The sequence below is a fragment of the Caballeronia sp. SEWSISQ10-4 2 genome (assembly GCF_030464885.1).
In the GTDB taxonomy this organism is placed as follows: Bacteria; Pseudomonadota; Gammaproteobacteria; order Burkholderiales; family Burkholderiaceae; genus Caballeronia.
The window spans coordinates 1-49,813 of the sequence record NZ_JALPRJ010000062.1 but is presented as its reverse complement, the minus strand read 5'-3'; the positions used below and the strand labels follow the sequence as shown (position 1 = coordinate 49,813).

43 protein-coding genes and 5 pseudogenes are annotated in these 49,813 nt (G+C 60.4%); 20 read left to right on the top strand and 28 right to left on the bottom strand.

Annotated features, from left to right (window positions below; genetic code table 11):
• A partial coding sequence (locus M0D69_RS32020; RefSeq protein WP_301785852.1) for a transposase occupies window positions 1–652 on the top strand: 652 nt, incomplete at its 5' end.
• On the top strand, window positions 624–1,364 hold the full coding sequence (locus M0D69_RS32015; protein WP_301785851.1) for a reverse transcriptase domain-containing protein: 741 nt from the start codon (window positions 624–626) through the stop codon (window positions 1,362–1,364). The genes M0D69_RS32020 and M0D69_RS32015, both read left to right, overlap by 29 nt.
• 289 nt (window positions 1,365–1,653) lie before the next feature.
• Here the strand turns inward: M0D69_RS32015 and M0D69_RS32010 are convergent, their stop codons facing one another.
• Window positions 1,654–1,986, bottom strand: coding sequence for a hypothetical protein (locus tag M0D69_RS32010; RefSeq protein ID WP_301785850.1), 333 nt, complete (start codon window positions 1,984–1,986; stop codon window positions 1,654–1,656).
• Between the two features lie 348 nt (window positions 1,987–2,334).
• Between M0D69_RS32010 and M0D69_RS32005 the strand changes: the two are divergent.
• Window positions 2,335–2,769: pseudogene (locus M0D69_RS32005) on the top strand (universal stress protein); the annotation flags it as partial.
• A gap of 245 nt (window positions 2,770–3,014) precedes the next feature.
• On the opposite strand, the gene M0D69_RS32000 reads toward M0D69_RS32005, so the two are convergent.
• The 9 genes from M0D69_RS32000 to M0D69_RS31960 all read right to left on the bottom strand — a co-directional run bounded on the left by M0D69_RS32000 (window position 3,015) and on the right by M0D69_RS31960 (window position 12,061).
• A complete protein-coding gene (locus M0D69_RS32000) occupies window positions 3,015–3,467 on the bottom strand; it encodes a hypothetical protein (protein WP_301785849.1) in 453 nt (150 codons plus the stop codon).
• Between the two features lie 110 nt (window positions 3,468–3,577).
• The gene (locus tag M0D69_RS31995; RefSeq protein ID WP_301785848.1) at window positions 3,578–4,105 is read right to left on the bottom strand and encodes an NADH-quinone oxidoreductase subunit B family protein; all 528 of its coding nucleotides are present in this window, start codon (window positions 4,103–4,105) and stop codon (window positions 3,578–3,580) included.
• Window positions 4,105–5,673 carry an NADH-quinone oxidoreductase subunit C gene (locus M0D69_RS31990; RefSeq protein ID WP_301785847.1) on the bottom strand — a complete coding sequence of 523 codons (1,569 nt, stop codon included), beginning with the start codon at window positions 5,671–5,673 and terminating at the stop codon, window positions 4,105–4,107. The genes M0D69_RS31995 and M0D69_RS31990 overlap by 1 nt, the downstream gene beginning before the upstream one ends.
• A gap of 3 nt (window positions 5,674–5,676) precedes the next feature.
• On the bottom strand, window positions 5,677–7,137 hold the full coding sequence (locus tag M0D69_RS31985; RefSeq protein WP_301785846.1) for a hydrogenase 4 subunit F: 1,461 nt from the start codon (window positions 7,135–7,137) through the stop codon (window positions 5,677–5,679).
• Window positions 7,130–7,789, bottom strand: coding sequence for a formate hydrogenlyase (locus tag M0D69_RS31980; protein ID WP_301785845.1), 660 nt, complete (start codon window positions 7,787–7,789; stop codon window positions 7,130–7,132). Before M0D69_RS31980 ends, M0D69_RS31985 begins: the two co-directional genes overlap by 8 nt.
• A complete protein-coding gene (locus M0D69_RS31975) occupies window positions 7,790–8,740 on the bottom strand; it encodes a respiratory chain complex I subunit 1 family protein (RefSeq protein ID WP_301785844.1) in 951 nt (316 codons plus the stop codon).
• Complete coding sequence (hyfB, locus tag M0D69_RS31970; RefSeq protein WP_301785843.1) at window positions 8,737–10,746, bottom strand: hydrogenase 4 subunit B; 2,010 nt, start codon at window positions 10,744–10,746, stop codon at window positions 8,737–8,739. The genes M0D69_RS31975 and hyfB overlap by 4 nt, the downstream gene beginning before the upstream one ends.
• Window positions 10,747–10,766: 20 nt before the next feature.
• Window positions 10,767–11,594 (bottom strand): fused MFS/spermidine synthase, encoded by an 828-nt coding sequence (locus tag M0D69_RS31965; protein WP_301785842.1) that lies wholly within the window; start codon window positions 11,592–11,594, stop codon window positions 10,767–10,769.
• Window positions 11,595–11,671: 77 nt separating this feature from the next.
• Window positions 11,672–12,061 (bottom strand): hypothetical protein, encoded by a 390-nt coding sequence (locus tag M0D69_RS31960; protein WP_301785841.1) that lies wholly within the window; start codon window positions 12,059–12,061, stop codon window positions 11,672–11,674.
• A gap of 398 nt (window positions 12,062–12,459) precedes the next feature.
• Between M0D69_RS31960 and M0D69_RS31955 the strand changes: the two genes are divergently transcribed.
• From M0D69_RS31955 to M0D69_RS31920, 8 genes and pseudogenes are all read left to right on the top strand, one after another.
• The gene (locus tag M0D69_RS31955; RefSeq protein WP_301785840.1) at window positions 12,460–13,221 is read left to right on the top strand and encodes a YoaK family protein; all 762 of its coding nucleotides are present in this window, start codon (window positions 12,460–12,462) and stop codon (window positions 13,219–13,221) included.
• A 63-nt stretch (window positions 13,222–13,284) separates the two neighbouring features.
• Window positions 13,285–13,672 (top strand): annotated as a pseudogene (locus M0D69_RS31950) (response regulator).
• A gap of 212 nt (window positions 13,673–13,884) precedes the next feature.
• Window positions 13,885–14,331, top strand: a complete 447-nt coding sequence (locus tag M0D69_RS31945; RefSeq protein ID WP_301785839.1) for a hypothetical protein — start codon at window positions 13,885–13,887, stop codon at window positions 14,329–14,331.
• Window positions 14,309–14,650, top strand: coding sequence for an HPr family phosphocarrier protein (locus tag M0D69_RS31940; RefSeq protein WP_367619786.1), 342 nt, complete (start codon window positions 14,309–14,311; stop codon window positions 14,648–14,650). The genes M0D69_RS31945 and M0D69_RS31940 overlap by 23 nt, the downstream gene beginning before the upstream one ends.
• A gap of 65 nt (window positions 14,651–14,715) precedes the next feature.
• Window positions 14,716–15,498 carry a fused MFS/spermidine synthase gene (locus M0D69_RS31935; protein ID WP_301785838.1) on the top strand — a complete coding sequence of 261 codons (783 nt, stop codon included), beginning with the start codon at window positions 14,716–14,718 and terminating at the stop codon, window positions 15,496–15,498.
• 78 nt (window positions 15,499–15,576) lie between these two features.
• Window positions 15,577–15,804 carry a hypothetical protein gene (locus tag M0D69_RS31930; protein WP_301785837.1) on the top strand — a complete coding sequence of 76 codons (228 nt, stop codon included), beginning with the start codon at window positions 15,577–15,579 and terminating at the stop codon, window positions 15,802–15,804.
• A gap of 160 nt (window positions 15,805–15,964) precedes the next feature.
• On the top strand, window positions 15,965–16,162 hold the full coding sequence (locus M0D69_RS31925) for a ribbon-helix-helix protein, CopG family (protein WP_047897806.1): 198 nt from the start codon (window positions 15,965–15,967) through the stop codon (window positions 16,160–16,162).
• A 183-nt stretch (window positions 16,163–16,345) separates the two neighbouring features.
• A complete protein-coding gene (locus M0D69_RS31920) occupies window positions 16,346–16,687 on the top strand; it encodes a hypothetical protein (protein WP_301785835.1) in 342 nt (113 codons plus the stop codon).
• A 494-nt stretch (window positions 16,688–17,181) separates the two neighbouring features.
• On the opposite strand, the gene M0D69_RS31915 is transcribed toward M0D69_RS31920, so the two are convergent.
• Window positions 17,182–17,328 carry a helix-turn-helix domain-containing protein gene (locus M0D69_RS31915; protein WP_301785854.1) on the bottom strand — a complete coding sequence of 49 codons (147 nt, stop codon included), beginning with the start codon at window positions 17,326–17,328 and terminating at the stop codon, window positions 17,182–17,184.
• Window positions 17,329–17,467: 139 nt separating this feature from the next.
• On the opposite strand from M0D69_RS31915, the gene M0D69_RS31910 reads away from it, so the two are divergent.
• Together M0D69_RS31910 and M0D69_RS31905 are read left to right on the top strand one after the other, a co-directional pair.
• Window positions 17,468–18,028 carry a recombinase family protein gene (locus M0D69_RS31910; protein WP_301785834.1) on the top strand — a complete coding sequence of 187 codons (561 nt, stop codon included), beginning with the start codon at window positions 17,468–17,470 and terminating at the stop codon, window positions 18,026–18,028.
• A gap of 3 nt (window positions 18,029–18,031) precedes the next feature.
• A pseudogene (locus M0D69_RS31905) lies at window positions 18,032–18,346 on the top strand (DUF4158 domain-containing protein); the annotation flags it as partial.
• Window positions 18,347–18,392: 46 nt separating this feature from the next.
• Here M0D69_RS31905 and M0D69_RS31900 read toward each other — a convergent pair.
• The 5 genes from M0D69_RS31900 to M0D69_RS31880 all read right to left on the bottom strand — a co-directional run bounded on the left by M0D69_RS31900 (window position 18,393) and on the right by M0D69_RS31880 (window position 24,970).
• A complete protein-coding gene (locus tag M0D69_RS31900) occupies window positions 18,393–19,565 on the bottom strand; it encodes a porin (protein ID WP_301785832.1) in 1,173 nt (390 codons plus the stop codon).
• A gap of 217 nt (window positions 19,566–19,782) precedes the next feature.
• On the bottom strand, window positions 19,783–20,901 hold the full coding sequence (locus M0D69_RS31895; protein ID WP_301785831.1) for a cupin domain-containing protein: 1,119 nt from the start codon (window positions 20,899–20,901) through the stop codon (window positions 19,783–19,785).
• A gap of 139 nt (window positions 20,902–21,040) precedes the next feature.
• Window positions 21,041–22,186, bottom strand: coding sequence for an aminotransferase class V-fold PLP-dependent enzyme (locus M0D69_RS31890; protein WP_301785830.1), 1,146 nt, complete (start codon window positions 22,184–22,186; stop codon window positions 21,041–21,043).
• A gap of 11 nt (window positions 22,187–22,197) precedes the next feature.
• On the bottom strand, window positions 22,198–23,508 hold the full coding sequence (locus tag M0D69_RS31885) for an MFS transporter (RefSeq protein WP_301785829.1): 1,311 nt from the start codon (window positions 23,506–23,508) through the stop codon (window positions 22,198–22,200).
• A 61-nt stretch (window positions 23,509–23,569) separates the two neighbouring features.
• Entirely contained in the window at window positions 23,570–24,970 is a 1,401-nt protein-coding gene (locus M0D69_RS31880; protein WP_301785828.1) for a M20 family metallopeptidase, read from the bottom strand.
• A 114-nt stretch (window positions 24,971–25,084) separates the two neighbouring features.
• Between M0D69_RS31880 and M0D69_RS31875 the strand changes: the two genes are divergently transcribed.
• From M0D69_RS31875 to M0D69_RS31860, 4 genes and pseudogenes are all read left to right on the top strand, one after another.
• Window positions 25,085–26,011: a LysR family transcriptional regulator gene (locus M0D69_RS31875; RefSeq protein ID WP_301785827.1), complete on the top strand. Its 927-nt coding sequence runs from the start codon at window positions 25,085–25,087 to the stop codon at window positions 26,009–26,011.
• 83 nt (window positions 26,012–26,094) lie between these two features.
• A complete protein-coding gene (locus M0D69_RS31870; protein ID WP_301785826.1) occupies window positions 26,095–26,901 on the top strand; it encodes a hypothetical protein in 807 nt (268 codons plus the stop codon).
• Window positions 26,902–26,920: 19 nt separating this feature from the next.
• Window positions 26,921–27,340, top strand: a complete 420-nt coding sequence (locus M0D69_RS31865) for a phage tail protein (protein ID WP_301785825.1) — start codon at window positions 26,921–26,923, stop codon at window positions 27,338–27,340.
• Window positions 27,337–28,002, top strand: a pseudogene (locus tag M0D69_RS31860) (contractile injection system protein, VgrG/Pvc8 family); the annotation flags it as partial. The gene M0D69_RS31865 and the pseudogene M0D69_RS31860, both read left to right, overlap by 4 nt.
• A 139-nt stretch (window positions 28,003–28,141) precedes the next feature.
• On the opposite strand, the gene M0D69_RS31855 reads toward M0D69_RS31860, so the two are convergent.
• The 3 genes from M0D69_RS31855 to M0D69_RS31845 are packed head-to-tail and all read right to left on the bottom strand — an operon-like array spanning window position 28,142 to window position 29,018.
• On the bottom strand, window positions 28,142–28,477 hold the full coding sequence (locus M0D69_RS31855) for a BrnA antitoxin family protein (protein ID WP_301785824.1): 336 nt from the start codon (window positions 28,475–28,477) through the stop codon (window positions 28,142–28,144).
• Entirely contained in the window at window positions 28,443–28,730 is a 288-nt protein-coding gene (locus tag M0D69_RS31850; RefSeq protein ID WP_301785823.1) for a BrnT family toxin, read from the bottom strand. Before M0D69_RS31850 ends, M0D69_RS31855 begins: the two co-directional genes overlap by 35 nt.
• Window positions 28,731–28,760: 30 nt before the next feature.
• Complete coding sequence (locus M0D69_RS31845) at window positions 28,761–29,018, bottom strand: hypothetical protein (protein WP_301785822.1); 258 nt, start codon at window positions 29,016–29,018, stop codon at window positions 28,761–28,763.
• Between the two features lie 278 nt (window positions 29,019–29,296).
• Between M0D69_RS31845 and M0D69_RS31840 the strand changes: the two genes are divergently transcribed.
• Window positions 29,297–30,700 carry an ISNCY family transposase gene (locus M0D69_RS31840; RefSeq protein WP_301785821.1) on the top strand — a complete coding sequence of 468 codons (1,404 nt, stop codon included), beginning with the start codon at window positions 29,297–29,299 and terminating at the stop codon, window positions 30,698–30,700.
• Window positions 30,701–31,009: 309 nt separating this feature from the next.
• Window positions 31,010–31,293, top strand: a pseudogene (locus tag M0D69_RS31835) (transposase); the annotation flags it as partial.
• 756 nt (window positions 31,294–32,049) lie between these two features.
• On the opposite strand, the gene M0D69_RS31830 reads toward M0D69_RS31835, so the two are convergent.
• The 5 genes from M0D69_RS31830 to M0D69_RS31810 form a co-directional block, all read right to left on the bottom strand.
• Window positions 32,050–32,340 (bottom strand): DUF2471 family protein, encoded by a 291-nt coding sequence (locus M0D69_RS31830; RefSeq protein ID WP_301785820.1) that lies wholly within the window; start codon window positions 32,338–32,340, stop codon window positions 32,050–32,052.
• A 30-nt stretch (window positions 32,341–32,370) separates the two neighbouring features.
• Window positions 32,371–33,138, bottom strand: coding sequence for a hypothetical protein (locus M0D69_RS31825; protein WP_301785819.1), 768 nt, complete (start codon window positions 33,136–33,138; stop codon window positions 32,371–32,373).
• Between the two features lie 60 nt (window positions 33,139–33,198).
• Complete coding sequence (locus tag M0D69_RS31820; protein WP_301785853.1) at window positions 33,199–33,651, bottom strand: hypothetical protein; 453 nt, start codon at window positions 33,649–33,651, stop codon at window positions 33,199–33,201.
• Window positions 33,652–34,283: 632 nt separating this feature from the next.
• Window positions 34,284–35,315: a hypothetical protein gene (locus M0D69_RS31815; RefSeq protein WP_301785818.1), complete on the bottom strand. Its 1,032-nt coding sequence runs from the start codon at window positions 35,313–35,315 to the stop codon at window positions 34,284–34,286.
• On the bottom strand, window positions 35,302–46,890 hold the full coding sequence (locus tag M0D69_RS31810) for a LamG-like jellyroll fold domain-containing protein (RefSeq protein WP_301785817.1): 11,589 nt from the start codon (window positions 46,888–46,890) through the stop codon (window positions 35,302–35,304). Before M0D69_RS31810 ends, M0D69_RS31815 begins: the two co-directional genes overlap by 14 nt.
• Window positions 46,891–47,068: 178 nt before the next feature.
• On the opposite strand from M0D69_RS31810, the gene M0D69_RS31805 reads away from it, so the two are divergent.
• A complete protein-coding gene (locus M0D69_RS31805) occupies window positions 47,069–47,266 on the top strand; it encodes a hypothetical protein (RefSeq protein WP_301785816.1) in 198 nt (65 codons plus the stop codon).
• A gap of 149 nt (window positions 47,267–47,415) precedes the next feature.
• Here the strand turns inward: M0D69_RS31805 and M0D69_RS31800 are convergent, their stop codons facing one another.
• The 4 genes from M0D69_RS31800 to M0D69_RS31785 all read right to left on the bottom strand — a co-directional run bounded on the left by M0D69_RS31800 (window position 47,416) and on the right by M0D69_RS31785 (window position 49,703).
• Window positions 47,416–47,598, bottom strand: coding sequence for a hypothetical protein (locus M0D69_RS31800; protein WP_301785815.1), 183 nt, complete (start codon window positions 47,596–47,598; stop codon window positions 47,416–47,418).
• A 14-nt stretch (window positions 47,599–47,612) separates the two neighbouring features.
• Window positions 47,613–48,065 (bottom strand): hypothetical protein, encoded by a 453-nt coding sequence (locus tag M0D69_RS31795; protein ID WP_301785814.1) that lies wholly within the window; start codon window positions 48,063–48,065, stop codon window positions 47,613–47,615.
• 121 nt (window positions 48,066–48,186) lie between these two features.
• Window positions 48,187–49,053, bottom strand: a complete 867-nt coding sequence (locus tag M0D69_RS31790; RefSeq protein WP_301785813.1) for an HNH endonuclease — start codon at window positions 49,051–49,053, stop codon at window positions 48,187–48,189.
• Between the two features lie 140 nt (window positions 49,054–49,193).
• Window positions 49,194–49,703 carry a hypothetical protein gene (locus M0D69_RS31785; protein ID WP_301785812.1) on the bottom strand — a complete coding sequence of 170 codons (510 nt, stop codon included), beginning with the start codon at window positions 49,701–49,703 and terminating at the stop codon, window positions 49,194–49,196.
• Window positions 49,704–49,813: the final 110 nt, after the last annotated feature.

Here is a 49,813-nt window from a genome sequence, read left to right as displayed (position 1 = left end):
AAGCCAAGCGCTTGAATCACAATGCAAACTTGTCTATCTCGCCGTGGAATCTCAGCTTAAGCGGCGCGGCGTGGCCCAGGATCTCGCCGTCATCAGCGATGACGCCGGACAGTTCAATGTCTTGATTCACGGCTTATGTTGGGTACACGCGGAGCGCCTGGTTCACAAGCTGCTGCCGTTGAATGATCAACACCGTGAGGATATTGCACGCGTGCGCAGTGACATCTGGTCGCTGTACGCGGACCTTAAGGACTACAAGCGGCATCCCACCCTCAAACGCAAGCGCGAACTGCAAGCGTGCTTTGACGCGGTCTTCACCCAGAAGACCCGCTACGCGACACTCAACCGTTTGCTCAGGCGGATTCGCCTGAACAAGTCCGAGTTGCTGCTGGTGCTGGAGCGCCCTGAGGTCCCGCTACACACGAATGACAGTGAGCGCGATATTCGCGATCACGTGAAAAAGCAGAAGGTCAGTGGCGGCACGCGCAGCGAACTCGGTCGGCAATGTCGCGACACCTTCTCCAGCCTGAAGAAGACCTGTCGTAAGCTGGGCATCTCATTCTGGAATTATCTGACCGATCGCATTTCATGTAGCGATCACATCCCACCACTGCCGCACCTGGTTGAACAACGCCTCGTTCACCCTGCTTGAACAGGATGCAGCCGTTCGCCCCGGCTTTTTGAGCACTTACCACTATGTGCTGGATTTATGGGCGCAGCAATGGCGCCAACGACATGCTACTGGCGATGTCATCCTCGTACGCTACGCCGACGACAGTGTGGTGGGTTTCCAATACGAAGGCGATGCAAAACGATTCCTGGCGGCACTGCGGGAACGTCTTGCCAAATTCAAACTGAAACTCCACCCGGACAAAACGCGGTTGATTCGCTTCGGGCGATTCGCCGCGCAACAACGTCAAGAGCGTGGAGCCGGAAAGCCGGAGACATTCGACTTTCTAGGCTTCACGCACTGCTGTGGCACGGCTAGGTCGAATGGCCAATTCAAGATCATTCGGTTGACGAGCAAGAAGCGGATGCGTGCATCGCTGACGCGCATTCGGCAAACGCTGATGCGGCGTCGCCATGAACCGGTACCTGTGGTAGGTCGATGGCTGAGGCGGGTGATTCAAGGGTATTTTAACTATCATGCGGTGCCGGGCAACCTTCGCCGCTTGTCGGGCTTCCTTTACGCAGTGCGCCGCTCTTGGCGTCACGCACTGATGCGAAGAAGTCAGCGGCATCGGCTGCCTTGGTCACGGTTCGGCCGTGTGATCAGCAAATACCTGCCCCCTTGCAAAGTACTTCACCCGCATCCGTCGGAGCGGTTTTACGTCAACACCTTTGGTAGGAGCCGTATGCAGTAGTGCTGCACGTACGGATCTGTGCGGGGGGCGGTGGGTAACCACCGTCCCTACCGCGACCCAACCCCGGATATTTCCAAAGGCGCTTCTGAATCCCCTATTCTTGATGAGACAGACATGACCAATACAAATCAGTCTAACCCCATTACAGGACACGAACAGCAACAGCATTCGTCAATGCTTGGCGCTGCCGTCGCAAGTCAGCTGGGGAGCGACAATCATTTTGTCCGGCGTGCTGCTTGACGCTATCCAGTCTGCAGGCCAATATCGAAAACCCAGTGAGCAGCGCGGCTCAAAGCCTGTCTGCTTTCACGAGCGCGACCAGTCTTGCCCGTTCACCTGTAACGTCTGCCTTGTCTTCCGGTGGCCAGTCGAGAACAATTCCATCGTCAAGCGAATGTCGGACAAGCGAAGAATAGTCCCATTTGCTCAGCTTCCCCGACGTCATCGCATCCGCAATGTCGTGCCTGAGATCCACGGGAAGGCTCGCATAAGCCTCGGACAGTGACGCGTACTGTCGCGCATCGATTTCGACGGATGCACGAAGCGAGGCCCAGAGCACAACGGCAATAATTGCCATCAACGGCACGGCGGTGTAGCGGAGAATGAACTTGACGGGCGTCATTGCAGGTTTTCGTGAAGACGCCCGATGCGCGAACGTGTCTGGCCCGACGTATGATTTTGTGCAAGATATCGGCACTCATTGGCCGAACGGGGAGGCGGCCTGCGACAGGCCGCAGGCCGTGCGCCGCGTGCATCTTGAGCGAACCTGAAACTGCACACAGCGCTGGATGACTATTCCCGTCTTCGGTTGGGGCTGCGCGCGGCACGTTGTCGCGGATAAAGCAACCTGCCAAATTTTCGTCACGCTGACTATACTGAAAGAAGTCGCTCTGGTTCCGACGCGCTGGCTTTAGCGGTCGGCTCCGAACAGGATGTCAAGGCGAACAAGTCTGTCCGCGGGGAGAAACGTATGTTCAAGCATCTGCTGGTGCCGACCGACGGGTCGGCGCTCTCCGAAGCCGCCATTCAGATGGCGGTGACGCTCGCTAGCGAAAGCGGAGCCAAAGTCACAGGGCTCCATGTCATCCCGGAATTCCATGTTCTCGCGTACGGCACTGAAATGCTCGCAGACACCGAGGAGCGATTCTTACAGGTGACCCGAGAGCATGCGGATGATTATCTCGGGGAGGTCATGAAAGCGGCTACGCAGGCCGGTGTCGAGTGCGATACGGTTGCCCGGAATCGCGATCATCCGTATGAGGCGATTATCAGCGTTGCAGAGCAACGAAACTGTGATCTCATCGTCATGGCGTCGCACGGCCGAGGCGGTCTGCGAGCTTTGTTGCTTGGCAGTGAGACCCAGAAGGTGCTGACGCACAGCCAGATCCCGGTCCTCGTCGTCCGGCCGTCGACGTCAACCGGCGTTGGTCGCGCGGTGAGATCCGGTACCTCGTCGACTGAATCAAAACCTTCCCCGCCCCAGCCGTTTATCATCGGTCGCGCTTCGCTGGCAGTCTGTCCCGTGCGGGTCTCGACCGCGTCGCCGGCACCCCCTGAACGCTGGCAACGTTGACCGTTCGCATTCATTTTCCGCGTGCAGGCGCAAAATGCCTTTGCCTGCGCGGAGCACGTGCCCATCGCATTCGGTGTTCATTCGGCGCGCCCACTGCCCAGCCCCCACACAGCTACGATCACCAGAAAGATCGAGCAAGAACCCCATTGGGTTAAGACGCTCGACCACGCCAAAGTCGGGTTTGAAGCCGCCTCGGTATGGCCGGCGAGATGCAGAAGCACGCCCGGCGCGAGTTTCATTTGTTGTTCTACGAACCACCACTTGAGCGTCAATGCAACCGACGCCAGTCCACTACCGATCAGAACGGCGCCGAGGAACGGGTCATAAGCCAGGCCTGACGGCTGGGACGCCAAGCATCGCGCGAGGTATGCCACCGCTGCACCGTTGACGGCGGCCGAGAGCACGACAAACCACAACGGAAAGCGCAGGCTGATCGCCACCATGACGACGATTATCGTCAGCACCTGTGGCCATGCCCTGCGCATCAGAGCACTGCTGATCGCTTTCAGATTGCTCAATGGCTTACTCATCGTTCGTTATCCTCTAAAGCATCACCATGGCACATGGGATAGTCATCATGCATCCATCCGGCGCGAAGCTCATGCCCATGCCCGCCGTCAGCGCATATCGCTGGCGCAGATCATGGCGGAGGGCGTGTGTGTTTCACACGAAGCGCAGTGAGAATGCCCCTCAGGATATCGATGGGGGGCGGCGGGCAGCCCGGTATGGTGACGTCGACGGGAAGCAGATTCGAGAGCGGCCCGCACACGGCGTAGCTTTCCTTGAAGATGCCACCTGTACACGCGCACTCGCCGAGCGCGACGACCAGCTTCGGATGTGGCGTCGCCTCGTACGCTCGCCATACCGCTTCCTTCATGTTCAGTGTAAGCGGGCCAGTAACCAGCAGCATGTCGGCATGGCGGGGACTCGCGACGAACTTGATACCCAGACCTTCGATGTTGTAGTACGGATTGTTGAGCGCGTGGATCTCTAATTCGCAGCCGTTGCATGAGCCTCCATCGATCGTGCGAATGCTCAGCGCCCGGCCGAGCACGTCGAGTACTTCCTGCTGGATCCGCTGGCCTTCGGTACGCCATGCGTCATCGCCCTCGGGCAGGCGCTGAGTTGGCGCGCCGGTCTTGGCGATCTGTTTGAGAAGTTGCCACATTACAGGTCGTGTCCGGCGTAGTTCAGATTGAACGACTTGTTGATCAGCGGAAAATCGGGAACGATATTTCCGATGATCGCGTGCTCCAGGGCTGGCCAGTTCTGCCACGACGGGTCATGGCAATGGCAGCGCGAAATGGTCCCATCGACCCCGGTTTCGAGTGCGACGAACACATCGCCACGCCAGCCTTCGACCCAGCCTACCCCAAAGGATGGCGAGCCGTTGTGCTCGATCCGTGTGACGATGTCGCCATCCGGCAGGTCGGACAGGAGGGTCCGGATCAGCCGGATGGACTCGTAGATCTCGTTGAAGCGCACAGCGACCCGGGCCGTCACATCGCCCCGATCATCGCTGACCATCTGCACCTGAACCTCGTGGTATGGCGCGTAAGGGTGATCGACGCGCACATCGATTTTCCGGCCACTTGCACGCCCGACCAGCCCGCATACCCCGAAGTGCTCCACCACCTTCGCGGAGAGAAGCCCCGCGCCTGCAAAGCGATCCTGCAGACCCGACTGATCGTCGTAAATGTTTTGCATCACGCGAACCTGCGCGTCAACCTGGTCGCACTGCGTCAACATCGCGGTGATGAAGCGCGGGTCGATGTCCGCTGCGACACCCCCAGGCACGATTCGATCCATCAGATAGCGGTGTCCAAAAGCCCGGTCGTTCAGACGCAGCCAGTCTTCCTTCAGGCGGGAAAACTGTGCCAGACCGTACGCGAACCCAGCGTCGTTGCCAAGCGCTCCAAGATCGCCCAGATGGTTGGCGACGCGCTCGCGCTCGAGCAACAGCGCACGCAGCCATTGCGCGCGCGGAGGAATGCGTACGTCCAACGCTTGCTCCACTGCCATGCAGTACGCCCATGAGAAGGCGACCGTGGTGTCTCCGGCGACCCGTCCCGCCAGACGATGCCCGAGCAGCAGGGGGGTGCGCTCGAACAGTCGTTCGATGCCCCGGTGCGCATAGCCCAGCCGCTCCTCAAGTCGCAGCACTTTCTCGCCGACGACCGAGAAGCGGAAGTGTCCCGGCTCGATCACTCCTGCGTGGATCGGCCCCACGGCAATCTCGTGGACGCCGTCTCCGGCGACCGGCACGAATGGATAGTCCGCTTCCTGCGACTCAAACCGTTCCGTACCGGAGGACGATTTTTGCAGCGGATAGTAGTCGGTCGGCCAGTTGCCATGGTTCAGCCACGGCCGGGTATCCTCGGCGCCGATCGCCCGCAGCCCTAGCAGATCGAAGACGGCCCGTTGCATGCGCGTCGCGCATGGAAAGACGGTCGACAGATCCGGGTATTCGGCTTCATGCGCGTTTCCATCCCCGTCGCCCATTGGCAGCTGAAGCCACAGGATGCCGTCTTGCAGCGCGTAAGACGCAGAGATCACGAATGTGCTCGCTGCCTGTTCGGTACCCCACAGGGAAATCAGGCGTCCGCCCGCCTCGCGCACGGTCTCGGCGGTGCGGGTCCAAGTGTTGGAATCGATTCGCGCCAGCAAAGCCGAAGACCTATCCGCAGACCCAGACAGGCGGACCTGATTGGAAAATCCGAATGCCTCGATGCGCATGTGTTACCCCGCGATCATGGCCGCCGCTTGCCGATACCACGTCGCAAGATACGGCGGAATGTAGAGCCCCAGCATCAGGGCGATGCCGAGATGGACGAACACCGGTAGCAATGCCGGTGAGTGTTCGAGAACCTTGGCCGTCGTGTCCCCAAACACCATACCCTGCACGCGTACGAAGATGGCCGCGAACGCCACGGCAAGCGCGAGCAGCAGGAAGGGCGTGGCCCACGGGAGTGTGCTCATCGCGGTGGTCAGGATGAGGAACTCACTCGCAAACACGCCGAATGGCGGCATGCCCAAAATGGCGAGCGCCCCCAGCATCATGCCCCACCCGACGGTCGGGCTTACGCGCAGCAGCCCACGAATGTTGTCGATCGTCTGAGTACCGGCCTTTTGGACCGCGTGTCCGACGGTGAAGAAGATGGCCGACTTGACGAGCGAATGAACCGTCATATGCAGCAGACCCGCGAATGTCGCGGTGGGGCCGCCCAGCCCAAAGGCGAACGTCATCAGGCCCATGTGTTCGATCGACGAATACGAAAAAAGTCGCTTGACGTCTTTCTGCCTGAACATCGAAAAGGTCGCGACCAGCACTGAGATCAGCCCGAACCCGACCAGCAGGTGCCCAGGCAAACCGTTCTGGAGCGCGCCATCCGCCAGCACCTTGCAGCGCAATACGGCATAGAGGGCCACGTTGAGCAGCAAACCGGACAGCACGGCCGAAATGGGTGTCGGGCCTTCGGCATGCGCATCGGGTAGCCAGTTGTGCATCGGCACTAGGCCGACCTTGGTGCCATAGCCGATCAGCAGGAACACAAACGCGAGCGACATGATGGTCGGGTCGAGACTCCCCTTGACCGCGTTCAGACTGGTCCAGAGCAACGCATCGCTGCCGCCGAGTTGGCGGCTCGCCGCGAGGTAGAGAAGAATCGTGCCGAATAGCGCTTGCGCGATACCGACGCCGCACAGGATGAAGTATTTCCACGCGGCTTCGAGGCTTGCTGCGGTCCGGTATACGCTGACCAGCAGGACGGTTGCGAGCGTGGCAGCTTCCATGGCAACCCAGAGGATCCCCATGTTGTTGGTGAGCAGCGCCAGCAGCATGGCAAAGATGAACAGCTGGTACATGCTGTGGTAGAGGCGCATGCGCCCACCGGTCATCTTGCCGCGGTCACGCTCGATGCGCATGTACGGTCTTGAAAAAATCGATGTGGTCCAACCGACGAAGGCCGTCAGCGCGACCAGGAACACATTGAGCGGATCGACGAAGAAGAGCTTGCCCAGCGCGAAGGCCGGTCCGTGCGCCACGGTTTGCGCGGCGAGCAGCATGGCAGCCATAAACGTCAGGAAACTGAACCCGACATTGAGGTTCGGCGCGAAATGGTACTGTCCCACGAGCGCCAGACATCCGCCTGCGAGCAGTGGGATGCCGAAAACCAGTAGCAAGACATAAGCATCAGTCATCTTTGAGTTTTTCAAGGTGATGAATGTCCAGGCTATCGAACTGCTCGCGAATCTGGAACATGAAGACGCCCAGGATCAGAATGCCCACCAGAACGTCGAGTCCGATGCCGAGTTCGACGATCATCGGCATGCCGTTCGTCGCCGCAGCAGCGGCAAAAAACAGGCCGTTTTCCATCGACAGGAAACCGATTACCTGGGGGATCGCCTTGGCGCGTGTAATCATCATCATGAACGACAACAACACGCAGGCGAGTGCAATGCCGAGTGTGCCGCGCGCGACCGACGAGGCGAGCTGGCTGATGGGCGACGCCACGTTGAAAGCAATGATGACGAGTACGATGCCTATCAGCAGGGTGGCGGGAATATTGAGCAGCGGCTCGACGTCCGTCTTCACGTTGAGCCGCTGCACTAGCCTGTAAAGTATCCAGGGAATCAGGCCCACCTTGAGCAACAGGGTCAGCGCAGCGGAGATATAGAGGTGCGTATCGGCCGTGACAAATCCCAATACCAGATTGGCTGACACAAGCGTCAGGCCCTGCAGTGTGTAGAGGTGAATCAGCGACAGGATCCGGCGCTGGCCAAGCATGGCAAACGACAGCAGCAGCATGATGGCGGCGAGGAAGTTGATGATCTGCGTGGCGAACCCGTGCATTTATGCCCCCAGCAAAAAGTGGACGAGCATCCCGATGACGGCGAGCAGGAAGGCCGTCGCGAGAAACTCCGGCACGCGGAAAATGCGCATCTTCGCATTGGTCGTCTCGACTACCGCGAGCGCAGCGCCACCCACCAGCAACTTGACGAACAGCGCCGGTATGGCGAACAGCAGCGCCATCGGATTGCCGGCTTCGGCAATTCCCCATGGGATGAACAAGGCAAGGCCGATACAGGAGTAGGCAAACAATTTGAGGCTCGCGGCCCATTCCAGCAACGCAAGGTGCCGGCCCGAGTACTCAAGAATCAGCGCCTCGTGGATCATCGTCAGTTCGAGATGCGTGGTCGGGTTGTCGACGGGCAGGCGCGCGTTCTCGGCAAGCGACACCATCGTGAATGCGATCCCCGCGAACGCGAGGCTCGGATAGATCGCCAGTTCGCGATGGCTGAGCGTGGCCACGATACCGGTCAGCAAGGTGGACTGCGTGATCAGGGACGCCGAAAACAACACCATCAACAATGCCGGCTCCGCGAGGAAACCGACCAGCATCTCGCGGCGCGCGCCGAGCGTGCCGAACGCAGTGCCGACGTCCATCGCAGCCAGCGAGATTGTCACGCGGGCGAGTGCGAAGAGACCCACCAGGGCGATCGCGTCGGCGGCAGGCGACAGGGGCAGGTCGGTTGAAAGCGTTGGTACGATCGCGCACGCGAGCGTCATGCACGCCCAGACGACGTAGGGCGCCCCGCGGAACACGGGACTGGCATGGTCGGCGACGACCGACTCCTTGTTGAATAGCTTATGGAGCATCCGGTAAGGCTGCCAGATGCGCGGCGCCCGTCGGTTTTGCAACCGGGCGCGACACATGTTGACCCAACCCGTCAGCAAGGGCGCGGCCGCGAGTGCAAGCAGGATCTCGAGTCCTTGGGAGAATAATCCGGAGAGAGTGATCATCGTCTCACCAGCATCAGCAGGACAATCAGCACGAGGAAGCTATGCATCAGATAGACCGCGATGCGGCCTGCCTGGAGCAACCCGGCGAGTGCCGCGACGCGCTTGACCAGCCGCTCCAGCGGTGCATAGATCAGGGTCCACGCACGATCTGTCACGGTGACGCTATAGACCGGGTGTGTGTCGAATGGAGAGGGAAGTTGCCGATCGATCTTGAACAAAGGTGTGAAGATCTCGCGGATCGGCTGGCCGAACCCTTCGGCCGTATCCTGCATGCGCGCGTTCACGAATGGGTAGCCACACGCCCAGGGTATCGCACGCCGCAGGCGCCCATGGTAGAGACGGCGGACCAGCAGCCACGCGAGCCCACAACAGGCGAACAAGAACAGCAGAAACACCGCCGGCATGTAACTGGCCCGGTCTACGCTAGTGGGTGCCAGCAGCAGCCAGCCATTTCTCGCGACAGCTTGTCCGATGCCAGCACCGACCAGCATCTGCGTGACGCGATCCAGAACGACCACGAACTGCACCGGCAATAGGCCGAGCAGCACGCAAATCGCCGCGAGCCACACGAAGCCCACCCGCTCCCACGGGCTCGCGTCCCGAGCGTCACGCAGCTTCGCCTCGCGGGGCTGGCCGAGAAAGATGATGCCGAAGAACTTGACCATCGTGTACCCCGCGAGCGCGGCCACCAGCGCGATCAGCGCGGCAACGAGCGGCACTACCATGTTCAGGAACGAGTTCGGTAGCCCTGGCGTGAACAGAAAGCTTTGCAGCAATAGCCATTCGGACACGAAACCGCTCAATGGCGGCAGGCCCGCACTGGCAAACACACCCACGAGGGCCGCCCACGCGGTCCACGGCATGAAGCGAATCAGGCCGCCCAGGCGCCCGAGATTGCGCTCGCCCGTGGCGTGGAGCACTGACCCGGTCCCGAGGAACAGCAGGCTCTTGAACGTCGCGTGGCTGGCGATCTGATACAGCAGCGCCGTCAACGACAGGGCTGCCAGCGCGTTCATGCCATACGCGCGAAACAGGATCGCGAGTCCCATGCTGACAAACATCAGACCGATGTTGTCGATGGACGAGTAGGCGAGCAGCCGCTTCATGTCCATCTGGACGGTGCTGAACACGACCCCGAACAGGGCGGTGAAGAGGCCGAGCGCCAGCATGAACGCGCCCCACCACCATAGTTGGACGTGCAGCAAATCAAACACCGTGCGAAGCAGGCCGTAGAGACCGGCCTTCAGCACGAAGCCGCTCATAAGGGCCGATACCGGCGATGGCGCAGCGGGATGCGCCTCGGGCAACCAGACATGTAGCGGGAAGATCCCCGCCTTCGCGCCGAAGCCGAACAGTGCCAGCAGGAACGCGACGGAAGCCCAGAACACGTCCAGATGCTGGAGCCGCATGTTGGCGAACGTGTAGTCGCCCGTGTTGGCCTGCAGCAGGCCGAAACACAGCAGGAGCGCCAGTGCGCCAACGTGGGAAATCAGGAAATAGAGATAAGCTGCCCGGCGAATCTCGGCAATACGATGATTGGTCATCACCAGGAAGGTGGCCGACAGCGTCATCGTCTCCCACGCAACCATGAAGCAATACGCATCGTCTGCCAGTAGCATGACCGCCAAACTCGCGAGGCACACGTGATACTCGAAACACAGCAACCCGGGCGGAGTGCCCTCGCCCTTACGGAAATAGCCGGCGGAGAACGCGCTCACGCCTGTGCTCACCGCGCCCAGTACAGCCACGAAATACGCCGACAGGCCGTCAAGCCTCAAATGAAACGGCAGGTTCGGCAACCCGAGCGGCAGGATGGCCTCCTGGGGACCGGCAAAAACGCCAGTCACGCCCAGTACGCACAGAAACAGGCCGAACACCGCACCGACAGGAAACAGGCCATGCGCCACCACACGTGTGCGGCGCAGATTGGCCAGCCCTAGTACCCCAACGACCAGCCAGCCCGCGACCACCAGCAGCACGTAATGGATGACCAGGAAGTGTTCCATCAGTGTTGTCTCCGGTGCCGTCAAATGTCTTGTTCAACAGCTAGCTTGTCGGATGAAGGGTATCTCGAAGCCGGTTCACCCCGGTGGTGGCGCTCCATTTTTTTGACATACCGGTACAGGTCAAGCCCCATCGATGTCGTGATGGCTTCCGCACGGGCATAAAGGTCGAGCCATCCCGGCACCTTTTCCTGCTTGACGCCTATCGCGATGGTGTTGCCTTCGCGTCGCGCCATGGTGCGAAACAGCTTTCCGTTGCACGCACCGCGTATCCGACCCAGGTAGGTGGTGAGCCGCGGGTCGTTGCTCAGCAGGTTGGCCACGAGGACCCCTTCGTTACGCAGGGCGATATAGCAGGAATCGTAAAAGTACCGGCTCGACAGGCTGGCGGGTAAGCCAAACGCGTCGAAGCCGTCGAGCAGGATCACATCCGCGACGCCAACTTTGTCCGAGAGGTACTCGACCGCGTCGGCGTGCACGATCTGGAATCTTTCTGAATCAGGCGGGATGAAAAAGCGTTCGCGTAACGCAATCACTCTCTCGTCGATTTCGACGGTGGTCACCCGTGCCGACGGAAACTTATGGAAGCAGTACTTGGACAGTGATCCCCCGCCCAGACCCACGAGCAGGATGTCCTTGGGATCGTGCTGAAAGAGCTGGAATGACATCATAGCCCGCGTATAGGCGAGATCGAGTTCTAGCGGATCACCTCTGCGCATTGAGCTTTGTATGCTGAAAGCGTCGAAACACAGCGACCGCGTGCACAGTTCATCGTGTACCACGGGTTTTCCAAACGTCTCTCCCCACTGCTGGGCCAGGGCATGCCTGAGTTGATTGTGATCGGCTGACAATCCAATGTTCTCCTGAAACTACGCAGACCGGTTGCTGCGAACCGGAGTGGTGCCGCGACTGATGAGTCGCGGCAGCCCTAGTGGATTTGCCCGTGCGGGACAGTCGTGGGAGGCGCCCCCGTTACCAGGCGATTCTCGAAACGCGACACTGCGTGAGCGAGCATACGCGCTGCGTTTTCGAACAGTGCGTCCGGCTCGAGCATCACGGCCGCTTCCGCGAGGCGCTTTTGCGTGATGGCGATGGCAATCGCTAGCGCGATTGCATGAAAGCTCGCATGTGCCAGCTTCAGTTGCAGCAGCTCGGGAGCGTCGTCCCACCGCGCGCCATCTTGATGAATCCAGCGCCCGAGTGCGCAGCACCGCTCGTTGGCAAATGCGGACGTGACCAGCCTCACGCGCTTGTACATCCCGTTACGCAACGAGACGCCAGCTATCTGGTGCTCTTCAAGCGTGTCGTCAAGCGACATGGCACTTCTCCTCAATATGGCGAGCGGCGCGGCCGGCATTCTGTCCGACTACCGGGCTTTGTCCTCTCGCCACCACGAATCGTGTCAACCCTGCGCCGTTGCCGCCGCGTAGGCAACGACGACATCCCCGCGCGTAGCTCGCCTCCCGGAGGGGGCCATTCGCCAGGGGCATCAAGTTACCAGTTGATGATAATTGCGTTATCATCCTAGCAGCTTTATTGATCCGGTTCCACACGCGATGATCCGTCGATATGTGCGCAGAACTCGCCGCGTTCGTTCGGGGCGTCGGGAATGCAAGGTTTCACCCTGCGCGTGAAATTTCGGAAAACCAGCTTGCTGCACCGGTCCCTGCTTGCGCCCAAGCGCTTCGGACCCGCGAACACACGAGTCGATACCTGATGCCAGCACACTATTTCCGGACCTTGACGGGAAAGGATCGCAGCACTGAGGCCAACAGGCAGCTTGGTTTTTCGCTCGCGTTCGTGGCAGGTGCGACCAACGCCGGCGGTTTTCTCGCGGTGAAGCAATACACGTCCCATATGAGCGGTGTGGTGTCAGCGATTGCCGACCAGACTGCACTGGGAGACGTTTCGCTCGTCCTTGCGGGCGCCGGATCGCTGATCTCGTTCTTGCTTGGCGTCGCCTGTTCCTCGGTGCTCGTCAATTGGGGGCGACGCAGGCGACTGAACAGTCAGTACGCTTCACCCTTGTTGATCGAAGCTGGCCTGCTCCTGTGTTTCGGGCTGCTCGGCAGCCATCTGGCCTTGTGGGAGCCCCTGTTCGTGCCGACAACGGTCGTGCTCCTCTGCTTCATCATGGGGCTGCAAAACGCGATGATCACGAAGCTATCCGGTGCGGAAATACGTACCACCCACATGACGGGCATCGTGACGGATATCGGCATCGAGCTCGGCAAGCTGTTCTACTGGAATTCTTCCAGGGTCGATACCACCACACCTTTCGTGCTCGCGAATCGGGCAAAGCTGAAAGTACACGGGACAATGCTGACCATGTTCTTCGTCGGGGGCGTCACGGGGGCGATGGGATTCAAGCACCTTGGATACGCGGCAACGATTCCCCTGGCAGGACTGTTAATCGTGCTGGCGATCGTGCCGTTGATTGATGATCTACGCGGTCAGATCTACCGGCTTGACCGCTAGTACGACAGTTGCAAATGGGTGAACGAAGAAACTGAGATGTATGAACGCGCACGGTCCTGTGCCATGTTGAAGATAATTCTGGTTGAGGATTCGCCCCCGGGGTTCGACGGCGGATCGCCGCGCTCACCGGGGCCATCAGGGAGTTGAGATTGTCGAAGAGGCGGAGGACGCTAGCGATGCCCTGAGCGGCATTGCAGCCACGGACGCAGATGTCGTCATCGTGGATCTGCGATTGACTGGCGGCAGCGGCCTGGACGTTCTCGCGGGCCTTGCGCGAAGCAACTGGGCGGTCATCACGATCGTGTTGACGAATTATTCGAGCGCGGTGATCCGCGAAGCCTGCCTAGCGGCCGGAGCACACTACTTTTTCGACAAGACGAGCGAGTTCAATCTGGCTCGAGACGTGATTGAGCGGATCGCCCGCGCACGTCCTGCAATCACCACCGACTGAGCAGAAGCCGATCCGCTCCTCGCTCGGAGTTGCTGTCGAGGCGGGGCGTGGGTTACTGATTGATGATGCACATATTATGATAATAGGATCATAATTAATTTACGTTACAATGCCAATCGCCAGACTCGAGTGGGCTGCTTCCTGTGCATCGAACCTGAGTGATCAGATCGAGCTAAACGGAGCGTTCACCAACGCTTGGCGGGGAGATCGACGTGATTGATACGAGTGTTCCGCTGTTGTCTCATGACTACACGCACCTGTTTTTACGCGATGTGATAGGCCGTCGCGGACTGATTGTCGTCGGCGTGGGCAAAGCGGGCGAACGCGGATTCCAGATGCTGTACCGGTTTTCTGATATCTGCGACCACCTGGAAGAGTGCGGGATCAACGTCATCTTCGTTTATCAGAAGGAATCGGTGCGCCATGTTCAGGACGCGCCGTCGTTATTCGGCGCGCGATGCAGGCAAAGGCCCTGTCTGTTTCTGGACGACGACGGTCAATTCTTTCGCGGTCCGCCTCACCCAAAATCGCTTCGCGCGGTATATCTGGATCCGCAAATGCGACGGCTCGATACTGCCGACATTGGGTTGAGGGAGGAAACGTGGGACCCATTGCTGCGCGCCTTCTTCGCCCAGGTTGTCGCACGGTCCATGCATTGAGCAGGACCAGAAGGGGTTCGGAGCCCTGACACGGATTACGCACGAGGGGAGCGGGTTGGTCGAGGCATTGATTCAGGTAGGCGGGCGATCGGGATTGAACGGACACGGGTCAGCAAGACTCGCCGTAACCGCCGCCCGGTTTGTGAGCGATATCGTCTGCATGGCGAACGGCCGGTCCGTCAATGCTAAGGATGTCATGTCGGTCATGTCGTTGCGGGCGAAGCCGGGCACGCTCGTGCACATCTTGGCAACGGGTCCCGACGAAGTAGTGGCGCTTGAGGCCCTTTCGGCCATTCTGCGTGCGCAGGAATCCTCCTGATCTGATCCTGGTAAGAGACTACGCGCGCATCCGTCGGTCGGCCCCGCAATAATTTGCGCCCAATTATGCCCAAGAAGAGAAAGAGAATTCTGAACAAGCCGTTGGTCATACAGAACGAGCAGATTGTTTCGCTGTACTTTGATGCACGCGGGGTCCAGAGCACCATGTTGCTGCATGATCCTTACGCCCTTGCCTTGGGGTACACGCGTACTATGATGGGTTTCCTGCTGTTCCGGCCGTCCCCCCGGCGCATCTCGATGATCGGTCTGGGTGGCGGTTCGCTCGCGAAATACTGCTACCGCCATTTGCCAGACACTACCATTACCGCCGTCGAAATCAATCCGCAGGTGATCGCGTTGCGTGACCAGTTCCATGTGCCGCGTGATGATGAACGCTTTAGGGTGATTTGTGCGGACGGCGCGAAGTACGTTACGGTTTTGGTTCCGGATCAACGGCCCGACATTCTGCTGGTCGATGGCTACGATGCCGATGGCCTGCCCGCCGAGCTGGGCAGCAGGACGTTCTATGAAGCCTGTCGTCGACGATTGAGCGATGACGGCATGCTGGTGGCCAATCTGGTGACGGATGAACCGGACTTCCATCGCTACTTGCGCTCGCTCAGGGAAGTCTTCGCCAACGCGGTGACCCTGGCCCCGTCGGAGGGCAGTCAGCACAATGTCACCGTTTTTGCGTGGAAGGGCGACACCGATGGACTTCCTTCGCTTGCAGTCATGCTCGACCGGGCGCGCGGGCTCGCAGCCGGACACGCAGTGAACCTTCATGCCACGGCCACGCGCATCGAGTACGGCAAGCGATTTAATTGGAATCGATATGAGCAGGCGTGTTGAGCGCATTCATCTGCCTTGCGCGGATGTCGGCACGCACCCGTTCCCGGTCTTTTGAAGCCGCATTCTCGAGGAAGGAAGATGACAGCGGGAAGCGACAACGAAAGCAGCACCGTGACCCATTCGGCCATCCAGGCTCTTGAACATCTGGCCCACCCGCGATATGGCCGCGACGCACCCTCCCTGAACTGGTCGGTCGTTCAGGAGTTGCTTAAGGCAGGATTGGTATCCGTCCCGAGACCAGGACGAGGCGGTGTCTCGATTACCCTGGCCGGACAGGATTTTCTGCGCGCGAGGGCAGAGCTTTAGGGTACCGTCGCCAGGCGTTGTTGGCGCCAGCAGATCGACGGCTGAGCGCAGCAAGCGCATGGGGATTGGTCTCCGCTGTGCGCTTCTGGCGCCACGAAGATGACTCGGGTCACACGATGTATTATAATTCAATTAACATATCTGGACTTCGCCCCCTGTCATGGAAACAAAAAGCGCTCGACTCACGATTCTGATCGATCCTGTGAAGAAGGAGGCGTTCGAAAAACTGTGCGCTGCGCAGGATTTGACGCCCTCACAGGTGGTGCGGCAACTGATTCGCGAATACCTTGAGCAACACGGTGTCACCTACAAGACAAAGAGCGCCGTTGGTGTGCGCCCACGTCGAAAAACCGCCTGAAGTACACCCGTTTCAAGTCCATAACGCGATCCGGTGGGCAAGTCGTCGCCGGTTCGTACAGCACGCAGGCTGCCCGCTACTCCTTCAGGCTGTTTCGTTTGCAGCATGCAGGTAGATTGCACGTCTTTGGCTGTGCGCGACGATGCACGATCGTCAGGCTCGCACGATACTACGAGTTGTGAAATGCACCGCCTGGAGCTGAAAGCAGAGCTACTCTGCTTCCTCACTTTATCTGAGATCGTTGCCTTTCGCACCGGTGGAGCATGGTTGCGGGTCGACCATCTTGTCGAGAGCACGAGGATTTGGCTACGCCGCCACGATCATCATGCCGACTGGCGCCTCCGGATAAAACTAAGTCGAATGGCCGCCGATCTCGCGTGCCGACTCGTGAAGGCCGACGACATCGCGCACGGCCAGCGGGATGATTACGGGTTCTTTGCCAGCGATATGCAGATCAACTTCGCGTCACCGCAAGTGATCGTTGTCTACGCTCAATGCGTGGACACGCTGATGCCGGGGTATTAGCGGGGCGTCGGCACGTTGCTGGGACGGTCAAGTAAATCGGGCGATGAAGAATGCAAACGGCTCTATCACGGTCATCGTTTTCCGTCTGCGGTCGTCATAGTTGCGCAGCGTGCTGGTGTTTCCAGTTTCAGTTGAGCCCACCCGACATTGAGAGCTGCTGTTGAAGCGCGGTGTGAGATCGTTGGTTCCGCCCCGAAGGAGGTCTCCCAGGGGATGACGCGATCCGGCGCTCGCGCGACAAATTCGGCGGGGGCTTCGCACAGTGCGTCAAAGATGCACGTCCTAACCTCGGCACCGCATGGGATCTCGAACGATCGTAACCGACCAACTGCGCAGCTATTCGGCGGAAGGCCGAAATCCCCGAGATGGCCAACTTTAAGCACATCTTCGTCAAAGCCCGCGCACACGTAAAGGGGTCGTCTCAGAATTCGGAAAAAATCGTACGCTAGCAGCTGTCGGCGTGGCTGGTCGCTCGTCCGTTCAATGCTTTCTTGTCATCGCTCTAGCGCCCGATAAAGTGTGGCTCTATGGACACCAAGCAGGCGGGCAACCTCCGCCACAGGCTTTCCGTCTTGCTCGATAAGCTGACGCGCGTGGACGATGCGTCCGGCGTCAAGTGTTGGAGTTGGGCCAAAGCGCACGCCGCGCGCTTTGGCGGCAACCCGTCCGGCGCTGGTACCCGCTGTCAGAAACGTCAGAATAGGGCCGGTAGGTCCATTGTTTGGCACTCGAAATTGAAAATCATAGATTTCAATCTGCCGTCTTTACCGGAAGTCTGTCATGAACGGCCAGCGCGTCGGCTATGTGAGGGTCAGCACCTTCGAGCAAAACGCCGTGCGCCAGCTCGACGGAATCGTACTTGACCGGACCTTCACCGAGAAGGCATCAGGAAAGGACACAAAGCGGCCGCAGCTCGACGCACTGCTAACCTTCGTGCGCAGCGGCGACACGGTAGTCGTGCATAGCATGGATCGGCTCGCCAGGAATCTGGACGATCTTCGCCATATCGTCCAGCTGTTGACCAAACGCGGGGTGCGCATTGAGTTCGCGAAGGAATGTTTGACGTTCACGGGCGAGGACTCGCCGATGGCGAATTTGATGCTCTCGGTGATGGGCGCCTTCTCGGAATTCGAGCGCGCGCTGATTCGTGAGCGCCAGCGGGAGGGCATCGCCCTGGCAAAGCAACCCGGCGCCTATCGGGGTCGCAAGCCGACGTTGTCCGACGCCCAGGTCGCCGACCTCCGCCGTCGAGTAGATGACGGTGAACGTAAAGCTCAGATCGCTCGCGAATTCGGAATCAGCCGTGAAACCCTGTACCAGTATCTGCGCTCGACGAGGTGAATCTTGCCCCGCCGAGAACTGCTTACCCCTGACCAGCGATTCCAGTTATTAGCGTTCCCCTCGGATGAAAGTGAGTTGATCCGCTTGGCCACGCTATCGACGGAGGACTTCGCGTTTATTCGGCAGCATCGAGGCGGCCACAACCGTCTCGGCATCGCGATGTTGATGGTCTATCTGCGCTATCCCGGTCGGGTGCTGGGACCTGCTGAGAAGCCTCATGCGCCGATCATCGGAATCGTCGCGGCGCAACTGGGCGTCACGCCGGCGGTGTGGGACGTGTACGCTGCGCGTGACGAAACGCGCCGGGAACATCTTGAGGGCACCCTAACACCGTTGCTTAGCGAGTCTCTCGCGCGATTGGCGGTCAAAACTTATGTCGAATGCCGACTTGTACGAATGACTGACGATTCGTCGATGAGGCGGTAAGCGCGTTGATCGTCGCACGGGCAGCCTGTCCGGTTGAATCGGTGCCGCTGGCAAATTGCGTCGTGCCCAGTGCGTACACGTCGGTTCGTTTCGAGAGAAAGTAATCCAGTGACAATGAGACGTTGTTGTATTGCGAGGTCCCGATTGAACCCGTGCCCGAGCCTCGCGTGTAGCTATAAACGGCCTCGGTGAAGAGCGCCGGTGTCCATCGATAAGTGAGGTTAATTTCGCCGGTATCGAATTTTGCCGTGCCCGACAGGTGCAGGGGGTCGCTTCCCGACGATGTATCGCCAAGGCTCTTGAACTGGACGTTGCTGTACACCAAACCGACGGTCGCGTTGCCCACGTCATACTTTGCGGCAGCCGCGATGGCCTGATATGAATGCGCCGACGCATATCCGCTGTATATGGGGCTCGACGTCATGTTGTTCAGGCTCGTACCCGACACATCCGTCGGTGTGCTGGTGAAATACGATTGGTTAGGGTTGCGCGCATTCAGGTACGCCGCACCCAGGGAGAACGGACCGGCGTCGTACGAGCCGCCGACCGACCAGATCTGGTTGCGGGAAAAATCGCCTGCCTGGCCGCCGAGTCCATAGACCGCACCGAAGGTCAGACCTCGAAAAGTCGGGGTCGTGATCTTGACCGAGTTGTTGACGCGCTTGCTATTGTTCAAGTTATCCAGATCGCCTGGGTGCGATGTCGTGCCGCCGCCGTAGTTAGCCGAGTTCATTTTCGTCTCGACAAACGTGACGAGGGAATCGTATTGACGGCCCAACGTGAGCGTCCCGTAACTTGCGCTCGATAGGCCCACGAATGCCTGGCGGCCGAATTCAAGACCGCCTTGCAGCGACGATCCCTTTCCAAGATCAAATCCGTTCTCCAGGGTGAAAATGGCGGACAATCCGCCGCCCAGATCCTCGACGCCTTTGAAGCCCCAGCGCGAACCCTGCATGATGCCACTCGATCCCGCGATAACGCGGCCGCCGCCACTGTTGCTTTGATAATTGATCCCATAGTCAATAAGCCCGTAAAGCGTGACACTGCTTTGTGCATGTGCCAAACCGGAGGTCGTGACGAAGAGGGTAGCGCAGAGAAGTTTGGTTTTCATGGTATATTGATTCGGATAACTATTTATATTGAATTCAATTTTATTTGACAGAGAAAGCACCTTGGCTACCCAAGCCGGATGTGACGACGCGATAGCAACAACGGTATCGAATTCGCCAGCTTTCAGCGTTCGCAATTAAACAAGACAGGTTTGCGAATCAAACAAGGCTTGACCGACCGTGCGGGTCACGGCGATCCGGTCGCGCCTGGTCTCAGGATCATTGAAGCGAGAAATCTGCCGGCAGGGTCACCTCAAGCAACTCGAGATCGGTGCTGCAATGGCCGAAGCGATACGACATGTTGCCGGGAAGGGTGATGCTGTCGTCTGTGGAAAGGGCGTAGGTGTCGTCGCCCTGATGAACCTTGAGTGTTCCTGACAGGACGAAAAAGAAGCAGAATTCGGTATCGTGGACGCGTTGAGTTGGGGGACTCTCTCCCGCCGCACGGACCACGCGAACCCCCGCTAATCCTTTCGTTGCAATTCCGATACCGGTGTCGCTTGCTACAAAGCCCGCCGTTTTCCATGGCAGCCATGTTGCGTTCGCCGCAATGTGTCGAACAAAACGCTGGCCTTCGAATTCACGCTCGGGGTCGTAATCGGGACTCGGCAATGACAACATGTGATCGGCCATGGTGATATGTTCCGCCGGACTTCCAAGCTCGATCACCTCGGCGCCTGCCGAGCTTTCCAGCACGCGGTGGCGAATCGTGGGGGGCTGCAACACGCAGTCGCCCGCGTTCAAGATAAATGGGTCGCCTTGCGCTTCGTACACAAGCCGCACCCAGCCTTTTCTGCAAAAGATCATCTGGAATCGGATTTTGTGGAAGTGCACATAGTCGGGGACAGGGCCACCTTCCAGGATACGAATATGCGAGGCGATAAACGCACCGCCATGCCGGTTCGGCAGGAGATCCCGATACCGCATTCCAGCACGCCCGACGCTCCATGACGCGGCGGCATCCGCGCGCGATAACACCAGTTCCTGGCGGGTCACCGGCGTCTTCATCGGCGGATCGGCGGGCGAGAGGCGGATGACGACGCCGTTAGGAGCGGTCAACGAGCGCGCGCCGTGCGGCAACTGCCCGGGGTCATCGCACAGCAGATGCAGTTCCTCAATGCCGTGCGGCAAGCCGATCCCCAAACGAATCGTCAGGCCATGGCCAGAAAGGATCGCGGTGCCCGGGTTGTCGGCGGGATAGATCGCATCGATGCGAAAACCGAGTGCATCGACAAAAAACTGCATGGTGGGTACCAGTTCCCGGCAGCTCATGGGGAGGTGGAAAGCCCGGATTCCGGTAATCGTACTGGTCGCATTGGCGGGGGCGTGGGTGTTCATGTCGTTCTTCCTGGACGGCGGGATTAATTGGCGTGAGCGCTCCTGAAGGGTTCGCGGGGAAAGGGCAGCGGCGGCCCGGTCAGCGTGCAAGCAATGCCCGATTGTCGTGGTGCGTTCGATCGTGCCGGGTAGCGGGAAGTCATTGTGAAAGGCACCGTTCGAGGCGCTCGATTCCACCGGACGTCGTACTCGCACCCGGCGACATACGCAGCGTGCGGCCACGGGCGTCGACGCTCACGCGCTGCGATGCCAGCATGCTGATTACTTGCCCGGCATCGGCATGGCGGGGTAGTTCCGCCATGATGCTCCCGCCACGGGCTTGATCGTCGCGAGGTGACAGCAGGCGATATCCCAAGCGATCGACCATCTCGATGATCTGCTGGCACAGGTTCAGGTTGTGCACACGGACCGAGCCTGCGGGTTGAGCGAGCATCCAGTCAAAGCCTGGCTTCGATGCAATGAAGGGCAATACGGATGGCGTTCCCGTGTCAAAACGCCGGGCATCGGGAGCGTAGGAAAATACTTCGATATCCCAATTGAATGGATCCTCCTGACTGAACCAACCGCGTGTGGCAGGCATCATGCCGCGTTTCATCAGGGCAGGCGACACATAGCCCAGCCCCGTTCCTGGTGCGCCGCATAACCATTTGAGCGTCGACCCGCAGGCGAAATCGACGGCGGTTGTGCGTACGTCGAATGGCAGGATGCCCATACCTTGCGTGAGATCGACGGCGATCAGGCTTGCCTGCTTTTGCGCGTGTGCAGCGAGGGTCTCAAGATTCGCGCGTTTTGACGTGAGCGACGACACCCATGTCACCAGGGCGAGCGCGACATCGGGCGTCCAGGCCGCGATGAAATCATCATCGTGGACATATGCCTCACCGTCCCGGACAGGTATCGTGCGAAGCGCGAACCCACGTCGCTCGGCGAGGCCGGCAAGAAGGAAATGAAGGCTGGGAAAGCAGTCCGCTGCGGCGAGCACGGTGCGCCCGCGCAGGGCTTTGTCGTCGAGCCCGTCGATAAACCGCGCGAACGCCTCAGTCACATTTTGCGCGCCGAACACGTCGGCGGGATTTGCGCCAATCAGCGTTGCCCAGTTCGCGAGCAGTGCGGATCGCGCGTTCAAGGCGATGTCCCATCGCTGGTCGTCAGGGGCGCACCAGGAAGCGGTGAAGCTAGCGAGCGCGTCGGTGATCGCCTTCTTTTGCCCGGGGAAGACACCAACTGAGTGATACATCAACCAGCCGCTGAAATCGCCGTCGCCGGGCGTTGAGGTATGAATCATGACCCGTCCTTTCAGAGGTACTTGACCGTCTTGTTCTTGTTGTAGATCCTGATGCACGCAAGGCTCAGCACGGCGCAACCCATTAGGTAGAAGCTCGGCGACAGAGGGTCGCCCGTCCATCCGATCATCGCGGTCACGAGCCATGGCGTAAAGCCGCCGAATACCATGACGCCGATGTTGTAGCTGAAGCCGAGACCCGTGCTGCGGATGCTGGTTGGAAAAAGCGAGGAGAGGACGGTTGCGAGCGGGCCGAAGTAGATCGCTTTCAGCAGGCCGGCCAGAAACATGATGCTCATCAGGACGGCCATCGACGGCGCTGACATCAGCCACTTGAAGCAGGGATAGATCGTCAGGAGCGTGGCCATCGCCGACACCACCATCATGCGCCCGCGCCCGTATTGATCGGCGAAATGACCCATCAGCGGCGTCACGACCATCAGGATCGTGCCGGTCACGACGGTGGCAGCGAACCCTGTGGACGCAGGCAGATGCAACTGCTTCACCGCATAGGTCGGCATGTAGAGAATCATCAGGTAACTCGCTGCGGTCGATACCGCCATGATGCCCGCCGCGAGCAAAATTCGTCCCTTGTAGCCGGCCAGCAACTGCCTGATCGGTGCGCTGTTTTCCGACGCATCACGCGATTGCGCAGAGGGCAAGGTGTCGTCGATATGCTTGCGGATATACAGCCCGACTGGGCCCACCAGCAGCCCGAAAATAAACGGTGCGCGCCAGCCCCATGCTTCGATCTGGCTGGGCGAGAGCTGGGTGCTCAGGGCCAGTCCGGCAAACGACGCGAGCACGGTGCTCATGCCCTGGCTGGAGAATTGCCAACTGCCGAGAAAAGCCTTGCGTTTGGACTTCTGCTCGATCATCAGCGCGGTGCCGCTGCCGAATTCTCCGCCGGTTGAGAACGAGATCAGGATGCGAGCGATCATCAGTCCGATCGGCGCAGCAAGGCCGATACTTGCGTACGTCGGGATGATCGCGCACACCAGCGTGCCGATCATGGTCAGTCCAAGCGACGCAAGCAAGGCGGCCTTGCGCCCGCGTCGATCGGCGTAACGTCCGAGCAACAACGCACCGAGTGGCCTGAAAACGTATGACAGCCCGAAGGTGCCAAAGGTCAGCAGCAACGACACCGTTTCATCGTGCGCTGGAAAAAACAGCTTCGAAATCGTAACTGCAAAAAATCCATAGGCGGCGAAGTCGAACCATTCGAGCGCGTTGCCGATGCTGGTCGCAAAGATCAGGCGTTTCAGCGGCTTGTCGATCTGGTTGGCGATGCGTTGTCCGGATTCTTCGGAGACAAAAGAGGCCATGGCTGGATTTTCCGTTGATGGAAGAGGTCGGATGAAGTTGACGGGGGGATTGGCGCATGCCCTATGGCCTGATCCCGCCCGGCATAGCTGTGTATGGGTCGCCCAGATCCCAGAAAAGCCCCGTCATGAGTTGCAGCGCTTCGCGGGCCACGCTTGCGAGCAAGTGTTCGTCGGGTGCGTGCTGCCGGCAGTTGGGATACGAGTGCGGTATCCAAATCGTGGGCAGCCCCAGGGTGGTCGCGAAGCAGCCGTTCGGAATGGTCCCGCCCAGATTGGGCAGGATTGTCACGGCCTTGGCGGTGGTCGCGGCAATCGACGCATTGGCCCAGTTCACCCACGCGTGATCGGGATCGAGTCGTGTGGCGGCCCCCGATGCTTCGATGGACACCTCGACTTGAGGAAAGCCTTCGCGGCGCAGATGGTCGGTGATGATCGCCTTCGCGTTGTGCCAGTCGGTGCCCACCACGAACCGCAATTGGCAAACGGCCTCGGCAGCGTTCGGAATCGCACTGATCGGGCGTTCGACGTTGCCTGTACTCATCGCCAGTACTTCGAGTGTGTTCCAGGCATAGATCCGCTCCGCCGCCGTCAGGCCCGGCTCTCCCCAGCCACCGGAAAGTGGCGGGTCGCCTTCGTCCACTCCGACTTCAAGGTCCGCGACCAGCTCCCTGACGCGCGTTGGAATCGGGGGCGAGAGCAGTCCGTTGATCCGGATTCGGCCATGACCGTCTACAAGGCTCGCCACGGCGTTGGCCAACACGGTGCCGGGGTTTGCCAGCACGCCGCCCCAGTTGCCCGAATGACGGGCGCCAAACTCGTTCCTGACGGTAAGCCGGAAATGAAGCGCGCCGCGCGAACCCAGGAAAATGGTGGGAGAGGACGCCTTCTGACGTGGTCCATCCGATGCAATCAAAAGGTCGGCCGAGAGCCGCGTTGCGTTCAGCCGGCAAGTTTCATCGAGTCCCGGGGAACCTACTTCTTCTCCCATTTCGATGATCACTTTTGCATTGAACCCGAGCGATCCGCGTGTGTGCAGAACCGATTGAATCGCGCCCAGGTTGATCGAGTGCTGGCCCTTGTTGTCAGCCGTGCCGCGACCGTACCAGCGCTCGCCTTCAACCTGAAGCTCCCACGGCGAACGCCCGCTGGTCCAGTTCGACGCGTCGCCGTTGATCACGTCGCCATGCCCATAGATGAGCACGGTGGGCAGATGCGCGGCTTCGATGCGCTGGGCCAGGAGCACCGGTGGCATCCCGGCGATGGGGTTATCGGCGATTTCAGTCGTGAAGCCCATTGCGTCGAGCGCGGTCGCTATTTCATCCGATAAATAAGCGCGCAGCGCCGGGGCCGCTTCTTCAAGCTGGCTTTCCGTTCGTCGCGCAATGCGGCGGCTCAGGTCAACGCGAAACCTGCCGCTGTCGAAGTAGGCGGATACGTGATCGATGGCGTTCTGGCGTGTCATTCAAGGTGGCTCGGTGTTTCAGTCGAGCCAGATTAATGCCCCGCGATCTTTTTTGTATTCGCAATCAAACAAGGTACATTTGCGTTTTCGTCAAACCTTGCCCCGGGTCCGAACATGCGCAAATTGCTCGAGCCTTCGCTCTATTATTTTTCGGTGGTGGCGCAGTCTGGATCGTTGACGGCGGCGACGGAAAAACTCGGGCTGACCGTGTCCGCGCTAAGCCGGCATATTGCAAAGCTCGAAGGGGATGTGGGCGTGGCGCTCTTCGAGCGGCACGCGCGGGGCATGGTGCTGTCGCATGCAGGCCGGCTTCTTGCCCGCCACGCACAGCGCAGTCTCGCCGACGCACAGTCGGTCATCGCCGAGATCCAGGGTGACGAACGCAAGCGCGCGCGGACCATCAGGATTGCCTGCACCGAAGGTTTTGCGTTCGATTTCCTTCCCGTGTCGCTCGGCGGCTTTTACTCGAATCATCCCGATGCGGCCGTCGAACTGGAAGTTGTCTCGTCAGAAGTCGCGAGCCAGATGCTGATGAGCGGCGAGGTATCGATTGCGCTGTCATTCAGTTTCAAGCCGGAGCCCGGCGTGGTCGTGCGCCTGACGTTACCGGCCCCGGTTATGGCGTTGATGCGCCGTGACCATGATCTCGCGAGCCACACGACCGTACAACTCGCCGACATCGCCCGTTTTCCGGTTCTACTGCAGGACCCAGGTACGACGAATCGTCAACTTTTCGATATCGCGTGCAACGTCGAAGGGATCGAGATTGTGCCCTTCGTGAGCAGCCGCTATGTGGCGGCGTTGTACCGTTTCGTACAAACGGTGCCCCGGGCTGTTATGCCGTCGGGCTACGTCTCAGTCGCAAAGCGAATGGCCGGCGACGAGCTGATAGCACTGCCGTTCGACAACCCGCTCTTGCAGCAGCGCCGCCTTCAGGTCAAGACACTTGCGGGGCGGCCTTTGGATGGACTAGCGCAAGAGTGCATAGATTGGATCGTGCAGGATCTTAACGCTACCGCGAAAGGAATGTTTGGGATATAGCGGGTAGGAGAGATAGAAGGACTTGCTGGCCAGATGTCTATATCTGGGCGAATTGGGACACGCTCGGGCCGAAATTCGCGGCGATGTGGGCTGGCATTAAGGCCGGTGCGGGTGCGGCTTGGGATTGGATCGGCGGCAAGGTTTCGTCGGCATGGGAGGCCGTTAAAGGCGCAACCGGCGCGGCTTGGGGCTGGCTTGGCGGCAAGCTGTCAGGCATGTGGGAATCGGTCAAGGGGGCGTTTGGCGGGGGCATCGAGGGCATCGCCGCATTGATTCTCAATTGGTCGCCGCTCGGCCTCTTCTATCAGGCGTTTGCGGGCGTCATGTCGTGGTTCGGCATCGACATGCCCGCGAAGTTTTCCGAGTTCGGCGCGAACATTCTGTCGGGGCTGGTGAACGGTATCACCAACGGTCTCGGCGCGGTGAAAGACGCCATCACGAACGTGGCCGATTCGACGGTCGGATGGTTCAAGGAAAGACTCGGCATCCATAGCCCGTCGCGCGTGTTCGGCGAGTTGGGCGGATTCATCGGGCAGGGTGCAGCGCTCGGCATGGACGGCGAGCAGGGGCGCGTTGCCAAGGCCGCGATCGGCCTTGCCACCGTCGCGGCCACGTCATTCGGTGCGCCCGGTGTTGCGAACGGCGCGGCGATGGCCCGTGACGCCGTGCCGATCGTGCGCAGCACCGTCGCGATCGACACCCGGCCGCCACTGAGCGCGACGCCTGCCGCAAGCGCAGCGCAGGCCGTATCCGCACCGGGACAGTACATCTTTCAGATCAGCGGCAGCGATCCAAAGGAAATCGCGGCGCAGGTGCGCAGCTTGATCGAGCAGATCGAGCGTCAAAAGCAATCGCGCATTGGCTCACGGCTGTCGGATTCCGCTAGTTAATGAGGGGAGGGAAGGGACCATGATGTTTTCGCTCGACCAGTTCGTTTTCAGCCTCAAAACGGCACCGTTCAAGGAATTACAGCGACAGCGCAATTGGAAGCACCGCACGTCCTCGCGGGTGAATGCGCGGGACGCGTCGCAGTTCACCGGCCTTGGTGACGACACGATTAGCGTCAACGGCATGGTTGCGCCCGAAACGATCGGCTCGATTGCGTCGCTCGACGAACTCGCCAACATGGCCGATATCGGCGCAGCGTATGTGTTGGTCGATGGTAACGGCACGGTCTACGGTGCATTCATCATCGAGAGCCTTAACGAGACGCAGACCTATCACACGGCCGAAGGCGTGCCCCGAAAAATCGAGTTCAATCTGAGTCTCAAACGGGTTGACGACGATATGGTTGAAAGCGCCAAGAGCAAACAGAAGGGCGAGCAATGAACGACAGCCAGGTCAACAAAAAGAGCGCGATTCAGGCTGACTATAAGGTGTCACTCAACGGAAAAGACCTGTCCGGCATCATTGCACCGCGGCTGATCAGTTTGACCCTTCGCGAGTGCAGGGGTGGCGATTCCGATACGCTCGATATCGTGCTCGATGATTCGAAAAATGACCTCGCTATTCCAAAGCGCAGCGCCGACATCAAGCTATCGATCGGATGGGCGGGTGAATCGCTGGCGGACAAGGGAACGTTCAAGGTCGATGAAGTGGAAGCGAGCGGCGCGCCGGATATCATCACGATCCGCGCTAAATCGGCGTCGATGACAAACGAGATGCATGTACGCCGGGAAAAAAGCTGGCACGGGCAGTCACTTGGCGCGATCGTGGGGGCGATTGCCGGTCGGCATTCGCTCAAAGCTGCTGTTGCCGCTACGCTCGCCAAGGTAGCGATCGATCACATCGATCAGACCCATGAAAGCGACATGTCGTTTCTCACGCGCCTTGCCAAGCGCTATGACGCGGTAATGAACGTGAAAAACATGCGTTTGTTGTTTATGCCGATCGGGACCGGCAAGACGGTAAGCGGGAAGACGCTCGCCGTGCTCAATCTCACGCGCTCAAGCGGTGACGGCCATCGTTACCACGTTGCGCAGCGCGAGAGTTAGCACATGCCGCGAATCTCCGAGCTAAAAGCCACGCAGTGGCGTGAGTATCAGCTTAGAGCCGATTTGTCATCGCGTGCCGCCAATCCTCGCTCTCGGTCCGTCAAATTGAAAAAGCCCGCATGACGCGGGCTTTGAGTTACAGCATGTGATGCGAAGTAGCGTACTCGCGTAGCGCTTCGTTTATTCGTGTTTGCCAGCCGTCACCGGTTGAGCGGAATGCCTCAACCAAGTCACGGTCGCAGCGTAGGCTGATCGCTTCCTTGGTGACTTCTGCGGGCGGTCGACCACGCCGTTTAAGCAGTGTGTCGGCGGCCCTTGTTCCAACGCGCTCGACGAGCGTTTCCCGAACTGGCCGCATCCGGCGCATTTCATCGGCGCTCAGTTCGCGCGCGTCAGGATCGGCCGCGATGCCGCGATTGATTTCGGCGTCTTCCGCATCAGTCGGCATCACGATCTTGCGTTTGTTGGACATAGTTGTTTACCTCGCGTTTGTTGGCTTTGCGTAGACTAATCACGCGCAAAGCTGATCCTCGTATCGTGTAGACCACGCAAAAAAGGCGCTCGCCGATAAAGCCATGTGCAACCCAACGTTCTTCGTTGTAGTCGTGGCGCTCGTCAAGCACATCGATTGCGCTGTCCCACTCGAATTCCTCGACGAGGGCCAGGGATACACCGTGCGTTTCACGGTTGATCTGGTCTTTGGCCGGGTCAAATTCGATATGCATGATTTATTGTATATACATTAATTTGAACTTTCAAGGACGTGCGCGGCTCGTTGTGAAAGCCTGTATGCCGAGTCGCCGGACAAGGGTTGCGCGGGACTCGAGCGCTTTCTCGATGGTGGTTTCGTAAGTTCCGTCCAGCTTTGCGCGCCGGACCTTTTCGACGACCGACCACCCGCGCACGTGGTGCTCGAAGCTTAGGGTGCTGGAGGTGTATGCTGGCGCGACGGCCTCGACCCATGCGTAAAGGTCGTCGTGGGTCACGACAACCTCGCCGAACAAATCAAACATCTGAGGAAATCTCCAATTTATTACGACTGCGAAAGGTAACGTAATGCGGCCGTAAGTGCTGGAAACGAGAGAGAAGCGCGCCAGATCAGGCGGCTAGGAGGAGGGAATGCGTTGTGTTTTGGAGACGCTTCTTACGGCGTTTTCAATTTGACATAACATAAATTATCAACTTTTTAGTTGTCACGGCTTTTTAGAAATGTCCGGTTTTGGCTAATTAGAAATGTCCGATTCCGTCCTCCTGGCGCACGCTGGTAAAGCGTGTGGCCAAGGGGCTGATCATGAATGAGCGTGGTTTTGTCACGGTGAGTATGCGTGAGCTCGAGCGGATCAAGATTATCGCGGCAGTGGCCGAGCATCGACTCAAGGTCGTTCAAGCAGCTGAGCGTCTGGATCTGTGCGAACGGCAAGTAAGTCGATTGGTCCGGCGCTACGAAACCAGCGGTCCAGCCGGGCTGGTGTCAGGCCGGCGTGGGCAGCCAAGCAACCGCGAGTTGCCGATCGATGTGCGGGCTCGGGCCATGGCACTGGTGCGCGAGCGCTACGCCGATTTCGGCCCGACCTTGGCGTGCGAGAAGCTGCGCGAATGTCATGGCATGACGCTGGCCAAGGAAACCGTGCGACGCTGGATGCGTGACGCGGGCCTGTGGATTCCGCGCAAGCAGCGCCCGCCCACGATCCACCAGCCGAGGAACCGGCGCGCGTGCCTGGGCGAGCTGATCCAGATCGACGGCAGCGATCATCGCTGGTTCGAGGACCGGGCGCCGGCCTGCACGCTGCTGGTGTTTATCGATGATGCCACCAGTCGCCTGATGATCCTGCACTTCACCGCGACCGAGTCGACCTTCAGTTATTTCGAGGCGACGCGGCGCTACCTCGAGGCGTATGGCAAACCCGTCGCACTGTACAGCGACAAGGCGAGCGTGTTCCACTGCAACAACTCCGCCACGACCGCCGGCAAAGGCGTCACGCAGTTCGGGCGGGCCATGTTCGAGCTGAACATCGATACCTGGTGTGCCAACAGTAGCCAGGCCAAGGGGCGCGTGGAGCGGGCCAACCTGACCTTGCAGGACCGGCTGGTGAAGGAATTGAGACTGCGCCACATCGACACCAAGGAAGCCGCGAACGCTTATGCGCCCCACTTCATCGCCGACTTCAATGGCCGCTTTGGCAAGGTGCCCCGGAGTGCGTTCAATGCTCATCGGCCACTGCGCGAGGACGAAGACCTCGACCTGATTCTGACCTCGCGTGTGCCTCGGCGCGTGTCAAATTCGTTGACGGTTCAATACGATCGGGTGATTTACATGCTTGCCGATACGGTCGAGAATCGAAGCCTGATTCACAAGTATCTGGACGTGTTCGAATACCCCGACGGACGCATTGAGATTCGCGTCAATGGGACCGCTCTCCCCTATGTCGAGTACGACCGCTTGTCGGAGATCGATCAAGGTGCTGAGATCGATAACAAGCGTCTGAGTCATGCATTGCAGGTGGCGCAGGTGATCCAGGCACAACGCGACGACCGGCGCGCATCGGGCTCGCCTTCGCGCACCAACCAGGGTGAAGCGCCACGTTCTAAGGAGCGTAAAGCGGGGACCAAAAAGCAACGCGAGCTGACACTCGATGACTTGAATGCGGCGGTCTTGAGAACCGCCGAAAGGCGGCTAGCCGCGGTGGGGAAATGACCCTTTTAAGAGAGATTGACAAGGCTAAAACCAAAGCTAAAACAAAGGCTAAACCCGACATCTCTAATTAGCCCGCCCCCCGACATTTGAATCTGGCCTCGACATTTTAGTGTGTGTAGGCCCCAAGTAGTAATGTCGTACTTGAGAGTTCTCGAACGTAAATGTCCGCCCAAATCTTCGGAAAGCGACCTTTTTAACGTAAAAGTCCGAAAAAAGTTCTTTGTCTGGACTTTTACATCCACAAGAAATTTGCTTTTTTCTCGAAGGTACATTTACGTCCACCACAACTGGCAGTCGGTGAGCCTACATCCCGGCATCGGTACCATCACAGCGAGCTTGCTTGCATCGGAGATCGGGAACGTCAAGCAGTTCGCGAGCGGACGGAATTCAGCCGGGTCGGTAGGACTGGTTCCGCGGCAGTCCCGTACTGGCGGTCGAAGCATTCAGTGTGGATACAGCAAGCGCGGCGACAAGCACCTACGCTACTTGCTTGTCCAAGTAGCCAGAGCACTTGTACAGCATGCAGCCAAACGAACCGATGGGCTTTGCGAGTCGACCGATCAATGCTCACTCGACGTCACTCAAACGTGGTTGTCCGTAACTTCGTCAACGAGTTCGCACGGATCACATGGACGGTTCTGACCAAACACCGCATACGATGCCTCACACCTGAACCTTGGCGCCTAACTCTTCTTTCGCCAAACTAGGTTTTGCGGCCACGGGAAATTTGATGGCCCTACGGCACAACGACCGGATGAAGAACCTCACAAGTTGTACCGCTCACAGCAACTGCCCGACATCCTCATGATCTACTGGTGTCGTCTTCGTCACGGAATGCAAAGCAGTCTCCAAAACGACTTGGAATAGATTTCCGCAAGCCGAAAGACTTCAAGCCCAGCGGTTGCAAAATTCGGCCTAGCCGTAGATTACACCCGAGCCACTACAGGCATTCGTTGATTCTTGGTACCTACGGAGAGATGTTGCGCGACGAAAGAAACGGCCAATGTCAGCGTTTATCGACGCCTGAGTAATGTTTTGCAAGGAAAAACCAACAGAAACCGTTGCGGCGCATGCGCGGCCGTTTCTGTTGCGTAGAATCCGGCTGGAAGCCTTGAGCTGCCGTCGCAGGATGCCCGAAAAACGCAACACTTCAAAACATACCAGTCCCGGTGATAACTTCGCTTATGTAAAATTAGTTCGGTATCCGACATATTTGAAATTCTTGTCTGCCGATCGAACCTGCCTGATACGGATAAGCAACGCTACTTCATTCAAATTGCTCGTGTCCAAAGCCCCACGATTAGTTGCATTAGGTGGTTCGTCGCTCATAGCATGTGTTTCCTGTTTTCCTAGTCGACGCGACGCCAAGCGTCTTCGATGGCACCGAAAACGATCGGCACGAAGCCATGCCCTTCGAATGACGCAGGGCGTTCGTCTTTCGGATAGTCCAGTGCAGCGGGAGCGCGGATCATGTCCAGAATCCGCTTGCTGTACTTTCCCGTGGCGGCCACATCAGCCAACACCTCGGCCTCGATCGTGTGAAGCAAAGCCCACGTCAGCAGCCCGGCAGACCTATGCCGTCGCACAACAGCCGGTACGGCTTCCCTTACAGCCGCGTCAGCGGCGAATAGTGCGTCCATATCTTTTCAAGTTTTCCTTTGTGGCGGCCGTCACGACCCAATGCCATTCTGTCGCTTCAATAAAAACCAGCACATGTTCAATGCCAACGATCTGCCCAGCCTCGCCATCTGCTCCTCGGAAACGCCCACGGGCCTGTGAGATCCCGGGCTCACGAACCCATAGACGCCTGCTAACCCCCGCTCCTCCTCGAGGCTGATAAGACCGGTGCTCTTCAGGTATTGAATGACCGATCCCCATTTCGAGGAATCGTAAGTAGCCCCCGCCAGCGCATGCCGGCTGTGAGCGATATCAACGGCGAGCGTTTCAAGAGCTACGCGCGCATCGTTCAGGCACGCGTTAAAGTTAGGGGGCGTGGAGCGGAAGGCATCGCTTGACTCATTGATCTTGCGCACGATGTCGGACGCCCGTGGCATACCGCACATGGAAAGCTCACGCAAAAGATCGTCGTCGATCGGAGCTGCATCGCCGATGGACGGGTCGGTAGTCCGGATTCGTTTTTCCTCAATGAGGTAACCATCTAACTCCAGGCATCGGGAGAGATCCGACCACCGCTCATCGAATCGATGCTTGGGACTGACCGGCGCGCGGAGATCGCCAGTGGTACGCGCGATCTCCTCTAGCACGACCAACAGCGCGCCTTCATCGGCGCTCGTCAGAGAGTCCGTCAGACTGCGAAGCAGCATGGCAGGATGAAGCTCAGGGAATATTCCGGCTTTGTTGAGCAGGACGGTACAGACGAATGCTTCCTGCAGTGCCAAAAACTGGCACAGCGAAAGCTTAGTCCGATAGCTAATCATGCGTGTTCCTATTTGTCGCGATCGGCGAACGTCTGGGCCGCCGAACCGCTTTTCCGATGGTCAATGGATCTCGTGTTGACGAGCGTCGATTTCGAACGGAGCAGCGTTATAACCCACGGTAGCGATCTGGTGGAGATACACGGGCAAGAACGCCGCAATTGAGCCAGCAACCTCATACTGGTGAACATGTCGGTATTCGTGCGTCAACAGTCGTCGCGAATCGTGCCCCTGAACTACGAAAATAGCGTGGCCGAGCGTCAGCCCGACCATGCCTGGCCCCAGTAGCCTCGTATCCAGTGCGATAGCACGTAGCACTGGGTCGTCCGGCAGCGGCAGGCAAGGAACGATCGCGACGCGAATGGACTCGGGCGTTGCAACGCCAACCGCCTTGGCATCGTTGATGCCATATTCGGTCAAGGGTGCGCCAGTAGTCAGGACCAGCCGAGACTGAGCCTCCGCCCAGGCGATGGCGATAGGCAGAATTGTTGGAAGAGCAGCCGCAAGATCGATCATGTTCTTTTCCTCTCGCGCGGCAGCGCCGCGATATTTCGCAGAGCGGCGCGCAAACTCGTCCCAATAAAACCGCGCGATTTCCTGCGGCGCCGACCTCTCGTTTATTTCCATCCGAACGCCATTAGACTCGAAGAATACGAGTGCGCCCTCGGCCTTGGAAAGTTCAACCACCTCTTCCGCAAATAGCTCGATATCCGCGCCGAACGCCGCGGAAGCTACTATCGTCCCGTCAGTAGCGCGAGTAACCATAGCAATTTGTTTCATGGCCTTTTCCGTGTTCATTGGGTGTCCGTCACAGGACGCTGCCGACTCGCGCTACAGTCCCGAACCTTTCCGTCAGGCCCAATTTCGTGAACGACAGGCCACTCCTTGCACTCTGGATCACCGCAGTCCATGCCGTCGCACCATCCAACATCTCCGGAGCGGCGCCTAGGTCGCCAGAGAAGCCGACGACAATTCATCGCAACGAAGCTGCCTAACAGAAAAAGAAGGGGCCTTCCACACGGAAGGCCCTTGATAAATGGTGCCCACTGTCGGATGAAAGCGATAACTACGCCTACGCTGCAGTACTCATCTAGGTAAGCCGTGCGATATAGGAATCGCACGGCTTGCTCTAGGTGAACGCGATCTGACTAAGGCTTCCAAGCTAGCCATAGTTTAACGAGCCAAGCCGAAACGGTTTGCCGGTCCATCGTCCTTTTAGCCCCGTCATTGAGGTAGGTGAAAGCGCTGTCGGGATGCGTCTTGGGATCGGTTGGCGTCATCACCGATAGCTTGCCCACCTTTTGCTTCAGGGGCGCCATCGCGCCGCTAAGTATGTCAGCGATCTGCTTCGTCACCCGCGAGGTAAGCGCGCTAACCTCGTTTTTTCCAATGTCGCCGCGAGCCATGACCATCCGTTCATCGACGATCTTGACGGTCTGGCTCTTCACGGTCGCGAAGTACTTCAGGCGGCGGTATTCAGCGATGCCAGTCTTGGCATTGACGTAGTCAGTCACCTTCATGCTGATATGCAGGCTGGGGTCGGCCTTGGCGCGCGCCATCGCGATATTTTCCAAAACCAGTTGCTGGGTGTTCTGGCCTACCGTGCTGGGCATGGCGTTGAGGACTTCCTCCCGACCAAAGGCCGCGTGTCGATTGGCGTGAGACAGCTCGACGAACCAGGAGCTCATGCCGTTGGTGATGGGCGTGAGATTCGGACTTGCAACCTTGGTGGCGAACTTGCTTCGCACCGACAACATCTCAAGCGGCCAGACCTGGCGCGCGGCGTGCTCGCCAGGCCTCACCAGGATGCCCGAAGTAACCGCAGCGCCGCTGACATAAACAAGTTCCCCCTTGTTCGCCAGACGATAGTACGACTGCTTGTTGAAACCGGCCAGGCTCGGCGGCACGGTGTCGTGGGCCACCGCTCGCCCGGCGGCGCCGCCAAAGCTCCTGCCAGCTTCCTGGGTCGCGTAATAGAGGCGCCTGGTGGCTGCCGCCTTCACGGCCAGGATCTTGGCGTCTCCACGGGTCCTGACGTTTTCCTTTGCCGCGCGCGCTCTCGTCCGCGACGGGGGGGCTTTCCAGTCGTTGCGGATCGCCTGCGGAATCCTGGGCTTCAGGGCTTTCGGCAGCGTTTTGGGCTTGGGCTTGGGCTTGGACTGGAACTTAGGCTTCGCCATCGCCCGCCTCCTCGAACGTCAACAGGACGAACAGGTCGTTAGGCATGTCGCCGCGCGCCCCGAAAGTCGGGACGAGCTTGAGATCAAGAGACGTGCCCCCGACGATCGCCGCCCCCTTCGGTGGGAGCGCGCGCCCACGCAAGGCCCCTCCCCCCGACGCCACAGGCTGGAAGTCTGACGCGCCCGGCCAGCGTACCCAAAGGTCCAAGCCCGATGCGGTCGCGCCGCCATCGACCACGCCTTCGATGAAAAGGCTTCGCAGGCGATACCTCCCCTGCGGATCGCCGGACGGCCAGACGGCCGCTGCGTCCACCGTCATGGTCGCAGCGTCGTCGGACGACAGGTCTTCCAACGCCGATCGCCACTGATCGGAAAGGTTGTCCGAAGCCTTGACCAGAAGGCTGACGCGATCAGCGGGCAGCAGAGCCTCGACGGCCCGCTTGAACGCATCGCCGCCGTAGCGCGCGGTGTAGCGAACGATGAACCGCACATCCTCCACGAGCGAAAGATCGAAGCGCTGCGCGTTCTTTGGAAGCTCCAGCATCCAGGACGAAACCGCCCCACCACCGGCGAAGCCGTTCAGCGCGCCGCTGTGGAACTCGCTCTGGACTTGACCGTCGACGAGCCGCGAATGTGAAAGGCCGACGCGACGGCGCTGGAGGCTGCGACGCAGCGCCGTGCCCGGCGCGGCCCCTTCGCCGGTCATCAGGAACCGCACCGCATCTGCGTCGGGCTTGCGCACTAGACTGTGCGAAAGCCGGGTCAGCGCGCCCGTCGTTCGGTTCCTGGCCTCGCCGACCCCTGCCAGTTCCACGGAGATGCTCTCCAGACGGCGCAGATGGTGGCCCGGATGATCACGATCGAACAGCGCTTCGGACAGCTCGAAGTGGCAGACACCCTGACGCACGAGCGAGAGATAGGCCGACGGATCCAGTGATTTGAGCGAGACGGTCCTGACGTGGGTCTCCGTAGCGACCGCGTTCTGCCATTGCCGGTAGGCCAGTTCCATCCGCGCCAGATCCAAGGTCAGCATCTCGCCGGCCAACAGTCCTCGACGCGCGCCGTTCCACCCATCCGGCGAGATGAAGCGCTGGTCGATGCTGGTCGCGCTGGTCAGCAACGCCTCTGTCATCCGGGCGGTCGTCAGCGCCACCTGGTAGAGCTGCTGGTAGAGCTCGCCCAGCGTCGTGGCCATCCAGTCGTACAGATCGACATTGGTGAACTTGTTGCGACCGTAATCGCCGACCGCCAGGATCTGGCTGCGCGAGACCTGCTCCAGGTTGTATTGAAGCTGCGCGGCCTTGAGCTGGGCCTGTGTCGCGGAAATCTGCCGCTGAGCCTGGGTGATGTCAAAATCCGCCAGCTTCTTCTGATGGACCCAGTCCTGCGCACGACGCTCGTAGCTGGCCTGGGTGCTGGCGATCCCGGCTAGATCCGTGAGGATGCCGCTGCCGTCGCCCAGGGCAGCGGCGCCCGCCTGGAGGGCCGCGCCGGGCTGGGCGCCGCCATCGGCCAGGCCGAAGATGGTCGGCAAAGCCCAGAACGGGATCGAGGCGAGATTGGCCAGGGCCGAGTCGCCGCGAACCCCGATGGCTCCCCGCGTCAGGTCCAGCGCCAACTTCTCGTCGCCGCTGAGGGCGTCGCTCAGCAGGGTATCGTAGTAGTCACGACGATACTGCGCGCCTTGCAGCGATGTTTGTAGGGACGACAGAAGCGCGTTACAGTTGTTGATGTCCTGGGCGCGGATCTGCGAGGTCTTGTCCGCGATGATCGCCTGCTGCCCGACCTGCAGCGCGGCTAAGCTTTCTGCGTCCCTCATCTCCAGCGCACGCAACAGAGATGAGCCGAATTCCGTCACCGAGCCTGTCAGCAAGCGCGCCCAGTAAAGCAGGTCCGGTATGCTGGCGGCAGCGTCCACGCCGATGGTCTGAGACGTCGATCCGCCTGCCCCGGATCCGCCCAGCGCGATGATGTCGTCCAGCGACAGCGGCGGCTCGAACAACGACAGGTCGTCCGGCGCGCCTGAAAGGTCCAGGCCGTTGCGGATCTTGAACAGCCGATCCTCGACCAGATCCCAGTTGGCCAGGAACTCGGGGTTGTCCGGCACGCCGAAATAGAAGCTGAAGTGGGCTACCGACAGGTTTGGGTCAACGCCCTCGGAGAGGCGAGACGCCGGTCCCTGCTGGAGCTGCAGCAGGAACTCATTTTCCGCCTGGGATCGCAGCTGGTTGTAGGTCTCGGCCGAAGGCGGCGCGTACTGCGCCAACCTGGGCGGCGGCCCCAGCAGGTCGGCGGCGTAACGATACAACTGCTCGGCCTGGTTTATCGTCTCCCGGGTGTTGGTGGCGAACAGGCTGTCGCCCCAGGCGATCAGGTTCTGGATGTAGGCGGTGACGATCGCCCGCTGGTAGGCGCTGGGCCGCAGGTTGGCGATGGCGGCCGCGTCGAACGGATCCTGGTGGTACAGAGCCAGCGCGAGGGGGTTGATGCTCTCCAAGTCCTGAAGCGTGTTCTCGGGCATGACGCCGCCCAGCCAGACATTGCGCCAATAGCCGACCCCGTCCGTCGCGCCGGGCTTGAACACGTATTCCAGCTGTCGCTGGGCCTCCTGGAACTTGCCCTGCTTCTGCAAAGCCTTGGCGATCAGCCACGGCACGAACAGGAACAACTCGCGGTAGTAGAGACCAAAGGCGCGGGAGAGATCGCACGATATGACCTGGTCGCCCTGGTCGCTCCAGTCGATGTTTCCAACCGGACCCAGCTGACCGAGGTCGTATTCGGGCGACTGTTGCAGGGCCGGGCTCATCATCGCGTCGACACCGTCGGTCGCAAGCGCCCTTTCCAGAGCCTTCAACGCCGTGGTCGTCATCCGGTCGAAGTGAAGCCTGTCGTTGACGAAGTCCGGCGTGGCGATGACCGAGAAGGCCAGCGAGCCGTTGGAGGCCTGGCTGATCCGCGTCTGGATGTCGGCGCGCACACCATTGGCGTCATCGGACTCGATCAGGAATTCCACGTCCTTGGTCGCGAATATATAGGCACCGAGCTGGTTGCCGATCGGCGCGGCCATCGTGCCGACGGGGACGGCGTTCAACAATGGCGCGTCCGGGGTCATCGGCGGCATGTCGTCATACAGGAGGCCAAAACCGAGAGGCGCGCCGCTGTTGAGGACCTTGGTCGAGGTTGAGGTGTCCAGAGGGTTGGGGAAAAGAAGAACCGTCTGACCGTCGCTGTAGATGAGACCCTCAGCGACCGCCAACGTTGAGGTTCGGTAAAAGGTCGACACGCCGCCTTCCTGTATAGCCCAAGGGCCCGCCAAGGTCTGGGCCGAGGCCAGCCAGCATGGACCGGGAAAGCTATCGTAGCCGGTCGTGTACCATAGGCCACGCGCCATGACCGGGGCCGTCAAGCCCGGGGCTAGTATCATGCCCGGGGCCGTCAAGCCCGGGGCCATCAAGCCATTGTTGCTGGTTGATAAAAATCCCAGGGGGCCAATCATCCAGTCGCCGCCAACTTCACGGCTGATGAGGAGGCAGGTTTCCTGCTGTGCCACGCAATAGAGCGTACCATCCGGCCCAATCGAAAACGATACCAAGGTGGACAGATTGTTCGGCATCGGCGTGATGAAGGAAATTCTCCAAGGCTTCTGCGCGTCGAGGATCGCCTGATCGGCTTCAAGAATATAGAGCGCGCCCGTCGTGTCAGCGGGCCATCCTATTGGAGCGTCTCCGATAAAGCCGCAATAAAGAAGCCCTTGCCAAGCCGCCAACCCGGCAGGTCGCTTGTAATTAACGCCAAAAGGGACGTCCTTAGCGATGTTGGCGTTGACCTGAGCCCACTGACTACCAGGAAGGAACGGGTCGCCGGTTCGGGAAAGAATGACGTCGGCGTTCCCATCGACACATGAAGAGGCGTAGTACGATCCGTTGTACTTCGCCAAGCCCTGAGGTTCAGGTAATGGACCTGGAAAACCGACGCTAATGACGCCCTGGCCATCAAGACCAGCGAAATAGAATTTGTGACAGTCGTAGTAGACAATTGCGCCGTTGGCCTCGTAGTGGCTGGCGGCCATATAGGACACGCCATTCTGCGCCACGAGCCTGGGCGCCGCGTCTTTAGAAACCGCGATCTTTCGGTAGGTCGCGACCGACGGGGCACCCAGCTCGGTCATGACCGAGGTTGTCAGGTCGCCTATCACCGTCTGGTCCTTGAGCAGGACGAAGGTAAAGCGTTTGGTGCACGACGAGCGACCGCCAAAGATCACGACGATGCCGGTCTCGCCGTCCTTCATCGTCACCGCGGCGGCGTAGGGCTTGCGCCACGCTGGCGAAGCGTCCAGGCCCACTTCGGCAGGAACGCTGATCACCGGAAAAGGCGACTGGGCGGCGAGCCAGTTTCCGTCGGCGTCACGGCGCGAATATTTCAGCGTCACCTCGTGGTGCGCTATGAGGGGCGGGGTAGCCGTGGAGTTGCTAGGAACCGACCGCAACTCCGCCCAGAACACATAAAGCTTGCCATCCGCCATGACTGGGGTTGCGTAGTCGGCCTGGATAGCGGGGCTGATCTCCTCCCAGGCGCCCCACCTCACGGCCCGCTCACCAAGCGCTTCGGACGGATAGACCTCCCGGATGCGGTGGTAGAACTTGTGCGGCGCGGTGCGGGCGCGGCCAATAAAATGGTAGCAGTCCACCGCCGTCGCGGCCTGAGAGGTCGGCTCGACCGGCGGCTCGCCCGGTTCCAGGGAGACTCCCTTGACGGTGGCCGCATTTGTCCAGGCGCCGGTGGCGTCCGTCCACGGCCAAACACCGCCGGCCCCTATCGGCGCGACTCCGTCGTTGAAGGTCCAGTAGGCCGCCAAGTCGGCGAATTGCGCCTCTTGCATCCGGATTCGTCGACGCGAGTTAGCCATGATGTCCTGCTCGCTCCGCGCCACCTTCCAGATGCGCAGATCGCAGATGCCGCTGTCGGACGAGGTCGTAGCGGCCGGGCTCGAGGCCGACGCCCCGATCTGAACCGTGTTGAACGTCAGCGCGGATAGGCCGTGGGTCGTTCCGGTCGCGACGACGCCATCGACATAGAGGTGCATCTGGGACGCCGACGTGTCGAACACCATGGCGATGTGATACCAGCGGTCCGGCTGTAGGACGGTGGGATGCGACAAGGTCGCGCCTGCAGCATCATGCGTGCCAGCCCCACCCACGCCTACGTTCAGTTGAGCGGTCGGGTCGCCTGACGGAGACAGCGTCACGCTAAACGTCTGGCCAAGACCCAACAGGAACTGCGAGGGCGTAGAAATGTCGTGGGCGCCCAGCCTGATCCAGGCCTCCACCGAAACTGTATCCAGCGGCATGGCCGCCGGCGCGGTCGCACCGAGGCCGCCGTAGGCGAAGCCGGGGGTTAGCACTAGGCTGGCGCCGATCCGGCCCGAGGGCTCATACCAACTGCCGACCGTCTGCACGCTGGCCAGCATGGATAGATCGTCGAGATAACGCTTGTACAACCGCTCAACTCCCTCCTTGGACAGATCAGCCTGAGCCAGGGCGCTCTCCAAGTTCCGAAAGGCAGTGGTTTTGCCCTTGCGCAGCTCGGGTCGCAGATAAGTCTCCGGGTGCAGGAAAACCTTACGGTTGGCCTCCCAGGTGCGATAGGACTTGATCCAGTCCCACTGGGTCTCGCTCAGGTTCAGCGAGGCGACGCTGGACTCCAGGCCTAGCCGGCAACGCTGCAGATATTGCTGAAGACCGAGCGTGCCCTGCACCAGGCGTGAGGTGAAGGTTTGAACCCCCATGCCTACGTCCAGAAGCAGGTAGTCCGACAGATCGTTTTCGTCGGCGACAGGGAAGCCCAACGGACGGGTCACAGCGTCGATCTGGGCGATTGCGAACTGGGTCAGCGCCACGCGCTTGACCTCCAGGATCGCGGCCTGAGCGACCTTGGCCTCGTCGGTGTCCTGCCGCGCCAGCGCGTCGAGCAGGGCCGCCGGTCCATCCGCGCCGAAGATCATGCCGTTGCGGTAGAGATCGAGCAAGGCTCTGACGTCCAGGCCCGTGGCGTCAAGCAAGTCCATGACCGACGAGACCGCCAGCACCGAAGCCAGAGTCACCGGCGCCAGGAGCGTGAACACCTGCTTGACCGAACCCGTTGGTTCGCCCCGGCACCATTGACCGGTGTTTTCCGACCAGGTCGCGTCTTCGAACGACCAGTAACCGGCCAGATCGCCGAAGGCCGATCCTGTCTCGGCGATCCGGCTCTTCATCGCGCCGTTGATGTCTCCCGCCGACCGGGCCGTCCGCCACAAGCGCAGTTCGGCGAGGCTGTTGGCGACGCCGGCGCAGTCGAGGCCGACGTCCTGGCCGATCAGCAGCGGCTGGCTGGCGCTGAGCGTGACGGTCTTGACGGTCTGGGTGGCTCCCGTCTGCTGGAGAACGCCGTCGACGAAGAGCGTCATCACTCCGCCGTCGAACACGCCCGCCAGATGGTACCAGCGCTCGGACTGGACGATCAGGTCGCCGGCCGTGATGCTGGTCAGGACATAGGCCGGCCCCGCATCGCCCTCGGCGGCCTTCTCGTCCTGCACGGCGAAACTGAAGTGGTTGTCGCTGGGCAGAAACCCGAGCGCGACGCCGTAACGTGCGGCCGGGCCGCTCAGATCACCGACGAAGAGGTTGCCGCCGACCATAGCGTCGGCAGCGGACACCTTCACCCAACTCTCGATGGTGAAAGCCTGGAGCGTCTGGTCATCGTTCCAGGCGGGCTGGACGCTCACGACACCGTTGTCGATGGGCGTCGCGCCGCTCGGTGAGGCCGTGGCCTTCAGGCACGAGTCGATCTGGACGCTCTCCAGCACCATCGTGGTGACGGTCTCGTCCCAGCCGAACAGGCTGGGAAGGCGTGCGAGTCCGCTTGCCGGGTCACTGGACTGCCCGGTCTGGAGACATCCGAGCAGAGCGTCGAGGCTGCCGGGAAACTGGGCACGCAGCGCCGCGAAGTTGGCCAGCAGACGCAGGTCACCCCGCGTGGGAGCATAGAGCCCGCCGCCGCCTTGCAGCGACAGGAGCGAAGGATCGTTCAGGACGAGGGCCAGGAGCTTGGCGTCCAACCCGAACCTGCCACTCAGTAGCAGGTAGCGATAGAAGGTCCGCAGATAGTCGGCGGCCTGGCTCGCGTCGGCGTCGGCGGCCAGCAGGACCAGACCGTTTTCGATCGGACCCAGCGTGTCCAGCACCGTTTCGATCGGCAGGCTCTCGTCCTTGAAGAAGCGCGCGAGTTGGCGCTTCAGCACCGCGACCTGGGCGTAGGCGAAGGCGTACAGGCTGCTGGCCGAGACGCCGGAGGATTCTGGCAGGCCGCTCTGGCCCATCTTGACCATGCCGTCGATACGGCAAGGCGATTTCGGGCCTGGGTCGAACAGGCCCTTGGTCGGATCCGTCAGTTGAGGTTCTTCGTGGACGTTGCCGCTGCTGTCCGGGGGAGTTCCGGGCGCCGGATTCTGGCCGATATTGGTGTCGGAATTGGTGGCGGTCAGCGAACCCGTCCAATCTGGGTGGGCGTTGTCGGGCGTGTTCCAAAGGATGCTCGCGTCGACCGTGAGCGCGCTGTTGGCGTCGACGAACACCCCGTTGCTGAGCTTGGTGTCGCTGACGTTGCCGAAGAGCGTGCTGGCGTTCAGCGCAGATTTCGCTCCGGCCTGGGCCAGATAGATCGCGCCGCCCGACCCGCCGCCCGTCGCGTCGGTGGTGGACGTGGCCGCGTTGTTGTAGAAGATGCAGTTGCCCGCGCTGAAGTTCGCCGGGATCGCGGGCGAGCCGGCGACGTAGACAGCGCCGCCGTTCACGGCCTGATTGGTCTGCAGGACGCAGTTGAAGAGGTCGACCGGACACTCCGAATAGACCGCGCCGCCGCCCACGCCGTCGGTGCGCTTGCAGTTCTGGATGGTCAGGCCGGAGATTTCGAGCGTCCCGTCGCCGCTCTGGCGAATCTCAAGGAAGCCCCCGCCTCCGCCGTCGATGGTTGTCGCCGTCGGACCGTATTCAGATTGGATTCGCAGGCGCCCCTTGGCCAGGGTAACGCTGATGAGGTCTGTCTGGACGTAGGTTCCCGCGGCCAGGAGCACGGTGGCGACCGGTTGGCTGGCCAGCGCCGCCACGGCTGCGGTCACCGCGTCCGTGATCGTCGGATAGGCGTCGGACGGGACATGGAACGGCACTGCAGGTAGCTCCGTCAGCAGCGTCGAGGTCACCCGGCCGCGCGTGTCGATATAGCCCAGCCCCTGCAAGCGGTTGAAGATCGCCAGCGAGCCCAGTTCGTTCACCGAGGGGCTGACGAAGGAATCTGGGCGCACGAGGCTGCCGCTCAGTTCGCCGTCCAGGGCCTGCGCGATCTTGGGCAGGGCTTCGGTGATTTCAAGATCGATCCTGCTTCGGAACAGACTGGTGACCGCAGCCGGATCGACCAGGTAGAGCAGTTCGGTGGCGTCCAGGCCCGCTCCGTCGATCCAGGCGACCTGCGCCAGGAAGGCGTAGAGGTCCGCGGGTGCGCACCCGCCGGCCAGCGTGCCCAGGCCGGTCAGGGCAAGCAGGTCCATAAGGCCGCGGAAATCGATCTGCAGCCATCCGGCCAAGACCCGGTGGCGATAGAGCGCCGTGAGGGTCGGACCATTCACGACCAACTGGTCGCCGTCGGCGCAGGCCCGCGCGACGACGGCTAGTTGCAGAAGGTCGATGTTGAGGCTAGCGGCGAGTTGATAGGCTAGCGGCCCGGGCGCCTCGATATCGTCCTTGACCGACAACGGCTCGGACATGTCCCACGAGAAGGTCATTCCCGACGAGAATCGGTTGAATACCTGGTCGAAAAGCGGAGTCTGGTCCTCGAGCTGTCCGTGGCCGAACGTTTTCAACGGGCCGAAGAAGGCGCAGGTCTCGGCGACCGGCAGATCCAGCGCGCTCTGCAGGGTTCGGATCCTGGCTAGGTCGGCATAGGTGGCGATATCGCCCAGATCGGTCGGCGGCGTAGGGCGTGACTGGAAGATCGTGGCCAGGGCCCAGTCCAGCTCCGTCGGGGTCCAGTTCAGCCGTCCCGCCAGCCGGAGGAACCGGTTGATACGATCAAGATTTCCCGCGTCCGCGCCGGGCCGCGCGCCATGGCCCGTCAGAAGCTCCACGAGGGCGAAGCTCAGACCCTGCTGGGCGTATTGCGGAACCATGGTCTCGGGCAAGCCGATGGACGTCCAAACCGGTGTTCCCAGGACCTCGCTCGGCGGGTTGTTCCCGGTCCAGTCGGCAACGGTGGACCCGCCGTCGTTTACGGGCCAATAGCCGCAGAGGCCGGCCGGGCCCGCCCCCTTCGTCGTGGGCGCAGACATCAATGGTCTTTGGAAGCTGGAGGCGATCACCTCCGGCGACAAGGCGAAGCTCCATAGCGCCACCTCGCACAGGCCGCCGGTGAAGGGGTTGGCTCCGCCCGAGGCGCCAAGACTCATCTGGCCCCAAGACGGGGTCAGCGCGGCGGAGACCGAGGCCGCCAATTGGCCGTTCACGTAGACGCACAGCGTGGTGGCGTCCCAGGCGGAGGTGACGTTCAGCCATTGGGGCCCGACCATGAAGTCGGAAAGATCAACCGCCAAGGGCTGGGTCAGGCCAGGCAGGGTCAGCGTCAACTGGCCAGGGGCATACGACCATTGCGCTTCGAAATGGGGACCGGCCGTGACGACTTCGCCACCCGTCCAGCCCGGTTCCGGATACATCCAGAATGACAGCGTGAAGGCTTGCGTCGGCGCGGTCTTTAGCGCCGCCAGCAGGATGTTGCTGGCGCCGAAGCTCAGGGCCGACCGGGAGACCGGAACGTAGCTTTCGCGCAAGGCGACGGTGTTAAAGCCCGCGCCATAGCCGTTGATGAAGAAGCCCCGCCAGCCAGGCGCGTCCGGGGATCCGCCGATGTTGAGGCCTTCGGCGATCTCCCCTGGGCCCAGATCCTGGTAGACCAGTTCGCGCAGCGCGTCCTGTGTCAGCTCGGCGATCCGGCTGAACAGGGTCGAGGGAATTTCCCAGGCCGAGGCTTGGTTCGGTACGGGCGACATCGCGACCGCGACGTCGTTGAAGGATGCTAGGCCAAAGAAGGATGGCAAGTCTTTGGGCGTGGCGGAGATGGCGAGATAGTCGGCCAGCGACAGGCCCAGCTTCGACAGCGGGAAATAGGCGTTCTGGTTATGATTTCCGATCACGTCCGCGCAAATGCGGTCGATATCGTCCAGGCTCAACCCCAGTCCGGCCAGCGCGATGCGCCCGCTCTGCAGGGCCAGGTCGAAGGGCAGGCTGAACGGATAGACCGCCCACGCCATGGCCTCGAAGACGTCGACGCCGGCGCCGACGTCCGCGCCGTCGACGCCCCGCCCCGGCAGCGACCTGGGCGTCCCGGCGCCGTCCCGCGTGGGCTTCTGTTCGAAATTGGCGCGACCGTAGCGCACCTGCTGTTCGGCGGACGCGCCCGCCGCCAGGCTGATCGCGGCCTCCCCGCCGGCGACGTCGCAATAGTCGAGCGACGCGGCGACTGCGGGATTGAGTCTGGCCAAGTGCCCCGGCTGGACCGGCGCGCCAACCGGCCAAGCGATACTGTTCACGATCGACAGGGCCAGCGGCGCCGCCTGGGTCAGGTCGATGGCCGTCGCCTTGCCGTCGCCAGAATCGGCGAACGTGCAGTTTTCGAAGGTGACGGTCCCGGAGACCGTCTTTCCACCGTTGGCGGCCGGCGTGCTCAGCACCCAACCGTCCTGCGAACCGGTCCCCAGGAACGTGCAATTGCGAAGGGTGAGAGATCCTCCTGAGAACAGGAACAGCGCGTGCGCCACGGCCCCGTCGGCGAAGACGAAGGTGAAGCCTTCGATGAAGATGCTGGGATCCGATTGACCCGGGCTGACAGGTCCCACGGCGATCGATCCGCCCCCCACCGCGATCGTCGGCTTCCCATAGACGCTGCGCACGGTGACCGAGGCATTGATCGCCGCGCCGACGGGCACGGCGATCTGGCCGCCCGACAGCAAGTAAGTCACCCCGTCGAGTGCCGTCGTCGGCCAGGCGGCGCCGCAAACCTCCACGTCGGGATGCCCCGTCGGCAGGCTCGGCGGGAGGAAGCCGACCGATGCGTTGGGACCGCTCCAATGCGTAGCGAGCCGGCCTGCGAGCGTCGTTTCCAACACTTCCGTCGTCAGGACGGCGGTGGAGATTTCCTCGGTGGCGTTCTCGGGCGTCAGCGGCAGATTCCACAGATCCGGCCGACGGTTGGCGAGCGACAAGGGGTCGTCCGCGAAGCGGTTGGTCACCGCGCCGGCGATGACCGACATCAGATCGGCGAAATAGGCGCCGGACCCCAGGATTGAGGCGTCATGCGGGATGTCCGCGTAGATCGGCTCCTGGAAAAGCCCTTCGTAGTTGATGGCGTCGGTCGAGGCCGCGCCATCGGCGGGAAGCGGCGAGCGCGGCAACACGCCCCGCGCGCGCAGCGCCGATGCGAAGGGCGAAGCCGCTTCTCGCAGCCGCATCCATTGGTGAAGCGCACGGCCAGCCGGTACTTTTTTTTTATTCATATTCGTTCCTCTTTTGGTCTCTTTGCTATGTGCCGGCCGTACCGGCTATTTCGTTGTGTTAAGCGGCATCAGACAGGGATGCCTCGATCAGGCCGAAAACCCTCTGGAGGTCATGGCTTGTAGAGCCTTCTGACTTCCGAAAGTCACTGACGATCGGCGGTCGCACTTCGAATCGTCGGTGCCACTCCGATGGCGCAGCAACAATCACCTTTCCTGGGGCACCCTCAAACTGATCGGCGGTTATATCAACAACAAGCTCTCCACGCGCCAGCCATGCATGTGTACGTCGTTCGTTGCTTCGTTCAAACCAAATCTCGCCGCTAACGCATTGAAACTCTTCAATGCCACGGTCTGCGAAGCACGCACCGAGCAGTAGGGCCGCTTCGTAACAAGCGCCTTCAGGGAAGTCCCGCATCGCACACGGTAGCTCTGAGCGAGGTAACGACTCGATTGTCTGGCGCACACGACACGCGACATCTCGAATATGTTGGTTGGAGCACATCCTGATCACCGTCTTTTCCTTGGTTACGCACCGGTATGCCTCTTTGCTACCCACGTCGCAGATGCAATCACCAGTCCGACTACCAGCAACATCACATAGACGCGGATTGGCCAGCGTTTGCCGCGAGGCATGCTTTCGAACGGTCCGCCGAGAAGCGCCACCGCTACAACGTATAGAAGCAGGACCAACCGCCACACGAACTGCATCGCTTTTCCGATGGTTAATGGATCTCGTGTTGACGAGCGTCGACTTCGAACGGAGCAGCGTTATAACCTACGGTAGCGATCTGGTGGAGATACGCGGGCAAAAACACCGCAATTGAGCCAGCAACCTCATACTGGTGAACATGTCGGTATTCGTGCGTCAACAGTCGTCGCGAATCGTGCCCCTGAACTACAAAAATAGCGTGGCCGAGCGTCAGCCCGACCATGCCTGGCCCCAGTAGCCCCGTATCCAGTGCGATGGCCCGTAGCACTGGGTCGTCCGGCAGCGGCAGGCAAGGAACGATCGCGACGCGAATGGACTCGGGCGTTGCAACGCCAACCGCCTTGGCATCGTTGATGCCATATTCGGTCAAGGGTGCGCCAGTAGTCAGGACCAGCCGAGACTGAGCCTCCGCCCAGGCGATGGCGATAGGCAGAATTGTTGGAAGAGCAGCCGCAAGATCGATCATGTTCTTTTCCTTGAGCCTATCCGCAGAAGCTTTGCCTACATTTCTGCCACGCAACCGGCCCGTGTGAGCGTCATGGATTCCCGTTTGGTATGACAACGCTTGAGACTCGTCCGCGCCGTTATTAATCAAATGGAAAGCCGTGGTGCTCCCGGTGGCGTGCAAGGTAACTCCGCATCCCGGGGGTTAGCTTGCCCGGATGCCGGATGCGCGGGTCGTTGCTCTTGAGCGCAAAGAGTTCTGCCATGCCCTGGGGCATAGGGTTGCGCAGCATCGACCCGTCATTGGCGAAGGAAATGTAGCCCCGGTCGAACAGGAAATCCAGCGGTGGCGTGAGCAGCAGCCCGTTGTCGATGTCGGTCTTTTGCGTAGGGTTGGCGACCTTCCACGGGAGGATATGCGAAGCGACGAGGTGTCCGCCGCACTTGTGATCAGTTACGGCACAACGTCCACCCCAATGCGCCCAGACCCGGTCGCGGAATATCTCGTGATGGAGCCGCACCCACCGGTGACGGAGGTCCATTTCTCCCGGCGGTGGCGCCGACATGCTCTTCGCCCCATGATTTCCCTTCGAGGTGGGCTGCTTTTTGGCTGCCACATTGTATGCGATGACGCGCGAGCCACCGCCACCCCCGTTGCCGTAAAACTCGGCGTCCGAAACGAGGCGCCGATCATGGATGCCAATGAACTGGAAACGGTCAACGCCGATCCGGTACAACGGCCTGCCGTGATCATCGAATTCGCCAGACGGGTTGACGTCCTCAATCCGGCCTGCCCACAAGTCGCGCTTCGATTCGTGCTGGACTCCGAGGGCGATGACGAGGAGGCGGTGTTCTGTGCCAACAAGCTGCCAATGCTCGGTGTAGTTTCGCTCCTTGGTGCTCAGGTTGTGCTCGTCCGGCCTCATCTTTTGAATAATCGCCGTGGAGTACGAGCGGTACATGCCCGCGAAGATGTCCTGCGCGGATTTGAGTACTCTCTGTGATTTCAACTTCACCCTCCAGACGATGTTTAGCCTGCCGTATTCTGACCTTATGCGCGGTCCGCCGCTGTTGCTTGGACCCCTCTTTCCAACGACTGACTGCAATTAGCTCGGGCCCATCTCCTTTCCCTGTTTTCCTATATGTGGGGTTAAGCGATTGTCAGCAATTCTTCGACACGCGCTCGCGAAAACAGCCAGTGCGCCGGCACCTCCTCGGTGGTGCCAGCGCCATGCGCGCTTGCCGCCCACGTATGTTTCTCGTGCAAGATCGTATCCCCACGACCTTTCGCGGCAGATCGCAGTCGTTCACTGACTTCCGTTGGAGTCGCGAGATAGACGCGCGGCATACTTTCCACAGCAACCCCTTTGTACTGGATGAGGCACAAGATCGTCCGTGCGGTATGTCGAGCGCACCAGGCGTCCGCCGCCGCATGGTAGTCAGCCAAGCCTTTGGTCAAGTAGTTCTGCGATAGACCCCAACCTCCGTCCTGACTGCCTTTGACAGAGACTTTCAACATCCGCTCGCCGTTCGCGACGATCAGATCGTATTCCGGTTGGTTTGCACCGTACTGCACGGACACGTCGTAACCAATGCGAGCGAACAGGGCTGCTGCGGCAGCCTCTGCAGCGACGCCAATACTTCGAGACGAAACTTTCATTTTGATAGATCCGATCCTCAAGTCATGATTTTTATTGAAACCTTGTTTTCCGTTCTAAACATGGCGACATAAATATTGCAGCATTATATGATTGCGTGGTTACTCTTTTG

What these genes read in the sequence shown, in the direction of transcription:
- M0D69_RS32010 (WP_301785850.1), bottom strand. Translation starts at nt 1,986, where the DNA reads ATGACGCCCGTCAAGTTCATTCTCCGCTACACCGCCGTGCCGTTGATG.
- M0D69_RS32000 (WP_301785849.1), bottom strand. Translation starts at nt 3,467, where the DNA reads ATGAGTAAGCCATTGAGCAATCTGAAAGCGATCAGCAGTGCTCTGATG.
- M0D69_RS31995 (WP_301785848.1), bottom strand. Translation starts at nt 4,105, where the DNA reads ATGTGGCAACTTCTCAAACAGATCGCCAAGACCGGCGCGCCAACTCAG.
- M0D69_RS31990 (WP_301785847.1), bottom strand. Translation starts at nt 5,673, where the DNA reads ATGCGCATCGAGGCATTCGGATTTTCCAATCAGGTCCGCCTGTCTGGG.
- M0D69_RS31985 (WP_301785846.1), bottom strand. Translation starts at nt 7,137, where the DNA reads ATGACTGATGCTTATGTCTTGCTACTGGTTTTCGGCATCCCACTGCTC.
- M0D69_RS31980 (WP_301785845.1), bottom strand. Translation starts at nt 7,789, where the DNA reads ATGCACGGGTTCGCCACGCAGATCATCAACTTCCTCGCCGCCATCATG.
- M0D69_RS31975 (WP_301785844.1), bottom strand. Translation starts at nt 8,740, where the DNA reads ATGATCACTCTCTCCGGATTATTCTCCCAAGGACTCGAGATCCTGCTT.
- hyfB (WP_301785843.1), bottom strand. Translation starts at nt 10,746, where the DNA reads ATGGAACACTTCCTGGTCATCCATTACGTGCTGCTGGTGGTCGCGGGC.
- M0D69_RS31960 (WP_301785841.1), bottom strand. Translation starts at nt 12,061, where the DNA reads ATGTCGCTTGACGACACGCTTGAAGAGCACCAGATAGCTGGCGTCTCG.
- M0D69_RS31955 (WP_301785840.1), top strand. Translation starts at nt 12,460, where the DNA reads ATGCCAGCACACTATTTCCGGACCTTGACGGGAAAGGATCGCAGCACT.
- M0D69_RS31935 (WP_301785838.1), top strand. Translation starts at nt 14,716, where the DNA reads ATGCCCAAGAAGAGAAAGAGAATTCTGAACAAGCCGTTGGTCATACAG.
- M0D69_RS31930 (WP_301785837.1), top strand. Translation starts at nt 15,577, where the DNA reads ATGACAGCGGGAAGCGACAACGAAAGCAGCACCGTGACCCATTCGGCC.
- M0D69_RS31925 (WP_047897806.1), top strand. Translation starts at nt 15,965, where the DNA reads ATGGAAACAAAAAGCGCTCGACTCACGATTCTGATCGATCCTGTGAAG.
- M0D69_RS31920 (WP_301785835.1), top strand. Translation starts at nt 16,346, where the DNA reads ATGCACCGCCTGGAGCTGAAAGCAGAGCTACTCTGCTTCCTCACTTTA.
- M0D69_RS31910 (WP_301785834.1), top strand. Translation starts at nt 17,468, where the DNA reads ATGAACGGCCAGCGCGTCGGCTATGTGAGGGTCAGCACCTTCGAGCAA.
- M0D69_RS31900 (WP_301785832.1), bottom strand. Translation starts at nt 19,565, where the DNA reads ATGAAAACCAAACTTCTCTGCGCTACCCTCTTCGTCACGACCTCCGGT.
- M0D69_RS31895 (WP_301785831.1), bottom strand. Translation starts at nt 20,901, where the DNA reads ATGAACACCCACGCCCCCGCCAATGCGACCAGTACGATTACCGGAATC.
- M0D69_RS31890 (WP_301785830.1), bottom strand. Translation starts at nt 22,186, where the DNA reads ATGATTCATACCTCAACGCCCGGCGACGGCGATTTCAGCGGCTGGTTG.
- M0D69_RS31885 (WP_301785829.1), bottom strand. Translation starts at nt 23,508, where the DNA reads ATGGCCTCTTTTGTCTCCGAAGAATCCGGACAACGCATCGCCAACCAG.
- M0D69_RS31880 (WP_301785828.1), bottom strand. Translation starts at nt 24,970, where the DNA reads ATGACACGCCAGAACGCCATCGATCACGTATCCGCCTACTTCGACAGC.
- M0D69_RS31875 (WP_301785827.1), top strand. Translation starts at nt 25,085, where the DNA reads ATGCGCAAATTGCTCGAGCCTTCGCTCTATTATTTTTCGGTGGTGGCG.
- M0D69_RS31870 (WP_301785826.1), top strand. Translation starts at nt 26,095, where the DNA reads ATGTGGGCTGGCATTAAGGCCGGTGCGGGTGCGGCTTGGGATTGGATC.
- M0D69_RS31865 (WP_301785825.1), top strand. Translation starts at nt 26,921, where the DNA reads ATGATGTTTTCGCTCGACCAGTTCGTTTTCAGCCTCAAAACGGCACCG.
- M0D69_RS31855 (WP_301785824.1), bottom strand. Translation starts at nt 28,477, where the DNA reads ATGTCCAACAAACGCAAGATCGTGATGCCGACTGATGCGGAAGACGCC.
- M0D69_RS31850 (WP_301785823.1), bottom strand. Translation starts at nt 28,730, where the DNA reads ATGCATATCGAATTTGACCCGGCCAAAGACCAGATCAACCGTGAAACG.
- M0D69_RS31845 (WP_301785822.1), bottom strand. Translation starts at nt 29,018, where the DNA reads ATGTTTGATTTGTTCGGCGAGGTTGTCGTGACCCACGACGACCTTTAC.
- M0D69_RS31840 (WP_301785821.1), top strand. Translation starts at nt 29,297, where the DNA reads ATGAATGAGCGTGGTTTTGTCACGGTGAGTATGCGTGAGCTCGAGCGG.
- M0D69_RS31830 (WP_301785820.1), bottom strand. Translation starts at nt 32,340, where the DNA reads ATGGACGCACTATTCGCCGCTGACGCGGCTGTAAGGGAAGCCGTACCG.
- M0D69_RS31825 (WP_301785819.1), bottom strand. Translation starts at nt 33,138, where the DNA reads ATGATTAGCTATCGGACTAAGCTTTCGCTGTGCCAGTTTTTGGCACTG.
- M0D69_RS31820 (WP_301785853.1), bottom strand. Translation starts at nt 33,651, where the DNA reads ATGATCGATCTTGCGGCTGCTCTTCCAACAATTCTGCCTATCGCCATC.
- M0D69_RS31815 (WP_301785818.1), bottom strand. Translation starts at nt 35,315, where the DNA reads ATGGCGAAGCCTAAGTTCCAGTCCAAGCCCAAGCCCAAGCCCAAAACG.
- M0D69_RS31810 (WP_301785817.1), bottom strand. Translation starts at nt 46,890, where the DNA reads ATGAATAAAAAAAAAGTACCGGCTGGCCGTGCGCTTCACCAATGGATG.
- M0D69_RS31800 (WP_301785815.1), bottom strand. Translation starts at nt 47,598, where the DNA reads ATGCAGTTCGTGTGGCGGTTGGTCCTGCTTCTATACGTTGTAGCGGTG.
- M0D69_RS31795 (WP_301785814.1), bottom strand. Translation starts at nt 48,065, where the DNA reads ATGATCGATCTTGCGGCTGCTCTTCCAACAATTCTGCCTATCGCCATC.
- M0D69_RS31785 (WP_301785812.1), bottom strand. Translation starts at nt 49,703, where the DNA reads ATGAAAGTTTCGTCTCGAAGTATTGGCGTCGCTGCAGAGGCTGCCGCA.